A 54,196-nucleotide genomic window follows, 5' to 3' on the forward strand; every position below is an offset into this window, starting at 1 on the left:
GGGCTTGCCACTTTCCAGCTCGATTATGTAGCGACGGTCCACCCCAAGCGCGTCGGCAAGCTGCTCTTGGGTGAGGTTTCGGCGCAAGCGTGACTCACGCAAGATGAGCCCCATACTTGCGGGGCCGGTAATTCGTGCAGTGAGCATGTGTGACTTTCCTCACATAGAGTCCAATGTGCGGTTTCTCACACTACAGGGGCGGTGTGAGAAAAACAACACATGCTGCGGCGGTGAGCTAGCAAGCGACGCCGGTCAGAGCGGATGCTCGCTAAGAATGGTCGAAAGCAGACCAACGACGTCCGATCGGCCGACCACGTGACCGGTAATGTCAGACACAATTCGAGAGGAACCCGATGACACCTGAGCAACGCACCATCGGAATGTGGGTCTGGCTCGTCATTCGTGCGGCCATAGTTGGCCTCGCATTTCTTCTCCTCGCGCCGCTCGACCTGCAACCGGTTCTTGCTGCGCTCATTGTTGGTGCCGTCGCCTTCGCGCTCTTTGGCCCCTGGGCATCCTCGACACGGTCCAGCAAGGAGCCGACGGACCGCTGAGGCAGACGCCACGAAGACGTGCGGGAGACTAGCCGTACAGCCCCTCCGGGGTCTGCGGGCATGTCGCATTGAGCGCATCCCAGTCAGGGACATCGTCGAGAAGCTCGTCGTACGGTGCCCATGAAGAGTTGTCGTAACCACTGATGAACGACTCCACGTCGGGGGGAGATCCGATCTCGTACCCTTCAGCTTCGAGACACGGGGTGAGGTTCTCCACGAAGTAGTTGTAGAGAAAGCGCAGCTGGGAATCATTCAGCGCGATACTGAACACCGGATCCACGGGATACTTCGCGGCACAGACATACGACGCGATGTCGGATTCAAGCTCCTGGCCTTCGATGTGATGCTGCGTGACCCCGCCGCCTTCACTCTCCGCAGGGAAGCCTTCCTCTGTCAGACACTCTGCAGTGACGTCAGGCGACTCGTCGAGGTCTACGAACCGAATGCGCGGAACCTCCGGCCGAACGGCATCCGGATACGCCGCGGCGATCGCCGCCCAACGCTGATCCAACTCGTCGGCGTTGAGCGCCTCCTTCTCCGCCGAACTGAGCTGCGGCACCTCGACCGTCGCGGCCTCCTCGGCACAGCTGGCAAGGGTGAGGATTGCGAGCAGCGACACGAGCAGCGCGGCCGACCCCCGCATGCGATTCGTTGGAGTCATCAAGTCCTCGTTCAGTCAGCGTGACGGCATGGTCTCTTGCAGCCTAGGGGCGCGAGTGGCAGCAGAGAAGGTTCGGTCCCAACGCCTAGACACGACGCAACCCGAATGGCCCCTCCGACGCGAACGCGTACTCCGCGAAGCGCTCCCCGATCAGGTGATGCGTCTGGGAGTCGGGATGCAACGCATCCGACAGTGGGTGGGTTGCGGCATCCGTCTCACCGTAGAGGCGTGTGCCGTCGAGGTAGTGGAGGTTCGCATCCGTTGCGCGACGCTCGGCCAGCGATGCGAGCGCATCGCGGATGACCCGCAGCGTGAGCCGACCCTGCTGCGTGTCGCCCTCGACGCCGGTCGCGATGAACCGCACCTGTTCGGTGCTGAGCGACGCCGGATCGATCGCGCCGGGCCCGGGAGTGTCTTCGTGGATTCCGCAAAAGATCGGCGACACAAGCACGATGAGTGTCGCCGGATGCCCGTCGCGGATCGTGTCGATGAACCCGTGAACCGCAGGAACGAACGCGCGGAGCCGCATCGAGTCGGCGTTCACAACGTTGATGCCGAGTTTCACGCTGATGAAGTCTGCTGGGGTGTCGCGGATTATGCGCGCGACGAACGGGTCGACGAGGGCGCTGCCGCCGAAACCGAGGCTGCGAAGGGCGACGCCGCCGCGCCGGGCCGCGACCGCCGGCCAGATTTGGGTCGGGGTGGCGGCGTTCGAGCCGTGACTGATCGAGCTTCCGTGGTGGAGCCAGACCCGCTCCGGCACAGTCGCAGCCAAGAGCGGTGCGTCACTGTGCAGCTCGACCAGCTCGACCGACTCGTTGTGCGGCAACCAGAGCTCGACCCGCTTCGTGCCCGCAGGGAGCCCAGCGAAGCGCGCCGTGTGCGCCTTGCCCTCGCGAAACTCGGTGCCGCCCGTCTGCAGATCTGTCTCGATGACATCCCCGCCCGTGAGCTGGTCGCTCGCGACCACACTGCCGTCGAGCAGCAGGTCGACGTGCCCGCGTGGGCGATCGGCACCGCGGTACGCGACACGGGTCGTATGAAGCACCAACTCGATCGTCTCAGCGGATGTCGCCACCACAATCCGCACTCCGGAGGGCTGCGCCTCCACCATCATCAGTTGCGGGTCGGGGAACTGCTCGCGCACCCACGTGGACAGACGGTGCGGACGCAAGCCGCGCGCGGTGGACTCGAGCTCAGCCGCACCGTGGACAAGCTCGGGGGTGATGGTGGTGACGATCATGCTCTGCTCATTCCTTCAGTCAGACGAACGCGGACTCCCCCGTGAGGCCGCGTCCGACGATGAGCGAGTTGATCTCGTGGGTGCCCTCGTAGGAGTAGACCGCTTCGGCATCCGCGAAGAACCGGGCAACATCGTGTTCCAGGAGGATGCCGTTGCCGCCGAGCACCTCGCGGCCGAGTGCGACAGTCTGGCGCGCCATCGCGGCGGTGTGCATCTTCGCGAGGGCGGAGTTCTCGTCGACGTAGTCGCCGGCATCCTGCCGGGCAGAAAGTTGCACGACCATGCCGAGGGAGGCAGTGAGGTTGCCGAGCATGCGGGCGAGCTTCTCCTGCACGAGTTGGAAGCCGCCGATGGGCCGTCCGAACTGTTCGCGCTGCCGCGTGTACCGGATGGCCGCCTCAAGTGCGCCGGCCTGCAACCCTGTGGCGATCCACGCGACATCCGATCGCATGACGCGAAGGATGGCCGAAACATCCCGCCAGCTGTCGACCCGCTGCAGGCGCGCGGACTCCGGCACGCGCACGCCGTCGAGCCGGATGACCGCGTTTTGCATGGGGCGCAGCGAGATCTTGCCGTGGATGGGCTCGAGCTGCACGCCCTCCGCGTCGCGGGGCACAAGGAACGCTTTGACCTGTGAGTCGGCACTGTCGCGCGCGAACACCGCGAGCACGTCGGCCGCCGCGGCACCGCCGATCCACCGCTTCGCCCCGTCAAGCACCCACGCGTCACCCTCGCGCCGGGCCTGTGTGGCGAGCCCGCCCGCGATATCCGAACCGTGGTCGGGTTCGGTGAGCGCGAACACGCCCTTCAGGTTGAACGCGCGGATCTGCGGGTCGAGCTCCGCAGCCTGCTCGGGCGAGCCGCCGTGCCGCACGGTCGCGCGGAACAGCCCCGACTGCGCGTTATAGAGCGTCGCGACCGAAACGTCCGTGCGTGCGAGCACATAGTTGCGGAAGCCCGAGAACATGCTCGAGGCGGCTTCAGCCTTCGACACCCCAGCCGGCTGCATCAGGTCGAGCGGCGCGAGCGCGTCGAGCACCGCGTCGGGCATCGTCGCCGTCTCCCACGCCTCCGCCATGAGCGGTCGGATGTCGCGCTCCAAGGTCGCACGCAGGCCCTCAAGTGCCGCCAGCGCGCCGCCGCTCAGGTGGGTCTCGGCGAATCCGAACGGGTCGATACCGATGGGCCCGCGCGCGTCGATCATCCGCACAGCTTAACGCGCCAGCTCAGGCCTCGTCGGCCTTCACAACGTGAGACACGGCGCCGCCCGAGATGACCGCACGACATGCGAGCGCCTACACGACGCTGCCCGTTGTCCTTACCCAGGCAGCGACCACTTCTCTCGCTTCGGCTTCGTTGTGGACTCCGAGGAGGTCGCGCACTTCGTCTTCCCCCAGCCGGACTGTTCCGCCCGATTGATCACTCACGGAGAAGCCGGGGAGGGCGACGTCTTCGGATGCCCCAAGCAGAATCGCCGTCGCGAACTGGGCGCCCTGAAGCTTGTCGATGATCTCGGAGTCCGGGGACGGTGGCATGAGTCTCGATGTTGCGACGGAACTGTAGCTGATCAATATTTCGTCCCTGGTTGGGTTCGCTCCGAGGTTGAGCGGAAAGAACTCAGCATCTTCCGCGTATTGGCTGTACTGAGCCGACACCAGTTGGGGCGCACCGAGCCCGAGCTGTGCCGCCGTTTGATGGGCTGCTGTAATCGTCTCCCGGACTAGATGACCGCTTTCAGCCTCTTGTTCGGGCCAGAGGCAGATTTCGGGAGCAGTTCCCGCGCACACCAGTTCAGCGGAGCTACGCACAAACGCTAGATCCTTCGTGACTTCGTTCGCCTCACTTGCAATGGAGGGCGAGGCCGCGACGAGCGCGGCCGCTACAGCGCCGACAAGGCTAACCCTCAACAAGCGGCGGCGGAGCCACACAACCGCAACGCAGAGGAGGGTAGTTGGGACCGCCACGGCGAAGACAAATCCGATGGCTTGCAGACTTGGTCCGGTGTTGATCCGGTCGCAGCAGGAGAGAAGGTTGTACCCGTTGATGTTTCGCCAGTTCAGCGCTCCCTGAATGGACGCGAAGTTCAGCCAGTAGCCGACCGAGACGAGCGCCAGGGGCGCCCCGAAACCGGGATGGACGAGGTACCCGAGCAGATAGCCAAAGGCAATCGCCGCGGCAGATTGTGCGAAGAGCGCAGTCAGGAGACCGAGATGGAAGTTCGGCGTAGCGGGCCATCCAGACGTGCTGAGAATGGCGATTACGAATGCCATCCAGCCGATGAACACCCAAGCAAGGATGCTTCCACCGTCTCGTGCAAGTTGCAACAGCCGGCGTCGTCCAGAGGGGTGGTGGCGCGAGGCACACCACCCCAGCCACGCAGCGACCGCCGCAGCGACGGGGAGCGCGAGAGTCAGCCCGCCAGCCGCCCTCGCGTGCACAGCAGGCCAATATCGTTCAGTTGCGAAGCCGGAATACTCGTATACGGCCGGATAGAAAAGTAGGGCAATAATGAGCAGCCCGCCCCAGAAAACCACTGAGCTTTGTGCGCGAAGGATCACACCTCGGATCCAGACGACCAACAGTTCTCCGGCCATCCCTGCTCGTCGGTCACGAGCATCCGCCACATCCAGCAGAGTGCTCGCGACCTCCGCTTCGTACTCGTCCCGCCAGCGACTCGGGTACACGGCGAGGGACGCCGCCACCCAACGATGAATTCGGGCGTCTTGCTGAATCGGGACTGCAGGTGCGGAGGTCTCCAGCGCATCGAGCACCGACATCAGAAGGCCAACCTCCCGGAAAGTCGACGGGTCGCATGTGCGGCAAGGGCCTTCATGCGATCGGCTTCATGCGCAAGGGCAAGCCGCCCTTCTCCTGTGAGCTCGTAGAAGCGGCGGGTACGACCAGAGACGACTTCCTCGCCCGCGCGGACGATCAGCCCTTCCTTCGCTAGTCGCTCAAGCGCCGTGTAGAGCGTCCCCACCTTCAGTTGTGTTTCGCCGCCCGAAAGGATGGCGGCTTGCTCGATGAGCGCGTATCCGTGCTTTGGGCCGTCCGCGAGCGCGGTCAAGATCAAAAACGTTGGCAACTGCATAGCGGGCCGCGTCATGGAGCCATCATACCTCGGTCGCCGATGTGTCATAGTCTAATGACCGATGCAATGATGAGCGAGGTATTAGATGGCACGAAGCAACTGCTTTGATCTCCTTCGTCTGGCCGCTGCACTCTGCGTGCTCGTGGGGCATTCGTGGGTCCTCACCACTCCGGAGCCAGCCCCGCGGTTCGCAAACATCCCGCTTCACACGCTCGGAGTAGCGGTGTTCTTCGCCATCAGCGGGTACCTGATCGCCTCCAGCTGGAAGCGACGTCCGAGCCTCCACCAGTTCTTTGCGCGTCGCGTACGGCGCATTTTTCCAGGGATGATCACCGTGGTCCTCGTCACGGTCTTCTTGGTGGGGCCCGCCACTTCATCTCTCGCCGACCTTGCTTACTTCGCAGAGCCGCAAACGTGGTCGTACCTGCAGAATCTGTTGCTCCTAGGTCAATACGAGCTTCCTGGCGTTTTCGATGGGGATCAGCACACGCGCAACACAGTGAACGGGTCACTGTGGACCCTCGGTGTGGAGTTCTGCTGCTACGTGGCCGTAGCGGCGATCGGGGTCCTGCTGCGAAAGGCTCCGCCACTCTGGGCCGCGATCGCGTACGCGTCTGCAGGATGGGTGGCGGGCGTGGCCGCATTCGCGCTAGGACTGGGCACAGCAGCGGGCGAAACCGCGTCGATGGTGACCTACTTCGCCGCTGGGGCCCTCATCAGCTTCGTCCCACGACGCGTGACCGCACCGATACCTGTTGTAGCCGCTGCAGCGTTCTGGCTCGCCTCCGCACGCTTCGATCCTGCACTTGGCGCCATCATCTCCTGGATCGCGTTGCCGCTCGGTGCGACAGCAATGGGGCTGTGGGAGACGCGCTGGCCGTCGCTGCGAGACACCATCGGAGATCTGTCGTACGGAACTTATCTGTACGGCTACCTCGTTCAGCAGCTCTACGTTCGCCTGGGTGCGACAAACTTCTGGGAGAACCTGGCACTCGCAGCGCCAACGACGCTGGCCATCGCGGCCGCATCCTGGTGGCTCATTGAGAAGCCGGCGCTCACCGGCAGGAAATCTCGCCGCGCGCAAAGCGCGAGCGTGGTCAAGCATCAACCCCGCGGCTCAGGATGCGAAGCGCCACGGGCACAGCGGCCGCGAACGTCGTGAGTGGCCTACTACTTCGCCGACGCGCTCCTTCGCGGGCTCCATGCGTGAAGCGCCAATGCCAACACGATGACCACTGCCACCACAGCAGCCACGGCAAGGGGTGCGATGAGCGACGACGCTGACCCCAACACCCATGCGACGCCCAACGCGGTGACACCCGAGGTGACCGTGGCGAGGGCTGGCATTCGGCCCAGCACCATTGCCACTCCTCCTGCGATAGCTCCCGCAGCCGCGCCTATCCCGAACCCAACGAGAGCCCCGAAGGCGAAAAATCCGTTCGCCTGCTCACTCAGCGCGGGCACTACCGCAACTGAGATCAACCCGGCCAGAGCGCCGGCCACCGCCGCGATGATTGCCTTCATTGCGCGACTCTACGCGCTTCGCAGATTGTTAGCGAAGCTGGCCCAAGTTTGAATTGCGCCAGCTCGGTAAATGCTGTTATTGAGAAGCTGGTTCTGAATAGACGCACTGACATAAAGATACTTGTCGCTCCGAAACGAGAACGTAATTGTCGACCCTGCGCCGTCCACATGATTGCTCGTCGCCGCGAAGCTGTACTGGAACAGCGAGCCGGCTACCTTCCCAATGCCTCGCATGCGGCATTCGAAGTTGAGTCCAAGAACGCGCAACGGGAGTCGTTGGTCGTAAGCGGGGAAGGCTTTCGGCGCTCCGGCCACCGGAAAGTAGCAGTTGAAGCAGGCACGCAGCAGTTGCTCGATTCGAGTCGACGTCTTGGCAGTGGGAAATTTGTAGGAGTACGTCCAGGCAGGATCGGCGACGACTGGGTATGCATCGACCCCCGTCAGGTCAAGGTGCTGCGTGAGTGTGCCAGAAGCCCACGTGTACCAAGTGGGGACGTCCCCGCCATTGGCGTCCTTCGCCCAGGGTTGCTCTAAGACGCCAAAAGTCTCTGAGTCAGTCTCAAGGAATAAGAGTTCTCCTACCTCCACGAGCGTCGCAGCCCCAGCTGCGTCCACTGTGTAGCTGAAGCTGGAAGGCCCGTCGGCACTATCGGTAGTCGAGATGATCCGGTACCCAGAATCATTCGGCTGAATATAGGCACTTGAGTTACTGTCTCCCGTTTCAAGCTCGACTACGCCTTCCGGGGAAGTCCCCACCACACCAGATGCAAAGTCGATTTCGAGGGCTGGCGGTTCAATTAAGATCGCTTCACCGACTGGCTCCTCCAGACCGCCCACCGAATCGGAGGGTTCGACGCGCACCGTGGCACCTTCGTCAAAAACGTCTGGCGCAAGAACGTCCGACGTCTCGTGAAGCAGCTCAGGAGCACTCGCCGTCATTACCTCCGAGAAGCTCTGAAATGTGTCGTCGGCAAACGCAGGTGACGCCGTTCCAATCGAAATAAGTGCGGCTGCCGAGACAACCGCTAGAGTCTGCTTCAGGGACATTCCCGGCTCCAATGCATGAAAGAGGCGACTCTGAGTGAGCAACCCTCATAAATGAGAATGGGGCTTGCGGCTTCGTTCGTCTACCCCCGAAGCGGGGGGTATTCTTTGCCGGAATACAGAAGCCCTGCCTGCACAATCAGACGCTCTAACGCGGGCACTCAGCCAGCCGCACCGGCCTTCGCGAGCAACACGGCACGCTGGCGCTCGTTGGCGGTGAGGTGGGCCGCCGTGAGGAACTCCGAGCGCGCCTCATCCGCCCGCCCGAGCCGCGCGAGCAACTCGCCGCGCACGCTCGGCAGCAGGTGTGAGCCGCGGAGGGCCGGATCATCGGCGAGCGCATCAACGATGCGAAGCGCGGATGCCGGCCCGGTCGCCATCGACACGGCGACGGCCCGATTCAGCTCAACGACAGGGTTCGGGGCCAGACGTCCGAGCGCCTCGTAGAGGATCACGATCTGCTCCCAGTCGGTGTCGGCGACACTCGGCGCGACAGCGTGGCACTGGGCGATGGCGGCCTGGAGCGCGTAGCTGCCACGCGCGCGGGCGTGCACCGCGGCATCCGCCCGTTCGAGTGCGGCCGTGCCGCGGCGGATCTGTGCGCGATCCCACCTGCTGCGGTTTTGATCGGCGAGCAGTATCGGCGTGCCATCGGGGGCGGTGCGGGCCCCGAAGCGGGACGCCTGAAACTCCATGAGCGCGACGAGCGCATGCGCTTCGGGTTCGCGTGGGACAAGCGCCGCGAGGGTTCGGCCGAGCCGGAGCGCCTCATTCGCGAGCTCGGTGCGAATCCACCGGTCGCCGCTCGTCGCCGCATAGCCCTCCGTGAAGACCAGGTACACGACACCGAGCACCGACGAAAGTCGTGCCGGCCATTCGGCGGGCTCCGGCGTCTCGAACGGCACATGCGCAGCCGTGAGCGTCTTCTTCGCCCGTGTGATGCGCGCCTGCACCGTCGCGACCGGTACCAGCAGCATCCGGGCGATCTCCTGCGTTGTAAGCCCACTCACCACTCGCAGCGTGAGGGCGACCTGCGATTCGCGCGAGAGCACCGGATGACACGCGGTGAAGACGAGGCGGAGCACGTCGTCGTCGATCGGCTCCCAGTCGGCGTCCGTCGTCTCGTCGAGCCCGTGGGCGATCGCCCGGTAGCGCTCGTCGAGCGCCTCCCGCCGACGCCACGCATCGATCGCCCGCCGCTTCGCCACCATCGTGAGCCACGCACCAGGGTTGCGCGGTGTGCCCACCCGCGGCCACTGCTCAAGCGCCTCGATGAGCGCCTCCTGCGCGAGATCCTCGGCGAGGCCGACATCGCCCGTCACTTTCGCGAGCGTCGCGACGATGCGCGCGCTCTCGATGCGCCAGACGGCGTCGACCTCGCGGTGGATCTGCTCGTCCATGTCAGGACCTTCGGGTCAAGACTGCGCGCTCACGCCTGGCGGGCCGCAAGCTCTTCGCGCCAGCCCTCTTCCTTCTTGACGTACTCGTTGTCGGCGTAGTCAGCGAAATCCGACTCGTCGGTAATGCGCCGGACCTCGATCTTGTTGCCGGGGCCGAGCGGCGCGCGCGAAGCCCACTCGATCGCCTCCTCGCGGGTCGCAACCTCGATCGTCCAGAAACCGTTGAACAGTTCGTGCACCTCGCCGTAGGGGCCGTCAGAAACAATGGGGGCGTCATTGGTGAACTCGACGACGGCGCCCTGGGCAGCATCCGTCAGCCCGTCGCCACCGATCATCACCCCGGCCTTCATCATCGACTCGTTGTAGGCACCCATCGCGTTGATGACCGCCTCAAAGTCCATGTCTTCAAGGTTCTCCTCTGAGCCGCTGTTCCGCATGATCAGCATGTACTTCGCCATGATGGTTCCTCTCGTGTCGGTGGGGCGTGTTCGCCCCTCTACTATCGCGTCGAATGGCTATGAGCGATATCGACATCGCGCGAGAAGTTTCTGAGGATGCGCGGCAGCTCAGCGCCCGTCGTGGTGCTCGGCGCGGGTCCTCATCGCGACTTGGCACCGTCGTGGGGTGCGAACGCAGCGTGGAACAGTGCCCACGCTCGCCGCGCCACAGTCTCGCGGTCGGCTTCCGGCGTGCGGCCGAGCACTCCTGCGAGCATCGAGATCGCGAGCAGAACGTCGTCGACCGTGACATCCGCTCCAAGGTTTGCGGCGGCCTTCTCCCGGTGCACAACCGTGCTGAGAAGCTTGTGCACGCGATCGGCAAGCGGGACCGCCCGCGGGTCGTGCTGATTCGCGGTGATGAGATCGATGAGGCTCGTCGAAACAACAGCCTGCTCGATGACATGATCGAGCAGATCGTCCAGAGTGGTTTCTGGATGCTCGATCACAGACTCGAGGATGTCGACGTTGTCGTCGAACACGGCGACGGCAAGCGCAAGTCGATCAGGAAAGTGTCGGTAGAGGCTGCCCTGCCCGACACCGGCGCGGCGGGCGATGAGACTCAGCGGCGCCGTGAGCCCCTCGGTCATGAAGACCTCGCGGGCAGCATCGATGAGCGCGCGTCGATTGTGTGGGCCGGCACTCGGCCCACGATTCCCTTTCGGCGTCAAGGTCATGCTGCTACCGTACTGCTACCGGACAGCGTTGTCCGGATAGCTTCCGACACGTGATTGGACCCCCTCATGGCACAGACACCCCTCACCGGAGATTCTTCCGTTGGCACCTGGCTCGACGACCCGATCGGTGGTGCGATCTTTCGCGAACTCCTCACCCAGGCAGGCCAAGATGCGAGCGTGCTGCGACCCGTGCGGCGCCTCTCGCTCAAGCGCCTCGTCAAGCTCAGCAAGGGGCGCTTCAGCGAAGAGCTGCTCGACGAACTCGTCGCCCGTGCCGCGAGCGGCGACGTGCCAGCGACGAATGCTGCATCCGAACCCGTGCAGGTCGCGGCATCCGACGACGAACCAACGTCGGCCAGCTCCGATGACGTCGAACAGCCTGAATGGGTCGAGCGCATCAGCGATGGCCGGTTCAGCGGCAAGACCGTCATCGTGACGGGTGCCGGCTCCGGCATTGGCCGCGCAACCGCCTCCCGCGTCGCTCGCGAAGGCGGCCGCGTCATCGCCGTCGACATCTCAGCCGAGCGCCTCACCGAGTTCGCCGCCGAGTTCCCCTCTGCCGACATCACGACCGTCGTCGCAGACATCACCGACGACGACGCCATCGCGCGCATCATCGCCGCAGCGAACGGCACCATCGACGCCCTCGCCAACGTCGCCGGCATCATGGACAACATGACGCCGGTCCACGAGATCGACGACGCCATCTGGAAGCGGGTCTTCGCCATCAACGTCGACGGCACCATGAAGCTCATGCGCGCCGTCGTCCCCAGCATGCTCGCCCGCGCGCAGGGCTCGATCGTCAACGTGGCATCCGAGGCCGCCCTCCGCGGTTCGGCCGCCGGTGCCGCCTACACCGCCTCGAAGCACGCGGTAGTCGGGCTCACCAAGAGCAGCGCATTCATGTACGGGCCGAGCGGTCTCCGCGTCAACGCGGTCGCCCCCGGGCCCACCATCACCAACATCGAGGCGTCGTTTGACTCACCGCTCGGCCAAGAGCGGGTGCACACCGGCATGCTCATCATGCCGGAGGCCGTCGAGGCTGACGCGGTCGCGGCATCCATCACCTTCTTGCTCAGCGATGACGGCGTCAATGTTAACGGCCAGATTCTCGCGAGCGATGGCGGCTGGTCGGCCGCGTAACCGCACGACATACGATCGATGCATGAGAACCTTCGCCCGCGTTCCCCTGACCGTCGTGCCCCTCGCCGCCGTCGCGGTGCTTCTCACGGGGTGCATCACCCTGGAGGTGCCCGCGGGGCAGGTCACCCAGAGCGAAGCGCCGGCGGCCACACCATCGGCTTCGCCACAAACCGACGCCGCCCCGAACTGCGACGACGGCGAACTGCTCGTCACTGAGGCGGGCAGCGACATCGACCTCACGGGTGCCTGCGCTTCGGTGCGCATCGAAGGCAACGACATCTCTGTCGATGGCGAGTCGATCGGCACCCTGATTGTGCGCGGTGACCGCAACGACGCCGACTTCGACGACATCGACGACATCACAGTCGAGGGAACCGAGAACGAGGTTGACCTCGAAGACGCCGGCACCGTGACCATCAGCGGCGATCGCAACACGATCGATGCGGATGACCTCGGCGCGCTCTCGATCAGCGGCGTCGACAATGTGGTCGAAGCGGATGCTGTCGGCTCCGTCAACGACTCCGGCGAACGGAACACCATCGACCTCGACTGAGCGGGCACTGCCAATCTGAGCGCGTTCGGCCGCGCCATTCGCCGCCGCTGCGGGAGTTAGGCGCCGCGCACCTTGCGCAGGCTCGCGAGCAGCTCGGGACCGCGCCGGTCGAGCAGCGCACCGCCGCTCCGGATGCCGACCATCATGAATGTCGCGCCGAGCGCCACCCCGAGCACAAGCGCGACGATGCCGAGCACGACGCTGCCGGTCGCCGCCGCGATGATGCCGAGCACGAGTTCGGGCAGAGCGAGCGCGAAGACGATCGCCCACGCGGCGAACATGCCGAGCTGCGACCCGAATGACGCCCCCGTCGACGTCTTGAAGGGGCTCTCGCCTGCCGCCGGCACCGGCATGAGAAACCGCGCCGACGCGATGCTCGAAACCCCGAAACCCGTAAGCAAGAGCCCCAGCCCGATGCCTAGCATGGCCGGGATGATGCTCGCGAGGTCGAGCAGCACGAGCGGGATCACGGTCGCGAGGATGACGACGGGCACCGCGAAGATCGCGAGCGTGATCACGCGTCCAGCGCGGTCTGCCGAACCACGCAACCCCGTCGAGAGATGCGACGCGAACGCCGTGCCGTCGTAAGAGATCTCGGCGCACAGGGTGATCGCGAGGGTCGCCGCGAAGAACGGGCCAAGCACTACCAGCATCCAGTTCGACCCCGTCGTGGCAACGAACACGGCGATGATTGCCAGTAGGGGCAGCACGATGAGCGAGCCGCCGTACCGCGGGTCGCGCATCCAATACACACTCGTGCGTGCCGCGACCGCGCCCGTCGGCGTGGCCGGGAACCAGTTGAACGGGCCGAGCCCCTTCGAGCGACCGGAGCCGGCGGATGTGACGGGCGGCGCGACAAGCAGGATGCCGAGGCTGCGCCACCACAACAGCAACAGCACGCCGAGCGTTGCGAGGGCGATGGCGAGTTTGGCGAGCGCCTCAAGCGGACGACCGAGCGCAAGGTCGCCCGGAATCGACCAGGCCGCACCGAACGGTGTCCACGACACGATGCCCGCGATGCGGGGGAGCTCATCGCCGAGCGCCGCGATCGAGGTCCCCGTGATGGCGATGATCGGCCCGAGCAGCATGATCGGCACGAACACAATCACCCCCATGACCTCGCGGTAGCGTCGTCCGGCGGCGAGCGCCGCGCCGACCGACTCGAAGGCTCGGGATGCCGCAACACAGGTCACGACGGCGAGCACGGCGGCGAACGGGGCCGCGATGAGGGCGGGGGGCTCACCCAGCCAGCTCAACGTAGTCGACAGCGCCGCGAGCAGGGTCACGAACCCAGGGATTCCGAGCACGCCGACGATGAGGAGCGCGACGAGGAGGCGCCGGGGTGGGATGGGGAACGTGCGGAGCTTCGTGACGCTCAACGACTGGTCGAGCCCGCGCAGCACGAGCGGCAAGACAACCCAGCCGAGCAGGGTCAGCGCCCCCGCCAGGACGGCGAGCGTCCAGGCGACCTCCGCCTCACCGAACGACAGCGCGACCATCCCGACGACGACGCCGAAGAGGATGAAGAGCCCCGACACTGCGCCAAGGAGCACCGAGACGAGCGCCCACGGGCTGCGGGAGAGCGAGTTCGCGAGCAGTCGGAAGCGGAGCCTCAGGAGGTGTGCAACCACGCCGGCCCCTCATGCTGCCGTCGCCCGCCGACAAGTTCGACAAAGCGATCCTCGAGCGAGGAGCCCGCCCGTACCTCCTCCGTCGTGCCCGCCGCGAGCACCCGGCCGGCGCCGATCACGGCAACGTGGTCGCACATCCGCTCAACCAAATCCATCGAATGACTTGAGACGATGACGGTGCCGCCGCCGCGGACAAACTGGTGCAGGATGTCTCGGATGTTCGCCGCCGACACCGGGTCAACCGACTCGAACGGCTCGTCGAGCACCAGCAGTCGTGGCGCGTGCACGAGCGCGCAGGCGAGCGCAATCTTCTTCGTCATGCCCGCCGAGTAGTCGACGACGAGGGTGCCGCCCGCCCCCTGCAGGTCAAGCAGGTCGAGCAGATCGCGCGTGCGACCGGCGACCGTCTCGCGATCCATGCCGTTGAGCAGGCCGTGATAGGTGACGAGCTGCTCGCCCGTGAGTCGATCGAAAAGGTCGACCCCGTCGCTGAGCACCCCGACGAGGGACTTCACCCTCACCGTCTCGCGCCAGACATCGACACCGAGCACGGCGATGGTGCCAGCATCCGGACGCAGCAGGCCGGTCGACATCGACAGCGTCGTCGTCTTGCCCGCCCCGTTCGGCCCGACCAGCCCATAGAACGAGCCCGACGGCACCGTGAGATCGATGCCGTCGACCGCAACCTTCGCCCCAAAGGCCTTGCGCAGTCCCACGATCTGCAGGGCAGGAGCCCCCACCGGGAGCTGCCCATCGTGATCGTCGCTCGGCGTCGGCAGTTCGGCGTCGGCGGATGCTGTCATGCCCCAACACTAACCGCGGCGAGCATCCGCGGTCACGGCTACCGGGCGCTGACGCCCGCCAGCACGGCGGCACCCGTCGCCGCATCATCGACCGTCACGACAAAGCGCTTGCCGTTCGCCCGCGTCACCTCGATGGCCTCGCCGGCACGGAGGATGATGCCGGAGCGTCCGCCGGAGCCCATGCGCCAACCCCAGCCGCCGAAGTCGGCACTCGGGTTGACGTCGGCGATCGTGACATCCTGAATCTCGGATGCCGGGATGGCGACGCGCGGCCAGCCGAGCACGCTGCGCACGACAAGGCCGCGACGGTCAACCGTGACCCGCCACCACAGGGTCGCCGTGACGAGCAGCACCAAGAACGCCGCCGTCACCACCACTGTCACGAACGCCGGAGAGCCGGTAGATGCGGTGAGCATCGCCGCGACAAACACCACCACGAACGCCCCCGCAACAATGAGCCGCGGGGCGCGGCCCGCTGCGACACCGCGACTCCACGACACCCGCTCGGTCGCCCCAAGCTCGATCGGCTGGGGGCGCTCGCCCGCCGGCACAGTCGCGTCACTCTTCGGCAGCAAGAACCACGCCGGGACCGCCAGCGCGACCCCCGCGATGGCGCCCCACAGGATCCAGATCATGCCACCGGATGCAACAGCCGCATCATCGAGACCGCGCTGCACCCAGAGGGTGCCGGTGATGCCCACCGCCAGCAGGCCCGCAAGCCACACCGAGGTGACCAGAGCGAACTTCTGATTCGCCATGAGCAGGCCGCGCTCGGTCGGCTTCGCAATGACCCCGGCCACAAGGATGCCGAACAGCCCGGAAACGCCGAGCGGCATGAGCACCATAAACCAGACGTCGCCGAAACCGTCAGGGGAGGCACCAGACCAGTGCACCGCGACAGGGTCGGGAAGCTCGGGAATCCAGCTCGCCATAACAATGGCCGCGATCGCCGTGAGCACGATGGGGATGTCAGCCCCGACGAGGGTCGCGCGGCGGCGCGTCGATCGGGCGTGCGCCGCGACATCCGAAATCTGCTGGGTCATTGGTACGCCTCTCTCACAAGGGCGGCGAGTGCCGCCGGGGGAATGTTCTGGGTGCGTGCCGTCGCAACGAGCGCAGCGATCGCCCGCGTGAGCTCGCCGTAGTCGCGCATCTCGGTCGCCACGATCGCCCCGCGGCCACGGCGGAGCTCGATGAGCCCCTCGTCGCGCAACTGCTGGTAGGCCCGCAGCACGGTGTGCACGTTGATGTCGAGCGATGCCGCCAGGTCACGCGCAGGTGGGAGTCGTTCACCGGGTGTCGCGCGCCCCGCCATGATCGACGCGCGGATGGTGCCCGCGAGCTGATCAAAGAGTGAGACGCCCGAGGCGGGGTCGAGTCGGATGAGCATGGCACCATCCTATTGTTCTAGTTCAACTAGATCAAGTTGAGCGGGTGGCGCGGTCGCGACCTACCGCCCGAGCGCACCGAGGATCGCGGCACCCAGCTGCGCTGGCTTGGTGAACTGCGGCCAGTGCCCCGTCGGCAGGTCGATGTACTCGACGTCGCGAATGCGCGCCAGCTCCGCCACCCACTGGTGACCGGCGGCGATCGAATCCCGCAGCAGCTGCCAGGGGAACTCGCACGCGATGACGGTCGCCGGCACATCGAACCGTCGCTCGTCGCTGAGGTGCATCTCGTCGTAGGCGACCCCCTTCGGCTGCGGGATCGCGCGCGCGGCGAACTCCGCGCGGAGCGTCTCGTCGAGATCGGTGAGGTCGGCCTCCTCGAACACGTCCCACGGCGGCAGCGGGATCTCGTCGCCCTCGAAAGGGAGCTCGTCGTTGATCACGCCGCCCTCGCCGAGCGGCCCGGCATCGACGAAGATGCTGCGCGCGATGCGGTCAGGCCGCGCATCGGCGACACCGTGGATGATCGCACCCCCACCGGAGTGGCCCACGAGCACGACCTTGCCTTCGAGGGCGCCGACATCCGCGACGCTGAGACTGCGCACGTTGTCGCGCGGCGGGCCCTCGGGAGCAACTTGCGCAGTCTCACGGGCGGCGGGCGCGAGAATGGGCAGATGCGAGACGAGATCGAGGCGGCGCAGGTGGCCGTGGCGGATGCCGCGGCTCGCCTCAGCGACGCAGGCATTCCCACCGAGTCACTCGCCGAGTTCGTGGCGCCGCGGCGGGTGCTGCTCTTCACGACCGAACCGAAGCTCCGCCCGATCGGCGAGGTCTGGCATCTCGGCGTCTTCCTCCTCGACCGCGAGGCGACGCTCTACGCGGCCGGGTCGACCACCCGCGCTGTCGAACCTGGCCGGTCGAACAACCAGTCGGTCTCCGGTGAAGAGCGGCGGATGCACCGTGCGGCGGCACACCGCGGGCGCTTCGAGGAGGGTGCCACCGTCAACTTTGGGGCGAAGGTCATCGAGCTCTCTGACGAGGGGCTTGCCGAAGCATTCGGCCCCCTGTTCGTGGCGAACGGGCGCCTCCTCGTGCGCTGGAACCCGAGAGCGGATGCCGCAACCGGCGTCGAATTCGCGCCGTACCTGCGCGAACGGCTCGAGCTGATGCTCACGCCGCCCACAGGCGCCTGAGCGGCGCCACGGTGCGCACACCATTCGCGGCCCGCGCCCGTGGCTCTAGGCGGCAGAATGGGAGATGAGGATGTCGGCAGCCTGCCGACGAAGAGCACCTTACCCTAACGTGAGGGTCGGGCAAGGCGGGAATCGTGATCGAGACACTCACCCGGCGACCCACAGGCGTGGGCGAACTCGGTGCCGACATCGTCCGCGGTCTCGCGCCCCTCAGCATCCTCGTCGCCGTCATCTCGCTCGGGCATGTCGAAGCAGCCCTCTTCCTCCTCGTCTTCGCGGGCGTGCTGCTCTCGCGCGCCGCCGGCCTCCCCCCGCTCCTCGACGCACTCACGAGCGTCACCCTGCTCGCCGCGGCCTGGTTCAGCGTCGCCGACCTCTACTCCGCCATCGCCTGGCTCGACCTTGCCACCCACTTTGTCGCGACGGGCGTGCTCGCGGCCCTCACCCGCGTGCTCCTTGAGCGGTGGGGTGCTGCCGGGCTCGCGCCCCCGCGGGCAGGAGCGGGCGCGGCATCCGTCATCGCGGCGGGCCTTATCGGCGGAATGCTCGCCCTCGCCCTCGCGAGCGTGTGGGAGTTCTTGGAATGGTGGGGCTACATGTATGTCGACGACAGCATCAACGTTGGCTACCTCGACACGCTCAGCGACGTTGCCGCCGGGGGCCTCGGTGGGGTGGTCGCCGGGATGCTGCTCGCGGTGACCTCCGACGGTCGGGCGCGCTGAGGGGCTGCCTTTCGCGCACGGGCGGGCGAAGATGCCGGGCATGCAGGCGGGGCGGGGCCTGCGGGCCGAGCCTGCGGGCCGGGCGGGGGCTTGCGGGCGGGGCTTTTGCGGGCCGGGCCTGCGTCGGTGCCCTCCGGCATACTTGGCCGCATGACCGACGAGACGCCCGCGCCCGCGAGCGGTGGGCCCCACGGTGGCGGGCTCCACGGTGGGTGGGTGCGCGGCGGTCGGGTGCGCTGGGTCATCGGGGGTGTCGCCGTCGCGACCCTCATCGCGGCGATCACAGTGCCCCTCGTGCTGCAGCAGCAGCGGCATGCTGCGGCAGAGGCCCGCTATGCGACGGCAAGCGAGAGCTACACCGAGGCCCTCGCTGCAGCGAACGACTCGCTCGACACGCTCGAGGCCGCACACGAGGTGGCCGTCGAATCGCAGAGCATCGCGGCGGCGGTGACGGCCGTCGCCGATCCGGCCTACGTCGACCAGGCAGCCCTGCACACCCTCAGCGATGCGAATCTTGCCCTCACCGACGCGATCGCACTGGCGGATGCCGCCCCCGACGCACCGCGCCGTCTCGGCGCGGCCCCCGACGACACCGACGCCCTCACTGAGCGCGCCGAAGAGATTGCGGAGGAAGTCGACTCCGTCGTGGCGGCAGGCGAAGAGTTCGCACGACTCGCCGCCGCCGTCGATAATGCGACCAGCCCTGTGGATGCTGCGGGCGACGCGTTCATGGCGGCACTGCCAGTGGTCGCGGCATCCGTCGACTCCGCCTTCATCTCCGCGACCAACGCCGCGCGCATCGACTACCGCGCCGTCACGGCGGAGCTCCCGGATGCCGGGTGGGATTCGGGCAGCGCCGAGCAGGTGCGGGCGTATGTCGCGGCGGCAGGCGAGCTCGCGGCGTCGCACGCCGCCGAAGAAGCAGAGAAGGCCGGGCCGCTCTATGCCAACCGCCGGGCCGTCGAAGACTTCGCGCGCTCGATCGCCGGCGGTGTGATGCTCGACTTCGACTGGGCCGCCATCGTCAACGGGTACGGCGCCAACGGCAGCTACGGCGGCACCGCAACATGGAACACCGCCCATGGGGGTTACTCAACCATGACCCTCTCCGACAGTGTCGCGGCGATGTGGCACAGCAACCCGGCCGTCGCGTCCCTCGTGGCGCACGAGGTCGGGCATTCGATCACGAGCAAATGCATCACGCTGTTCCGCGACGGGTTCGCCTCGCAGCCCGAAGTGTTCGCCACCGCCTGGGCGATCGGCATGGGCTACACCGGTGACGGCAACGGCGAATCGATTTATGGGCGCCCGTCGAACGAACTCATCGAGCTGTCGAAGCAGTGCCGGTGAGGCGAGGCGCGGCGGGTGTGGCTGGTCGGGGGCGGGTGGGTGGTGCTGGTGCTGGTCGGGCCGCGCGGGCGGGTCACACGGTGATGCGCTCCCAGTGTTCGATCGGCCCCGGAACCACCCGAAACAGCGGATGCGCCGTCGGCGGCACATCGGCGAACCGCACCGCCAAATCTGGGGTGCGGGTGGCGAGTTTCACCATGAGGTGCCGCCACTCATACTCCAATTGCCCGTCGGTGAGATCAAGAGGTGGGGCGGCGCCGGGCTCAGCACCCTCAACGGGGTGGGCGAGAATCTTTTCGCGAGCGAAACGGTACCCCCTCGCATCCGCTTCATCGACGACCGCGGCAAGAAAGGCGCCGAGTGATGCGAGCGGCGCGTCCGTCGCCCTGAAGCGCAGCAGCTGCGGGTGATTGCTGTAGCCGCCCGAAGTTTTGCCGATGACCGCCTGCGCGAGGAGCCCTTCGCGCCAGCACGCGACCAGCGCCTGCCGATCGAGGTATTGCGGATGCACCGACCAGAGTCTCACCCGGAGAGTCTACGTGGGGTCGTGCGGGGGCTGGGCGCGCTCGGCCTGCGGGGCGCTCAGCCTGCGAGCGCCTGGAGCAGCATGCCGTTGATCAGGCCGACGGCGATGTTCCAGAGGGAGAGGCCTGCGATTCCGATCGCGGCAGCCGCGCGCGCCCGCCCGGGGCCACGCCGGACGAGCGCGATCACCCCAAGCACGATCGTCGTCGCCGCGAGCACAAACACGAGAAGGCCTTCGGCGGCTTGGCTGAGTTGCATCGCCGGGATGTTGCGCGCGGCGAGCAAGGATGACGACACCACCTGGGCGAGCAGGCTCAGCACGGGAATCACGAGCGCCACCGCGAGGGCGCTCGTCGCGAGCGGTGCCCTCGCGCGGTCACCGGGCGCCGGAGCGAGCGGGCTGGCGTGCGCGCCGGGCGCGTCAGCGGACGGGCTTCCGGGCGCCGGAACGTGCGGGCCTCCTTGCGCGGCGGCGTGCGCGTCAGCGGGCATGCTTCCGGGTGCGTCAGCGGGCCTGCTGGCGGGAGTTGAATCGCTGGAGTCGGTCACGCGGCACACGGTAGCACCGGTGTGGGCGACCCGCACCGAAACCCTGGGCGTGCGCCGTGCGGGTTTCGATGCGCTCGGGCCCTCCCTCGCAGGCTCGGTCGGCGCTGCTATTGGACCGGCGGGCTCGCTCAGATCACGCCTGCGGAGAAGGTGCTCGGCGTGCCGAAGCGGTGCGCCGTGATGCTCACCGACTGTTCCTCCACAAACGGCAGCAGCTCGATGCGTCCGGCCTCTGTGACGGGCTGGTCGTACACCGCGATGTCGGGGCGTCCGCCGGTCGCGTGGGCGACGGTCGAGGCGCGTGCCCCCAGCAGGCGGATGCGACCACCTTCAAGCGCGGCGAGCGACCCGAGCCATGCGGCATCCGTGTCGATGGTGGCAGGCACCCCGCAGCCGCGGAGCACCACGGCGACCGCCGCCGGCAGCGCTTCGGCCGTCGACACCGTGAAGGGCGCGCCGGAGAGCAGCGCGGCGCCGACGACGCGGAGCAGGTCGGCGAGCGAACCGCGCTCCGCGAGGCGGAGTGCGACGGGGGCTGGCCGATAGCGGAAGAGGTTGCGTTCGGCGCTGAGCCCCGAGACATCCTTCGTCACGCCGAACTCGTCGGCCCAGGCGGTTGTGTCGCTTGCGAAGGCGCGGCGCAGTGACGCGAGGGATGCTGCATCCAGCGAGGTTGCGGCCGCGTCGAGCAGCGCGCGCGAGGTCGGGGCGAGCGGCACATCACCAGCCGTGGATTCCGCGGCGCTCCAGTTACCCAGCCCGAGGAGGTAGTTCGGCCCGCCGGCCTTGGTGCCGGGGCCGACGGCAGATTTCTTCCACCCGCCGAACGGTTGCCGCTGCACGATTGCGCCCGTGATGCCGCGGTTGACGTAAAGGTTGCCGGCCTCGACCCGGTCGAGCCAGACGGCGAGTTCGGCGGGGTCGAGCGAGTGGAGCCCGGCGGTGAGCCCGTAGTCGACCTCGTTCTGCATCGCAATTGCCTCGTCGAGGGTGGCGGCGGTCATGACGCCGAGCACCGGCCCGAAGAACTCGGTGCGGTGAAAGTAGGAGCCGCGCGCGACGCCCGCGCGCACGCCGGGGCTCCACAGCTGGCCGTCGCTGTCGAGCTTCTTCGGTGTGATGGCCCACCTTTCGCCCGGCTGCAGGGTTGTCAGCGCCTCGAGCAGTTTGCCGTTCGCCTGCTCGATGATGGGCCCCATGCGGGTCGCCGCATCGGATGCCGGCCCCACCGTGAGCGAGCGCACCGCGTCGAGCAGCTGGTCGTGGAACCGCCGGGACTTCGCAACCGAACCGACAAGAATCACGAGGGATGCTGCCGAACATTTCTGGCCGGCATGACCGAATGCGGATGCCGCAACGTCGCGCGCTGCGAGGTCGAGGTCGGCGCTCGGGGTGACGATGATGGCGTTCTTGCCGCTCGTCTCGGCGAGCAACGGCAGGTCGGTGCGGAACGAACGGAACAACTCCGCCGTCTCGTAGCCGCCCGTCAGGATGACCCGGTCGACTCGCTCGTCGCCGATCAACCCGGCGCCGAGCTCCGACGACGCGAGCTGCACAAACTGAAGCGCCTCGCGCGGCACGCCCGCCTCCCACAGCGCCTCCACCATGACGGCGCCCGAACGGCGCGCCTGGCGGGCCGGCTTGATGATGACGGCCGAGCCTGCGGCGAGCGCCGCGAGGGTCGAACCGGCCGGGATGGCGACGGGAAAGTTCCACGGCGGGGTGACGACCGTGAGCCGCGCGGGCGTGAAGGTTGCGCCGTCGACAGAGTCGAGGCCGCGCGCGAGCTCCGCGTAGTAGTGCGCAAAGTCGATCGCCTCCGACACCTCAGGGTCGGACTGGTCGAGGGTTTTGCCCGTCTCCGACGCCATGACTTCCATGAGCTCGGCACGCCGGGCCGCGAGCGCGTCGCCGGCGCGGTGGAGCACTTCGGCCCGCTCCGCACCACTCAGTGCCCGCCAGGCGGCACCCTCATCGATGGCGCGGCCGATGGCGTCGGTGACAGCATCCGGAGTCTTCAGGATGCTCGCCGCGACCGTGTCATCACCGAGCGTGCTCGTCGGCACGCGCGCAAGGATGGCGTTGCCCCACGCGCGGTTGCCCGGCAGGGAGGGGTCGGTGTCGGGGGTGTTGGTGAAGTGCGCACCGCCGGTTGAGGAAACCCCGCCGGTTGAGCTCGTCGAAACCTGCGTGGTGCGCTCAGTCGGCGAGAGGCGTCGATCCTGCCTGCGGTTCGGCTCCGGCACGGCATCGTCGAGCGCGGCGAGCGACGCGACGTAGCGCTGCCGCTCGCGTTCGAAGAGTGCCTCGTTGCTGCTGAGCTCGAAGACGGCCGACATGAAGTTCTCCTGGCTCGCCCCCTCCTCGAGCCGGCGGATGAGGTAGGCGATCGCGACGTCGAACTCTTTTGGATGCACGACGGGCGTGTAAAGCAGCAGGCAGCCGACATCGCGCCGCACCGCCTCGGCCTGGCCCTGCGCCATGCCGAGCAGCATCTCGAACTCGACGCCGCGCTCGACCCCGCGACGCTTCGCGAGCAACCACGCGAAGGCGAGATCGAAGAGGTTGTGGCCGGCGACGCCGATGCGCACATTGTCGATGCGGTCGGGGTGGAGCGCGTAGTTGATGACGCGCTTGTAGTTGGTGTCGCTCTCCTGTTTTGTGCCCCAGGTCGCGAGCGGCCAGTCGTGGAGGGATGATTCGACCCGCTCCATGGGCAGGTTGGCGCCCTTCACGACGCGCACCTTGATGCCAGCGCCACCGCGAGCCCGTCGCGCCGCCGACCACTCTTGCAGCCGCATCATGGCGCTCACGGCATCGGGCAGGTAGGCCTGCAGCACGATGCCCGCCTCGAGCTTCAGCAGCGCCGGGTCATCGAGGATGCGCTGAAACACCGCGATCGTGAGGTCGAGATCTTTGTATTCCTCCATGTCGAGGTTGATGAACTTCGGGGTTTTCGACCTCGCCGCGAGGTGGAACAGCGGGCTCAGCTTCTCCATTACATGGTCGACCGCGGCATCGAACGCCCACGGGTTGTGGGGCGCCGTCGTCGACGAAACCTTGATCGACACATAGTCGACGTCGTCGCGGGCGAGCAGCCGACGGGTGCCCTCGAGGCGGCGCTTCGCCTCCCGGTCGCCGAGCACCGCCTCGCCGAGCAGGTTCATGTTGAGCCGGATGCCGGGCGTGCGGATGCGCGCGATGGCCCCGCCGAGACGCGAATCGCTCGCGTCGATGATGAGGTGGCTCACCATGCGGCGCAGCACGGTACGCGCGATGGGCACGACGATTCCGGGCAGCACTGGCGCGATGGCACCGCCGAGACGCACCGCCCCGCGCAGGTGCCACGGGAGAAACGCCGGCACCTTCGGGGCAAGCGACCGGAGGTTGCGGGCGGCGACCCCGAGATCCTCTGGCCGCACGACGCCGTCGACGAAACCCACCGTGAAGCCGAGCCCGTTCGGGTCGCGGAGCACCCCGGCGAGCTGGGCCGCCGAACCATCGACCGGCACCTCGGATGCTGCGTCGAGCCAGCGGCGCACGAGCGCGATGCTCTCGTCGACGAGTTCGGCGTCGATGTCCGCAAGGGCGTCGGTGCTTGGTGCAGCGGATGCCGCGGTGCTCGTCATGTCTCATCCATTCCGCGAGGGGTTACGCCCAGTATGGAATCGGGTTCAGATAAGGTAAAGCGATGTTTTCTAACGCATATTCATAAGCTTCACTGATGAATTGGAGCCCCTGATGCTCGACGTGCGACGCCTGCGCCTGCTGCGCGAACTCAGCGTGCGCGGCACACTTGCGGCAGTGGCATCCGCCCTCAACCAGAGCCCATCATCGGTGTCGCAGCAGCTCGCCCAACTCGAGCGCGAGGTCGGGGTTGAACTGCTGCGCAAATCGGGTCGGCGCGTGCACCTCACCGCTCAGGCCGAACTGCTCGTCGAGCACACGGCGGCGGTGCTCGAGCGACTCGAACTCGCCGAATCGGAGCTCAGCGCGACCTTCACGGCCGCGACCGGCGTGGTGCGGGTTGCGGTGTTCCAGTCGGCGGCGCTCGCCCTCATGCCGCACGCCCTCGCGCTGCTCGCGGCCGAGCATCCGCAGCTTCGCGTCGAGATGACGCAGCGCGAACCCGAAACCGCCCTCTACGAAACCTGGGTGCGCGACTTCGACCTCGTCATCGCCGAGCAGTACCCCGGCCACGCGGCGCCGCACCACCCCGACCTCGACCGTGTGCGGCTCACCGGCGACGCCATCTCGCTCGCGGTCGCACCCGAGTCCACCATCCGCAGCATCGCGGATGCCGCGCGCTCGGCCTGGGTCATGGAACCCCGCGGCGCCGCATCCCGCCACTGGGCCGAACAAGCCTGCCGCCAGGCCGGCTTCGAGCCCGATGTGCGTTTCGAGACCGCCGACCTGCAGGCCCACATCCGCCTCATCGAGTCGGGCAACGCCGTCGCCCTGTTGCCCGACCTCGTGTGGACGGAGCGCTCCCGCACCGTGCAGCTGCTGCCCCTCGACGGCGACCCGCGCCGCACGGTGTTCACGGCGGCGCGGCGGGCGACCGTGCGGAGCCCCGGCATCATCGCGGTGCGCGAGGCGCTCGCCCGGACGGCGGATGCGTTGGCCGGCTGAGCCGGCGCTGCCCTGACCCGGCCCTCACCCAGCGGCCGCTGAGTGGACGCAAATACGTCCTTATCACCGGCCGAAGGCGCTCCGGGAGACGTTTTTGCGTCCACTCAGCGGAGGAGAAACGGCCCGCGGCGGAGGTTCGTCAGGTCAGGCGTTTCGCGAGCGCCATCGCGTCGTATGGCGACCGCACCTTCACGTCGTTGTCGAAGTACACGTAGCAGTCGCGGCCGTCGCCGAGCCAGCCGCGGACGCGGTCCGCCCACAGGTCGAGCGCCTCCTCGTCATAGCCCGAGACGTAGAGTTCCTTGTCGCCGTGCAGGCGCGCATACGCGAAATCGGCGGTCTGCTCCCACAGCTGCGGCCACTTGCCAGCCGTGTCGGCGACGACGGATGCCACGTGGTGACGCCTGAGGACCTCGAAGTATTCCGGGGTGTCGAAGGTGTGATTCCGCACCTCGATGGCGTGGCGGAGTGGGGCATCGACCACGGTGTCGTCAACGCCACGAGAAGCATCCACGGGCCACGCCCGGCCGTCGAGGTGGTCGGTGTGGTGCGCGGCGAGCGCCGCGGCATCCGTCGTCGTGTGGGGAAGCTGCGCAACGAAGGCCTCGAGCACTTCGGGGTCGAAGGCAAGGCTTGGCGGCAGCTGCCAGAGGATGGGTCCGAGCTTCGGGCCGAGCGCAAGCACGCCGGAGGCGAAGAAGTTCGCGAGCGCCGACTCGACGCCCTCTAGTTTGCGGATGTGGGTGATGAAGCGGCCACCCTTGACCGAGAAGATGAAGCCATCGGGGGTCTCATCGCGCCACGTCTCGTAGTACTGCGGCTTTTGCAGCGAATAGAACGAGCCGTTGAGCTCGATCGTGTCGAGTTTGCGCGAGGCGTATTCGAGCTCGCGTCGCTGCGCGAGCCCCTTCGGGTAGAAATCACCGCGCCACGGCGCATACCGCCAGCCCGAAATGCCGACGCGCGCCACAGGATGCGTGCCCATGCGGACACGGTACGCCGCAGAAGGCCGCTCCGACAGTGTGGGCCTCAGGACGCGAGGACCTGACCCGGCTCGAGCGCGACCACGTCGACCTCGGGCTCGGCCATCGCCCACAGTTCGTCGAGCGAGACCCCGAGCACACCCGCGACCGCCGCGATGGTGGAGAACGCGGGGGTGGCGATGCGCCCCGTCTCGATCTTGCGCAGAGTCTCTGGCGAGAGGCCGGCGCAGGCCGCGACATCCACCATAGTGCGGGTGGCGCGGGCCGACCGCAGCGCCTCGCCGAGACGGCGACCGCGCTCGAGTTCGTCGGGGGTGAGTGGAACTCTGACCATGAAAGTGATACTAATACCGGGATAGTTATTCGACAACGCGCAGGGGGCACCGCGCAGGCGGAAGCGCGACACGGCACTGGAAGGCACACGATGATCGAGATCCTCAGCTCGGAGGAACTGCAGCGTGCCGCCGTGAGTGGGCGGTTCGTTGCCACCGTGCTGCGGGCGGTGCGGCAGCGAGCATCCGTCGGCACCAACCTGCTCGAACTCGACCGTCTCGCGGGCGACCTGATCCGCGAAGCCGGTGCCGAATCGTGTTACGTCGACTACGCGCCCTCCTTCGGCCGCGGGCCCTTCGGGCACTACATCTGCACCTCCGTCAACGACGCGGTGCTGCACGGGATGCCGCACGACTACGCTCTGCGCGATGGCGACCTGCTCACACTCGACTTCGCCGCCGCGACTGATGGCATCGTCACCGACTCCGCCGTGAGCTTCATCGTCGGCGACACGAAGAATCCGGCCGACGAGAAGCTCATTGCGACAACTCGGTCGGCGCTCCAGGCGGGGATCGACGCAGCACAACCCGGCGGGCGCATCGGGGACATCTCGCACGCGATCGGTTCGGTACTGACATCCGCCGGCTACCCGATCAACCTCCAGTTCGGCGGCCACGGCGTCGGCACCACCATGCACCAGGACCCGCACATCGCAAACGACGGCCGGCCGGGTCGCGGCTACAGGCTCCGCCCTGGCCTGCTGCTCGCCATTGAGCCGTGGGCGATGGTCGGCACGGCAGAACTCGTGACCGACGCCGACGGGTGGACGCTCCGCAGCGCCACCGGCAGCCGCACCGCCCACGCCGAACACACGGTCGCGATCACCGAGGATGGGCCGCAGATTTTGACGGCGTGAGGCGGTGCACCAATAGAGTGAAAGCTTCGGCACGAGGGGGCAACGGATGTCACGGCGCACGACTCTGGCAATGGCGATGTCGGCGGTGCTCCTCGCCGTCGTGACAGGCTGCGGCGGCAGCGCTGGAGCCGGCGGGGCCGCACCCTCCGCGAGTGCGACGCCCCTCTGGGCGCTCGCCGAGCAGGAGCTCGGCGCCCTCGATGGCGTCGTCGAGGTCACGGTCGGGCACAGCTCGGTGACTCCCGATGACGATGAGGCCGATCCGAGCGACCCCGACGTCTGGGATATCTCGATCGGGGTGCGGCTGGCCGACGACATCGACGTGGAGCAGGCCGTCGTGGTGGGCGAAGCGACTCGCGAGTACTCCGAAGCTGCGGCGGGTGCCGGGCGGTGGGTCGCGCACGTGACGGTCGGCGGCGGAGAGCTCACCGACGACGATGTGGTCGCGCTCCCCTCGGTGCAGGTGGAGGTGTTCCCAGCCGAGACGGGGCCAGCCGAGAGCATCCGCTCGGCCTTCGCGGCGTTTGCGGTCGACGGCGTAACCTCCGTCGCGATCGGAACGGGCTGGCCTGCCGTGACCATCGGCGACCCGTCCGTGTTCACCACGGTGCACACGGCGCTGCGCCAACTGGACTCGTTTGCGGACGGAGCGCGGTACACGACCGCCGATGGTCGCCTCATCCTGGTGGACGTGCCGGAGCGGGTGACGCCAGAGGCGTTGAGCGCGATCGCCACGACCGCCACCGCGCACCCGGCGGCCGAGTTCGCGCTCGAGGCGGGCTATGACGGGCCCCGGTGGCCGCAGCTCTACGTGAACCGCGTCACCACGACCGAAGCGGAGGCCATCACCGCGGTGCTCACCGACCCGCGGCTCGCCGACGCCGACCCCGAGGGGTACCCTCTGGAGTTCTTCATCCGTGCGTATACCGACACCGGGTCGGTCGACACCGGCGGGACGTTCGGGGGCGTGCCGGCGGGGTAACGCCGTCGCAATGTGCGCGGCTCGCGGGCGCCGTGAGAGGTCAGTTTCCGCGCCAAGCGGGGTGGCGGAAGCGCAGAATGTGACCTCTCGCTGAGCCAGCCGGGAGGCGCTACTTCGCGGCCTTCGCCGCCGCTTTCGCCGCCTTCTTCGCCTCGCGCACCTTCGCGAGCGTCTCGGCACTCGTGATGTCAGCGACCGACATGAGCGCACCCTCCTCGCCGTAAGGGGCGGATGCTTCGCGCCAGCCCGCAGCGCTGAGACCCCGACGCTTGCCGAGCAGCGCCAAGAAGATCTTGGCCTTCTGCTCCCCGAACCCCGGCAGGGCTTTGAGCCGCTTCAGCACTTCGGCGCCGTCGGGTTCGCCGCGGGTCCAGATCGCGGATGCTTCGCCGCCCCACTCATCACGGACCGCCTCACACACGGCCTGCACGCGGCCCGCCATCGATCCCGGAAACCGATGCACGGCCGGCGACTGCCGGAACACCTCAACGAACGCGTCCGGGTCTTCGGCGGCGATCGTCGCGGCCTCGAGCGATCCCATCCGGTCGCGGATCTTCGCCGGGCCAGCAAAGGCCGACTCCATCGTCACCTGCTGGTCGAGCAGCATCCCGAGCAGCAGGGCGAGGTCGTCGCTCTCGAGGAGCTCATCGGCGGCAGGGTCACCCGTCAAATACATCGTCATACGCCGATTCTTGCACCGGGCGGTACTCCCCGCGAGAGGTCAGTTTGCGCGCCAAGGGGTGCGCGGTGGCGCAGAAAGTGACCACTCGCGACCGCATACAATCGGCGCATGCGCCCCACCGTCATCCTCGTGCACGGCCTGCGCACCTCGCACAGCCTCTGGCGCGCACAGGTTGAGGAGCTGGAACGGGAGGGGATTCCCACCCTCGCGATCGACCTGCCGGGGCACGGGCGGCGCATCGGGGAACGCTTCACCCTCGACGCCGCCATGAAGAGCATCGACGACGCCGTCGCGTTGGCTGAAGCATCCGGCGGCGGCGCGAGCGCCGGCAATGGGCATGGCGACGGCGCCAAGCCCTACCTCGTGGGGTTTTCGCTCGGCGGGTATCTCGGAATCGAGTGGGTTGCCCGCAACCCCGGCCGCGTCGCGGGGCTGCTTGCGGCGGCGTGCGGCACCGTGCCAAACCCGGTCGTGATGCACACGTGGCGCGGAATCGCGAAGGTCATCGGGCGGCTTCCGGACCGCGGGCTCGCCCTCAACAACCTCGCCGTGCGGCTGTTCGTGCCGCAACCGGGCGCCACCGATGTCATCTCGGGCGGGGTCGCGCTCGACGTCATGGATGACACGATCCGCGCGCTGCTCACGCTGCGTCCGATCGACAGCCTCCGTCGCATCCACGAGCCCGTGCTCTTCGTCAACGGCAAATGGGACCACGTGCGCGCCGACGCCGCCCGCTACCTCGCGGCCGCCCCGAATGCGCGACTCGTGACGGTGCCCGGCGCGAGCCATGTCGTCCCCGCCATCCGGCCACGCGAGTTCACCCGCGAGCTCCTCGCACACTACCGGGAGACAACCGGGCCGTGAGGTCTGGGTAGCGCACCATCGGGAGGGGACTGAAGGTGCACAAGGCAGACCTCACCGCTCAGGGGCTCGGGTCGAGCCGGGCTCACGGGTCGAGACGGGCGAGACGCGTCTGGGCGCGAGAGACTGCCCGTTCGGCACCGCTCAGGGTGCGCTTCGCCTCGTCGCGTGCACGGCGGATGCGGCGGGCCTCATCCTCCGCGTCAAACAGTTCGCCCTCGGCCTCGCGCAGTTGGCGCGTGAGTTCCTCGACCTCGTCGCGGAGTTTCGTGCGCCGCTCCGCCACGGCGTCGGCCTCGGCCCGGAGCCGCTCGGCATCCGCGTGTGCCGCCTCAAGCGCGGACTCCGCCTCCGCGAGTTCCTGACGCGCGCCCTCGGCCCCCGAGCGAGCACTGTCGGCACTGGCCCCGCCCGGCTCCCCACGCCTGGCGGCCCGCTGCGCCCGACTCGGGAACACGATGAGCGCACCACCCGCGCCGTCTGCACCGTCCCCGCTTCCGTCGCCAGCACCCCAGCCCGCCGCCGTGAGCGGCCGCACGAGCGCCCCCGCCTGCACGAGCGCCGCTGCATCCGCATCGGTCATGGCGGCCTGCAACGTTTGAGCGACCTCTTCGATGACGGCAGCGGATGCCGCACCCCCGAGCTCGTTCGCGAGCGCACCGCCCTGGCGCGCAAGCTCGCGCACGAGGGTTGCCCGCTGCCGCCCGAGCTCCCGCAGCCGGGGTGCGTCGAGGTCGTCCTGTGCCTCGCGGAGCGTCTCGCCGAGCGCCACCACCTCGGCGACCCGGTCGGCGCGGTGCCGGGCGAGCATGTTCACGAGCCATGCCGATGCGACGGGCTTGCGCAGCGCCCCGATGGCGGCGGCGAGCTCGGCATCACCGGCATCCTTCGCCTCCGCCACGAGCGCCGCACGCCGCACCGTGAATTCGGCGAGGGGCGCGCCGTAGAGATCGCGCGTCGCATCCTCAAGCCCCATGCTGCCTCCCTCGGCACAGTCTTGCGCAGCACCCTGGAGTGTCAACACCCCTGAAGACGGGTTTCGATACGGCCCTGGTCCTCCCTCGCAGGCTCGGTCGGCGAGGTTCGCACAATCGCTGGCGCGATTGCCAACAAGCGAACCGCGCTACTCAACCGGCGCGGACGGCTCAGCGCTCGATCGGGAGGCCAGCCTGTTGCCATGCGATCGTGCCGCCGGCAACGTTCACGGCGTCTACCTCGCGTGAGGAGAGAAAGTCGACGACGCGGGCGCTGCGACCACCGACGGCGCAGATCACGTACACGGTGCCGTCATCCGGGATTTCGGCAACCCGCTCGACAATTTCGCCCATTGGGATGTGGAGAACGCCCGGAACGCGGCCAGCCTGATATTCGTCGGGCTCACGGACGTCGATCACCACGGGCGACTCGAGGGCGGCGAGTTCGGTGACGCTGACTTCGCTCATTGCGTGGCACCGGGCTTCGAGGCATCCGGAGCTTCGTTCGCCTGCGCGACGATGCCGAGGGCGGCTTTGAGTCGCTCTTCGGCATCCGGGGCGGCCTGGGTTGCTTCGACGTTGACCTCGGTGACGGCCTGCACGATTTCGGCCCGCTGGATGACGATGCCGCGGGGTGCGTCGATGCCGATGCGGATGCCGTCACCACGGTTTTCGATGATGGTGATGACGATGTCGTCGCCGATGAGCACCTGCTCCCCCGGCTTGCGCGTCAACACCAACATTTGAACAGCCTAACCGTCATACGTCCAGCTCACAGCGATGCCGAGGTCACGCACCGTGTCGGGGGTCGTGGTGGTGTCCCGACCGACGGCGGCAACGGCCTGGGCCGGCAGCACGGCGGTGACGGCGTTGACCCAGCGGGCGGTGTCGTCGTGTTTGCGTCCGGCATCGACGGCCAACCACACCTGGTCTGGTTTGAGTTCGGCGACCGCTTGCGCCTGCGCCGGGATGGCGTCGTGGGCGCTGAGCCCGAAGGCCGCGATGACGACGCGTTCGCGCCGCACCCCCTGTGCCCGCACCGTGATGGCGTCGCGTCGCCCGTCGATGCGTTCGAGCCCTTCGGCGACGGCGGCCCCGCTGACGACCAGTTCGGTCTGCACCGTGAATGACATGGCGCGGGCGACGGCGAGCGCGTCACCCGCGAAGCCGACGACGACGATGAGGTCGCCAGCACCGTCGGCGAGGGGTGGGCATGGCGGGAACACCCCGGCATGGCTGCGCGACGAGATCATGCCGGGGATGGGCGGATGCTCGCGGTCGAAGTCGGTGACCGCCTGCAGGTCGTCGAGCACCTCGGCAAAGGTGCGGGTCGAGGTCGACACGAGTTCGGACTCGTCGTCGAGACCCGACTGCGCTTGGCCGGGCCGTCGCGCGCCAGCGACCTCCCCCTGCGGAGCGGGGCCAGCGGGGGAGCCAGCTGCGGGACGGGAAAGGCTCGCAGGCAGGCTGGCCGTGAGTGCCGCCGCGCTCGCCGCCCGCGCGGCGATGGGGTCATCGCTGAGCACGGTGCCGACGGGTGGGGCGCTGAGGGCGGTTTCTGCGGCATCCGCTTCGTCGAGGAGGGCGGCGATGCCGGCGAGCCTCGACGAGCCGAGGTCGTGCGCGTCGGCGGCAGGGGTGGGCCCGTCGGGCAGTTCGACCGTGACCTCGAAGCGGCGGCTCGCGAAGAAGCCGCCCACCCCGCCGGTCGTGATTTGTTCGACCGCGATGATGCGGGCATCCGGCCCGTGTTCTTCGGTGACGCGCTGCTTCACCTCGCCGAGCGAGGCGCCGTCAAGCCGGAATCTGCGCGGAGACACGGATCACCCCCACGGTTTCAATGTCTGCGTTCGCGGAGGTGACCTCCTGGTACGAGAGCACCGGCAGGCCGTTGGACTGCGCCGAGACGAGGCGCCGCACGGCGGGGCGCAGCGCAGGGGCGCACACGAGCACGGCGGAGTTTCCGGCCGCTTCGAGGCGCATGACGGTCTCTTTGAGGGAGGTGAGGATGCTCTCGATGGCGTGCTGGTCGAGCAGCAGCTGGGTGCCGAGCTCGGAGGGGCGCATGCTTTCGAGCATCGACTGTTCGAGGCCGGGGTCGATCATGATGACGCGGAGCAGGGTGCCGTCGAGGTGCCGGCTCGTGAGCGCCGGGCCGAGGGCGTGGCGCGCCGCCTCGATGAGCCCTTCCGGGTCGTTCGACACTTTGGCCCGCAGCGAGAGCGCCTCGTAGATGCGCGGGAGGTCGTTGATGGCGACCTGTTCGACAAGCAACCCCTGCAGCACACGCTGCACCTCGGCGAGGCTCAGCAGGGTGGGCACGAGCTCGTCGACGGCAGAGGGGTTCACCTGCTTGACGCCCTCCGTGAGCACGCGGACATCTTCGCGACTGAGCAATCGCGCGGCGTTGCCGGTGACGAGCGATGACAGATGGGTGACGAGCACCGAGACGCGGTCGATCACGGTTGCGCCAGCAAGTTCGGCGCTGTGCCGCATCTCGGTTGGCACCCATTTGCCGGCAAGCCCGAAGACGGGCTCGACCGTACTCTGGCCCGGCAGGGCGTCGAGGTGGTCGCCGAGGGCGAGCACCCGGCCCCGCGGCGCAATGCCCCGGCCGGCCTCGACCCCGGCGATGCGGATGACGTAGGTGCCCGACGGCAGTTCGACACTGTCGCGCGTGCGCACCGGCGGCACGACGACGCCCATCTCGAGTGCGATCTTGCGACGCAGCGCCCGGACGCGGGCGAGGAGATCATCGGATGCCCCGGTGACGAGGTCGACGAGGTCTGGCGCGAGCTGGATTTCGAGGGCGTGCACGCGCATCTGCTCGATGAGGTCTTCTGGGGTGTCGGGCTTGGCGGGTGCTGGGAGGAGCGCCGCGGCATCCGCCTCTCGCTGTTTCGCGGTCTCGCCGGCTTTGATGCGCTGCGCCGCGACGATGAGCACGAGGCCGACGATGGCGAAGGGGAGGATCGGCATGCCGGGGATGATGCCCATGACGAGGGCGGCGACGCCCGCGATTGTGAGCGCCTGGCGTGACTGTGTGAGCTGCCCAGACGCGGTCGAGCCCATGTCGCTGTCGGTGTTGGCGCGGGTCACGATCATGCCGGTGGAGACCGCCATGAGCAGCGCCGGGATCTGCGTGACGAGGCCGTCGCCGATCGTGAGGAGCGTGTAGGTTTCGACCGCCTCGCCGATCTCCATGCCGCGCTGCAGCATGCCGATCGCGATGCCGCCGATCACGTTAATGATGATGATGACGATGCCGGCGATCGCGTCACCCTTCACAAACTTCGAGGCCCCGTCCATAGCGCCGTAGAAGTCGGCCTCGGCCGAGATCTCGGCCCGGCGTTCGCGCGCCTCGACATCGGTGATGAGGCCTGCGTTGAGATCGGCATCGATCGCCATCTGCTTGCCCGGCATGGCGTCGAGGGTGAAGCGCGCGCCGACCTCGGCGACGCGCTCGGCACCCTTCGTGACGACGACGAACTGGATGACGATGAGGATGAGAAAGACGACGGCACCGATGATGAGCGAACCGCCGACCGCGACATGACCGAACGCCTCGATGACCTGGCCCGCATACCCGTCACCGAGCACAAGCCGGGTCGAGGCGACGTTGAGGCCGAGACGGAACAGGGTCGCGACGAGCAGCAGCGAGGGGAACACCGAGAAGTCGAGGGGCCTCTTGACGAACATGCTCGTGAGCAGGATGACAAGCGCGAACAGGATGTTCACGATGATGAGCAGGTCGAGCAGCCCCGACGGGATGGGCACGACGAGCAGCAGCAGGATGCCGACCACCCCGACGGGGACGGCGAACATTGTCAGAGAGCGTTTCATGCGAAGCCTTTCGCTGCGTTCGGTGCCGATGCCGGGAGTGCCGGCACGCTGGGAGTCGAGGGGGCGCCGACCGGGCGCATCATGGTGTGGGTGCCGGCCGCGGCACCGCGCTTCTTGAGCGCCATCACAAACGCGAGCACTCGTGCGACCGCGTCATAGAGTTCGACGGGAATCTCGTGGCCGAGCTCGCACTGCGCGTGAAGTGCGCGGGCGAGCGGGATGTCGCGCACCATGGGCACCCCCTTCTTGTCGGCCTCGTCGCGGATGCGGGTGGCCGTGAGGTCTGCGCCTTTGGCGACGACCCGCGGGGCGGACTTGCCCGACTCGTATTTGAGGGCGACGGCGACATGCGTCGGGTTGACGAGCACGACATCCGCACCGGCGACGGCTGCAATCATGCGGTTGCGGCTCATCGCGAGCTGCCGTGCGCGGCGCTGACCTTTGACGAGGGGGTCACCGTCGCTGTTCTTGTGCTCGTCCTTGACCTCTTTTTTGGTCATGCGGGTCTTCTTCATGTTGCGCTTCATCACTACGAACACGTCGGCGAATGCCAGCGCGAGCCCTGCGACGATCGCAAACTGGAGGAGGGCCGCCGTGCCACCCGCCGCCGCATCGAGCAGCGCCGTCACCGAGTTCGCCCCGGAGGCCATAAGCACGGGCATGAGGCTTTGGACGACGAAATACAGCACAAGCCCGACCACGACCGTCTTGAGCAGCGCCTTCGCCCCCTGCCATAGGGCCTGCGTGCCGAAGGTGCGGCCAACACCCTTCACCAGGTCGAACTGTTCCACCTTGGGCGTGAACTTCTTGAGGTGCACGCCGCCCTGCACGACCGCCCCCACAATGACGACGACAAACACGGCGACGAGCATGGGGCCGAGGGTGGCGAGCACCGAATCCATCCCCGCCCACAGCGCGTCGACCGCCGCCAACGGATCAGCCGACTTCGCAACCCTCGCCACCGCGAACATCTGCTCCGTCGCGGCCGTCGAAGCAAGCGCGATCGTCGTCGGAATCATGATGGCGGCAGCGCCGACCCCGAGCCACGCCGTGAGATCTTGCGACTTCGCGAGTTGGCCCTTCTCGCGCACCTCCTTCATGCGCTTCGGGGTGGCCTGCTCTGTGCGCTCGCCGGCAGGCTCGTTCGCCATCTACCTCACCCCCATGAGCAGGTCGACCGCGTCATCGGTGAGCGACGCCACAATGCCGGGGAGCGCCGCGAACAGCACAACGGAGAGGGCGAGTGTGAGAAAGATTTTGAGCGGAAACCCGAGCGCAAACGCATTCAGCGCCGGGGCGACCCTCGTGAGGAGGCCGAGCCCGGCATCCGCCAAGAAGAGCACGACCAGGAGCGGGCCCGCGATCTGCACGGCCGAGAGGAACATTTGCGAGACGGCCCCGACCATCGACTCGGCCGAGCCGGCAAGATCGATCGCGCCGCCGATGGGGAGCGCATCGAACGAGCGGGTGAGGCCGCCGATGACGAGGAGGTAGGCACCCGAACTGAACATGAGGGCGAGCGCCGACATGTGAAACAAGCGAGAGAACTGCGCGCCGTTGACCATAGAACCCGGGTCATACGCCTGCGCCATCTGAAACCCGCCGAACATGTCGATGAGGCTGCCGGCCGACTGCACTGCGGAGAAGACGATGTACACGAGAAAGCCGAGGATGGCGCCCGTCACCACCTCCTGCGCGAGCGCACCAAAGAATGCCGCATCATCGAGCGAAACGTAGTCGGCGGTGACGCGGGGGGAGACCGCGAGGGCGAGCCCGATCGCCAGCATCGCCTTGATCCGTGCCGGAAACGCCTGGTAGGAAAACGGCGGGGCGATCACGATGAACGCGGTCATGCGGACCGCCGCCAACATCACCGCCTCCAGCCAGGCGAGCTCGAGCACAACGGCCATGTCATCCGCCGCCGAGCAGGGTGGGGATCATCTCGAAGATGCGATGCGTGAAGCCGACCATCTCGCTGATCATCCAGTGGCCGGTGACGATGAGGGCGACCCCGACCGCCGCCGCCTTCGGCACAAACGACAGCGTCACCTCCTGAATCTGCGTGATCGACTGCAGGAGCGAAATCGCGAACCCCACCACGAGCGAGGTGATGAGGATGGGTGCCGAAAGCTTCGCAGCCACCACAAGGCCCTGGATGCCGATGTCGAGAACAGCGCCGGCATCCATCAGGCGTAACTCTCAATCAGGGAGGTGATGATGAGGCCCCAGCCGTCGACAAGCACAAAGAGCAGAATCTTGAATGGCAGCGAAATCATGGTGGGCGGGAGCATCATCATGCCCATCGACATGAGGGCGGCGGCGACCACGAGGTCGATCACGAGAAACGGCACGAAGATGACAAAGCCGATGATGAACGCGGCGCGCAGCTCCGAGATCATGAACGCCGGGATGAGGGTCGTGAGCTCGACGGCCGACATGTCGTCAGGGTTTTCGAGACCCGCCGCCCGGGTCATGAGGGCGAGATCTTCTTCGCGCGTGAACGACAGCATGAACTGCCGCAGGGGGGCGGATGCCGCCTCCAACGCCTGCGTGAAGTTCATGGTGCCCTGCAGGTAGGGCTGCACGCCGACCTCATTCATCTCGCCGATGACGGGCGCCATGATGAACAGGCTGAGAAAGAGGGCGAGGCCGGCAAGCACCTGGTTGGGCGGGATGCTCGGCAGCGACAGCGCATTGCGGGTCATCGCGAGCACGACAAAGATCTTGGTGAACGAGGTCATCATGAGCAGCAGGGCCGGGGCGACCGAGAGCAGCGTGATGCCGAGCAGGGTGACAATCGACGACGACGGTGTGCCGTTCGGGCCGTTGATCTCGACCGAAACCCCGCCGACCCCGTCGTCAAGCGGATTGATGGGCTCGGCATAGGCCACCTGCACACCCGTCGACATGGTGGCGGCAACCGCGACCACCGCCACCGCGACGAGGGCCGCGGTGCGGGCGATTGTTGGTTGAGCAGGCGCGCCAGCGCCGTATCGAAACCCTCGCGTATCGGTTTCGATACGGTCGCTGCGCGACCTACTCAACCAGCCAAACGCCGCCGTCATCGCGCTCGCCGCAGCGTGGTCGCCGCCTGGCGCCACGTGTCCATCGAGAGGATCGCGCTGCGCGCACCGAACTGCGGGCGGCCGAACAACTCGATGGGGGCGGACGGGCCGGTGAGCGCGGCATCCATCGACTTGGCGAATTCGGCTGCAGGCGCAACCTCCGCGGCAGGCACCTCGCCCGACTGCAACACGCTCACCGACTGCTCGGTCACGCCGAGCACAAGGCGCGCGCCATCGACGTCGATCACGACGACGGATGCTTTTGAGCCGATGCCCTGCTTCGCCACCACCGACACCGGGTTCACCCTGGCGACCCGCGGACCCTGCGAGAGGCGACGGTGCAGCCACCACAGCAGAGCGAGCACGGCGCCGAGACTCACCAGCACCCGCAGGCCGATCATGACGGTGTCCATGTCAGGCGATGCCGTCGGCGACGTCGAGGATGGTGGTGATGCGCACGGCGTAGTCCTGGTCGATCACGACGATCTCGCCGTGGGCGATGAGGCGGCCGTTGAGGAGGATGTCCGCGGGGGCCCCCGCGGAACGGTCAAGTTCGATGACGGCGCCCGGCTCAAGCCCGAGCACATCCCGCACCGACATGCGGGTGCGGCCGATCTCCACCGTCAACGCCATCTCGACGTTGTTGATGCGGCCGAGCTTGCCAGCAACCTCCTCGTTCGACTTGCGGGTCACCCCGCCGACGGCACCGGCCTCACGAATCCGGACCGCGAACCAGCCCACGACGCCACCATCCGCGGTGAGCTCGAAGACGGTGGCGGCTTTGTCGGCGAAGAGCGCCGAAGCATCCGACTCGCTCACAGCACCGAGCACCCCCGAACCGAGCACGGCCGTCGCCGCCTCAAACGCGGGTCGCACCACATCGGCGGGCGACACGACCGAGTCGCCGCCCGCAGCATCGCGGAGCGGCTGGCCGTCGAGCAACACGAGCGCCACATCGGCGGCCTGCGCACCAACAAACGATGCGGCGAGCGCCGACGTGGCCTTGCCGGCAGCGGTGCGCCCGCTTTTTGCCACAACGGGGGTGAGCACACCGGTCGTCGGCAGGTGCTGCACGAGCGCGTCGGCGGCGGCCGATTGCAGGGTGGGTGTTGTCGTTGCCATGGCGGTGATCCTTCGGCTGGTGGTCAGTGTGGTGATGGCGCGGCGGCGCGGCTAGTCGATGCCGACGACGACACACGCGAGCCTGGAGCCGTTGGCCCCGACCGCGGCGCGCGCGAGCGGCGTCCCCTCGACCGCGACCTCAAGAGGGCGATGCTGCGGGTGTGGAATGGGGAGGATGTCGCCGACGGCGAGATCCAGCACGGCCGACGGGCGCACCATCGCCGGTTCGAGGCGCAGCGACACCGACACGGGCGACGAGACGACCTGTTCGCGCATGAGGCGCGGGGCATCTGCGACCTCACCCATGGGGTTCGCTTCGCCGAGCTGCGGCAGCAGCATCTCGGACGGCATCGCGACGGTGGCAACCGAGACGGCATCGCCCACCTTGATGTCGAAGCTTGCGACGATCATGAGGTCGGTCGTCGCGGCGGCCTGCGCGAACTGTGAGTTGTATTGGAAGGCGTCGACCGTCATTTTGCGCACCAGCAGGGCACCGAGCGAATACCGCAGGTCTTCGAGCGCGTCATCCATGAGGCGGCTCACGAGCTCCTGCTCGATCTGCGTGAACTTGCGCTCGTCATCGATGACGGTGCCGCGACCGCCGAGCATGCAACTCACCCAGGTGAGGGCGGCGGAGGTGGGGAACTGGATGACGGCCTTCGGGCCGAGCCCCTCCACCGAGAGCAACACCATCGCGGTGGTCGACGGCAACCCGGAGGCGTATTCGTCGTAGGTGAACATGAGCACCTGCGTGCAGGTGACCTGCGAGAGCACGCGCACTTTGGCGGTGAGCTGCGTGCCCCACTGGCGGGCGAAGGTTTCAAACGCCAACTCGAGTACGCGCGAATGCTCACGGACGAGCGTTGTCGGGCGGAGAAAGTCGTACACCTCGACCGCGCCAGGCGCGCGCGAAGAGACGCTTGCGCCTGTGTGTTTCTGGACCGTCACATCCAGCACTATCGGCAGACCTGCCGAACTCGTTAGTCACTCGCTCAGCCGATCATCCGGCCCCCTGCGACATGAGATCGGGAATGAGCGAGCGCACGGCCTCCGGCAGGTCGGAGAGCACGACAATATCGACGCGGCGGTTCGTTGCCTGCGCCTCCGGTGACACCTCCGCGACGAGGGGTCGCGCCGAGCCGAAACCGACAGCGCCGATGCGGGTCGCCGGCACCCCCGTCCACTCGACCAGGTGTCGGAGCACCGTGGTGGCACGACCGGATGCAAGCTCCCAGTTTGTGGGGAACGGCGCGACCGAGGGGCGCCCGTCGGCATGCCCCTCCACCGTCACGCTGTGGTCGCTCTGTGCGATCACCGGGCCGGTCGCGTTGAGCACCCCCACCGCGACGGGGGTGAGGTCGGTGCGGTTCGTCGAGAAGAACGTTTCGGAGCCCACAAGCCGCACCGTGAGCCCGCGCTCGTCGATCGTGAACGAGACGGTGTGCTCGAGGCCGCCTGCCGCAAGATTCGAGCGGATCTGCTCGCGCAAGGCGATGAGCTCTTCGACCTCGGCTTGGGCGAGCTGGATGTCGGTGAACCCTTCACCCTCCTCCGAGACAAGTTCGGCGGGCACGACGACGCCGGCCGAGACATCCGTGGTCTCTGTTGGCTCTTGGCCGAAGCCGGTCGCGAGGGAGTTCTTGAGGGCGTCGAACTTCTCCTGATCGACAGCCGACATGGCGTAGAGCACGATGAAGAGACACATGAGCACGGTGACCATGTCCATATAGGAGGCCATCCAGCGCTCGTCTGGGCCGTCGTGTTCGGCTTCGACATGCTTGGTGCGGCGGCGTGAGAGACTCATGCGGCCTCCGGCTCGGCCTTCGCGCCCTTGCCGGGCTTCGACTTCTTGTCGCCCTTCGAGTCGGGGTCGCCCTTCGCGCCCTTGGCGCCCTTGGCGTTCTTCGATGAGCCGAGCGTGTCGGCCGGCACCATCGCTTTGAGGCGTTCGCCGAGCAACCGTGGCTGGCTGCCGGCCTGCACCGCGAGCACCCCCTCCATGAGCAGCACCATGCGCTCCTGCTCGATGTCGTTCAGGCGCTTGATGCGCGTGCCGATCGGAAGCCAGATGAAGTTCGCCGAGAGCAGGCCCCAGAGGGTTGCGACGAACGCGGCGGCGATCATGTGGCCGAGCTCGTCGGGCTCCGACAGGTTTTCGAGCACATGGGTGAGCGAAACGACCGTGCCGATGATGCCGACCGTTGGGGCGTAGCCACCGAGCTGACCGAAGAACTTCGACGCCGTGCGGCCGCTCGCGGCGCGCGACTCGATCTCATCCTCGAGCATGACCCGCAGTTCGTCGCCGTCGGTGCCGTCGGCGATGTTCTGCAGCGCACCCTTGAGAAACGGGTCGCTGACCTTGTCGGCCTCCTGTTCGAGCGCGAGCAGCCCCTCGCTGCGCGCCTTCTCGGCGAGCCCGACAACCTGATCGATCGTGTCCTGGGGCTTGAAGGTGCGGCCACGGAACGCAGCAGGCACGGCCTTGAACGAGGTGATCGTGTCGCGGATGGTGCCGCCGGCGATGCCGATTGCGAGCGTCGCCCCAAAGACAAGGAGCATGGGGGCGGGCAGCAGGAGCGAACTCACATGGGCGCCCTCGAGCGTGATCATCGCATACAGCGAACCGAACGCGATGGCGATGCCGATGATGGTTGCGAGGTCCATCAGATCTTCCTCGGGCGCAGGGGGACGGCGTCGGCTGGCGCAGCATCCGCATCACCGCTCTCAGGGACGAGGTCAAGGTGGGGCGGCGCCGACTCGAACGCGGCCGAGGTGTGGGCGAGCGCGATGACGCGAGCGCGATACAGCGCGATGCGGTCGATGACCTCGCTCAGCGTTTCGGTCACGATGTATTTGGCACCGTCGACCATGACGAGGGTCGTGTCGGGGCTCGCGTGAATGCGCTCAATGAGGTCAGGGTTCACCGCGAACTGGCGATCGTTCAACCGCGTGACAACTATCATCGTGCCCATCCATAGGTCTCAAAGTGCGCCGCCCATCCTGGGCCTGCACAGAGCACTATCGGCAGGGGCGCCGGGCCGGTTAGGTGTGCCCGCGAATGAGCTCTTTTCGGCGGGATGAGGTTGCCGCGGCGCGATCATCGCGCCGGAAACCGCTCATTCGCCTCCTGGCAGCGGCGAGCACACGAAACGGGGGCATGCACGCCGTGTGCGGCGAGCATGCCCCCGAAATGCGAGCAGCGGATGTCAGCGCTTGAGGTTTGTGAGCTCCTGCAGCACCTCGTCCGAGGTTGTGATGATGCGGGCGTTCGCCTGGAAGCCGCGCTGCGCCACGATGAGGTTCGTGAACTCCTGCGACAGGTCGACGTTGGACATCTCGAGCGCGCCGGCCGTGAGCTGACCGAGGCCGGCCGTGCCGGCGGTGCCGAGTTCCGCGTTGCCCGAGTTGAAGGTTGCGCGGTATGACGAGTTGCCCGCCTTCTCGAGCCCGCCAGGGTTCGCGAAGTTCGCGAGCGCGATGCGGCCGATCGCCTCAGAGGCCCCATTGCTGAACGAGCCGACGAGGGTGCCATCCGATGAGAGGGTGAACGACTGGAGGGTGCCGGCCCGGCGGCCGTCCTGGCCCGTGACCGACACGGTGGTGAGCCCGGCGAACCCGGTGATGGATGCCAGATCGACGGCGACCGCCGGGGTCGTCGTGAGCGCGAGCGTTCCGCCGGCTGTGAGGGCCCCATCGGTGAACTCGAGGGTGCCGGTGCCCACCGCGGTCCCGTTGTCGTCGGCCGCGACATCCCACCCTGTCGCCGAACGCGTGAAGGTGAAGGTGAGCGTGCGCGCGTTGCCATCGGTGTCGAAGATCTGCGTGTCACGGACGAGCTCGGTGCCCACCGCGGCATCGGCTGGCAGGTTGCCGCCGAGTGTCGCACTCGACGTCGTGACGGCGGGCGACACGGCATCGAGCGGCAGGGCGATGTCGCCAACAGCGCCGCCGTCGAGGATGACGCCGTTCTGTGCACCCCACCCCTGCACGATCGCACCGTCAGGGGTCACGAGGCGACCCTGCGCGTCGAGGTCGAAATTGCCGGCGCGCGTGTAAAGCTCGTCGCCACCGGAGCGGGTCACGAAGAATCCGTCGCCCGAGATCATCATGTCGGTTGAGCGACCGGTCGCCTGGGCCGAGCCCTGCGCGAAGTTCGTCGAGATGCCGGCGACGCGCACACCGAGCCCGATCTGGGCCGGGTTCGTTCCACCCTGCTCCGCCTGCGGCCCGGCGGCCCCCTGCGTGAGCTGCGACAGGGTGTCTTGAAACTGGGTGGCCGACGCCTTGAACGCCGTCGTGTTGACGTTGGCAATGTTGTTGCCGGTGACGTCGAGCATGGTCTGGTGCGAGCGGAGGCCGGAGATGCCGGAGTAGAGCGAACGAAGCATGGTGGTTGACCTTTCAGTGGTGGGTTCGTGACGTTCAGGCGGCGGACTTGGTGGTGACGCCGGAGATGAGGTCGAGGTCGACGTCGACCCCGTTGATGGAGACGGTGGGCACCGAGGCGGCGAACGAAACAGATTCGGCGATACCGGTCACGGTCTCGCCGTTCTTCTCATAGCTCACCTCTTTGCCGACGAGGGATGCCGCAGCGATCCGCATTTGCAGCGAGAAGTTCTCTTCGTTCAGTGTCGTGAGGGTCGTGAGCTGCTCCATGGAAGCGAGCTCTGTCGTCTGCGTGATCATCTGATTGGTGTCCATGGGCGAGCTCGGGTCTTGATTGCGCAGCTGCGTCACAAGAAGCGAGAGGAACACCTCGCTGTCCATGGTCTGTTTTGGCTCGCGAGTCGTGGTGTTCGTTGTGTACATGCTCGTTGCCTGCGTGGCGGCGGTCGCATCGATTGCCATGGCGTTCCTTTCGTTTCTGTGCGGTGGGTGAGTTGGTCAGGGTGGTCAGGGTGGTCAGGGTGGTTAGGGTGGTTAGGCGAGAATGTCGATGCCGGCTGGGGCCAGCCCGGTGACAGTTCGGGGCGTGTCGGAGGTGCTGAGTTCGGGCGTGCCGGGGGCTCGTTGCTCCCGTTCGCTGCGGGTGTCGCCGCGCCGCTCGCCCTGCCCGTCACCGGCGATGTCGAGGGTTGCGGCCTGCTGCCCCTGGCTCTGGCTTTGCTGCCCGCCCGCCGTGAGCGAGGGGGCGGTCATCCCGAGCGCGACGAGGTCGCGCCGCAGATCGCCGAGGATGCCTTTGAGGGCTTCACGGCCGGCGTCGCTCGGCGCGATGAGTTCGATGCGCATGCCGTCGGCACCGAGGTGGGCTCGCACCGTGACCGGCCCGAAATTCTCCGGGGTGACGCTGACGGTGATGACATGTTCGCCGGCGCCTGCGGTGCGCAGTGTCGCGATCGGCTTGACGAGTTGCGCGGCGAAATCCTGCGGCACCGGCGCGGATGCTGGGGTCGCGGGTGCGGATGCTGCGGCACTCGAACCCGAGGTGACCTGTGTTGGCGCGACCCCCGCCGCCGCGGAGCCCTCGCCGGCCGACGCAGCCACCGCCGCTGACCCGGCGGGTGCCGGGGTGGGGGCGGATGCGGCATCGGGGGTTGGTGCAGCGGTTGTCGTTGTGGCTGTTGCTGAGGCGGCCGCGAGCGGTGCGTCGGGGGATTTCGCGGTGGATGCTGGAACCGGCGTGGCGCCGCCTGCGGAACCCGCGTCCGCCCCCGCGCCCGCGCCGGCTCCGGCTCCGGCTCCGGCTCCGGCTCCGGCTCCGGCTCCGGCGAGGGTGCCTGGCGCGGTGCCTGCGGCGGTGCCTTGCGCGACGTCAGCCGAGACTCCGGGCGCGGCTGCGGCGACGGCATCCGCGGCGTGCGCAGTTGCAGCGACTGCGGTAGCAGCGGCTGGTGCGGTAGTTGCAGTCACGGTGCGTGACGCGGCAGATGTGGCGGACGCGACGCCGGCGGACGCGATGACCGTGCCCGAGGCGGTGGCAGTGGCTGGCGCGGTAGGCGAGGTAGCGGGAGTCGCGGCATCCGCCGAGGTGCCTGCGGCACGGTGAGTTGCGGCACGGGATTCTGCCGCGGCGAGCGTGGGGTTGCCTGCCGACCCGGTCGCGGCAGCTCCGCTCGCGGCAGCTCCGGCAGTGGCGGCTTCGGTGGAGGCGGCAACTCCAGCAGCTGCAATAGTCCCGGCAACTTCGCTGGCGGCGCCCACCGGCCCGAAGCCTGTGCTCGGTGCCGTGCCGGGCTGCGCGGTGCCGCCGAGTGCGGGGCGCGGAGCATCCGCACTCTCGCCCTCGCCAGCCCCGCCCGCGGCACCCTCCGCGGCGCCCTCCGCGCCTGCCCCGCCCGTGCCTGCCTCACCCGCTCCAGCCTCCGCGACCTGAGTTGCCCACGTTGCACCTTCGTCGCCCGCGTGAAGAGCCGTTCTGGGCAACTCGGGGCCCGCGCCGAGGTGCGTCGCCGATTCGCCAACCCCGTGAGAGGTCGATTTTGGCGCTTCACCCCCATCGGGTTGCGCAGAATTTGACCTCTCACGCGAGGTAGGCGAGCCCGAGCTAACCGAGCCCGCGCGCGCACCCGGGGCTTCGAGCGAGTCGACGGCGCCCTGCATGACGGCGCCGAACGCATCCGTTGCTTCAGCGGTTCCGGCAGTCTTGGCGCTGCGGGCCGCCACCGGTGTGCCGGAGAGGAGGGTGAGCATGCTCATGAGCGTGGGGTGTTCCCTTCCGTGTCGCGCCGCCGCGAGGTGGAGGCGAGCTCGTCGAGGAGTTTCTGCTCCTGCTGCAGTTCTTCAAATGCGACCCGCTCGTCGTGCTTGCGCTCGAGCTTTTCGAGGCCGATCGTCTGGGCGCGGGCCTGTGAGAAGGCGGATGCCGCGGCATCCGCCTCGACTTTGAGCCCGTCTTCGAGCGCGGTGAGGTCTGCAAGGGTGCTGCGCAGCGAGGCGCGCCCGGCGGCGACGGCGTAGAGCGTTGCGGAGCTGGTCACGTCGGTGCTGCTGGCGCCGAGTGCGATGCGGGCGCGTTCCTGGCTGACACTGTTGTCGTCGAGCCGGCCGCGCGCCGTCGAGAGTTCTCCGGCGGCGAGCTCTTGCTGCAGCTGCCGCAGTCGCAGCAGCCCGGCGAGCGAGAATCCTTTGCTCATGCCCCGACCCCCATCCCGCGCACGAGTTCGTCGAGGCGTCGCCACGAGTCGGCGGCGGTCGTGCGCTCCGTCATGGGCTGCTGCAAGAAGGCGTTGATGGATGCTTCGTGGTCGACGGCCGCGTCGACGAGCGGGTTGGTGCCGCGCTGGTAGGCGCCGACGTCGAGCAGGTCTTGCGCCGATTGGCGTGCGGCGAGCACCCGGCGGAGTGCGGTTGCCGCGGCACGCGAGGCGTCAGTGGTGACTCGGCCGGCGACGCGCGAGACGGAGCCGAGGGCATCGACGGAGGGGAAGTGCCCGGTGATGGCGAGCTTGCGGTCGAGCACGACGTGCCCGTCGAGGATGGAGCGGGCAGCATCGGCGATGGGTTCATTGTGGTCGTCACCATCGACCAGCACCGTGTAGATGCCGGTGACCGATCCGGATGCTGCGGTCCCGGCCCGTTCGAGCAGTTGCGCGAGCAGGGAGAAGGTCGATGGCGGGTAGCCGCGCGTTGCCGGCGGTTCGCCGACGGAGAGTCCGATTTCACGCTGGGCCATGGCCACCCTGGTGAGGGAGTCCATCATGAGCATGACGTCGGCGCCGTCATCGCGGAATGATTCGGCGATTCGCGTTGCGACGAACGCTGCTCGCAGGCGCATGAGCGCTGGCTCGTCTGAGGTGGAGACGACGACGATTGAGCGCGCGAGGCCCTCTTCGCCGAGGTCGTCTTCGAGAAATTCGCGCACCTCGCGGCCTCGTTCGCCGACGAGCGCGATGACGCTCACTTCGGCTTCGGTGCCGCGCGCGATCATGGAGAGGAGCGATGATTTGCCGACACCAGATCCGGCGAAGAGGCCGAGTCGTTGGCCTCGGCCTGCGGTGGTGAGGGTGTCGAGCACGCGAACGCCGAGGGCGAGCGGGGTGTCGATGCGGGCGCGCTGCATGGCGGGTGGGGTGTCGTTGTGAAGTGGGACCCAGGATGCGGCGTCGAGGGGGCCTTTGCCGTCGATGGGTCGCCCGAGGCCGTCGACGACACGCCCGAGGAGTCCGCGGCCTGTCGGCACCAGCACCGGCCGGCCTTTCGGTCGGGCTGGCGCACCCGGCACGACGCCGGTCATCCGCGAGAGGGGCATGCAGCGCGCACCCTCGCGTGTGGTGGCGATGACTTCGGCGTCGATGGGGGCCTGAGCATCACCGATCGCGATGAGCTCGCCGACAGCGCATTCGACGCCGACGATTTCGATGCCGAGCCCGACGACCGATGAGACGGTGCCGACACGCTGCGGCTGCGCGACCCGCACGGCGTCGGCGAGCCGACTCGTGAAGGTCGCGCCGGGGAGCGTGGCGGCGGCGGTCATGCCGGGCCGTCCAGGAGGGCCGCTTTCGCCCGGGCGATCGCGGTGCCGATGCGGGCGTCGAGGTAGCCGTCGGCGAAGTCGACGACCGCGTCTCCCGGCTGGAGTGTCGCGTCGGCGCTGTAGGTGACGCCCGCGACGAGGGCAATCTCGTCGAGGGCGGCCTGCGTGTCGGGGTGCAGGCGCACCACGAGCACGACGTCGGGGTCGACAGTGCGCAGTGCTCGCGTGACGGCCGCTTTTGCGCCGGTCGCCGTGTCGGAGATTTCTACGCCGATGATCGCCTCGGCGAGCTCAATGGATGCCGCGGCGATCGTCGCCTGCGCTTCGTCGAGCACGGGCGCGGCCCGGTCGTTGACGGCGTCGACTGCGGCGGCGAGCAGCGCGGCGAGCGAGTCTGCCCGACGGCGGGCGTTTTCGAGGATGACGGCGTGTTCCGCTTCGGCCCGCTGGCGTTCGGCGCGAAGGGTCTGTTCGGCGGCACGCATTCCGGCGGCGTAGCCGGTGGCGTGTCCGCGGGTGCGCGCCTCTGCCTCCGCGAGGCCGGCGGTGTCGCCGATCGTCGGGAAGGTGAGCTGATTGAACCGAACGTCAGTAGACATAGTCTTCTTCCTCGGCGCGCTGCACAGTGATGGTGCCTTCCGATGCAAGGTCTCGGATGGCGCGCACGATCTGCGAGCGCGCCTCTTCGACCTGTGAGAGCCGCACTGGGCCGAGGGCGCTCGATTCGTCGTCGAGGATTTCGCGGTTGCGCTCGGAGAGGTTCGAGCGGATGACCTCGATAACGACTTCGGAACTGCCTTTCATCGCGACGGCGAGCACCGCAGCGTCGATGCCGCGGAGAACCTGCTGCACGTCGCGACGTTCCAGCTTGGTGATGTCGGAGAAGGTGAGCATGCGCGAGCGCACCTCCTCCGCGAGTTCGGGGTCGCGCTCGTCGAGCGCTTCGAGGAGGGCGCGCTCGGTGGCGACAGTCGAGCGGTTGATGATGTCGACGAGGGGCTGCACGCCGCCGACGATTTCGACGGAGTCGCGGGCGGAGACGACCGCACCGGCCCGACCTTTGAGCACGTCGGCGACGACGCGGACGGCTTCTGGGGTTGCGCTGCCCATCGTGGCGATGCCGTGCGCAACTTCGGTGCGGAGTTCCTCGTCGAGCCCGGCCATGATCGCCGAGGCCTGCTCGGCGCGCAGGTGGGCAAGCACGAGCGCGACGGTCTGCGGCAGTTCGCCGTCGAGGAGGGTCACGATCTGGTTCGGCTCCACCGCCTCGATGAACTCGAACGCTTTGCCGGCCATCGAGGAGGCAACCCGGTTCATGACGCCGGCGGCGCGTTCGGCGCCGAATGAGGCCTCGAGCAGGCCGACGGCGATATCGCGGCCACCGCGGGCATTCGACCCGCCCCGCGTTGCGAGGTCGTGAAACTCGGTGAGCGCGCGATCCGCGACGATCGAGTCGACACGCTTGAGGCGCACGATCTCGGCGACGATCTCTTCGGCCTCGGTCTCGGTGAACTGCTTCAGCACTTCGGCCGCCCGGTCGTGCGCCATGTTCATGAGCACGATTGCAACTTTTTGGGTGCCAGAGAGCCCGGTCTGCACGTCGGTCACGAGAGCCTCACGTCATCCATGAGCCCGCGCAGGTATTCCGCGGTGCGCTTGGGGTCATTCGCCGCGAGTGCTTCGATTTCGGCGCGACGTCGCTCGGCTTCGGCGTTCGCCGGGGGCGTTGCGGGGCCCGCGGTGTCGAGCTCGATGGGCCGCGGCATCACGGGCGCTTTGAGCTGCATCGGCACGGTTGGGGCGTCGAGGATGTCGCTGAGGCGTTCGAGTTCGCCAGCGTCGCGGGCGCGGCGACGACCGCGAGCGAGCATGATGAGCCCGATCACGACGGGCAGCGCGATGCCCGCGACGATGACGGCCACGGTTGCGAGCTGCATGAAGCGGTCGGATGCTGCGGTCGCCTCCGCTGCGGCGAGCGCTTCTGCTGCTGCGGCGGCCCCCGTCGCGTTGAACGGCACGACCTCGACGGCAACTTCGTCGCCACGATCTTCGCTCACTCCGGCGGCCGCGGCGACGAGTTCGCGGATGGCTGGCACGGTGAGCCCGCCGACCGCGTCTTCATTGATGGCGACCGAGACGGTCTGCCGTGTGATCGCGCCGGCCGGGATGATGCGTGACTCGGTGACCTTGTTCACGGCGTTGCTGCGGCTCGTCGATTCGCTCTCATAGAGGCCTTCGCCGGTCTCGTTGGGCACCGCAATGTTGTCGGGGCCGAGCACACCGCCTTCAAGCTGGCCGGCACCGTCGGTGTAGGCCTCGCGGTCGGTCTGCTCGACGAGCGCGGGGTTGTCCTCTGGCACGGTGTACGACTCTTCGAGCCGTTCGGCCGACTCGGAGCTCATGTCGGCCGCGACGACGACGCTCGCATTGCCGGGGCCGACGACTCGGTCGAGCATGGCCTGCACGGCGCTCTGCACGCGGGTCTCATAGTCCGAGGCTTGCTGGTTCGAGGAGCCCGATGCCCCGACGCCGACCGCGGAAAGCACGGTGCCTTCAGCGTCGATGACCGCAACATCCGTGGCCTTCATTCCTTCGATGGAGGCGGAGGTGAGGTGCACGATGGCCTCGACCTGGTCGTTGCTGAGCGTCACCCCGCTGTCGGTTTCGACAAAGACTGAGGCGGTGGGGGCGGCGGTCTGCGACACGAACACGGTCTCTTCGGGGATCGCGAGGCGAACCGATGCCGTGCGCACCCCGTTGAGGGCCGCGACGGTGGAGGCGAGCTCGCCTTCGAGGGCACGCTTGTAGGTGACCGACTGCTGGAACTCCGACGAGGTCACCCCCATTTCGTCGAGGAGCGAGTAGCCGCCGGTGCTCGAGGAGGGGAGCCCGGCCGCGGCCGCCTTGAGCCGCTGGTCGTAGACGTGCTCCTCTGGCACGAGGATGGTGGCGCCGCCGCCGCTGAGTTCGTATGGCACGTTGTCAGCGCGGAGCTGTTCGACGATCGTGCTCGCGTCGGCGGCCGCGAGACCCGTGAACAGCGGCGTGTACGACGGTTTGCTGAGCCAGATGCCAAGCCCGGCAGCGCCGAGCACGAGCACGGCCACGCCGATGAGCGCAATCGTGCGCTGTGCGATCGTGAATTCTCGGATGGCGCCGACGAAGCGGCGCATGGCGGAGGTGACCTGGGTGGGCATCAGGCTTGCATCCGCATGATCTCGTTGAACGCGTCAACGCCCTTGTTGCGCACCGCAGCAATGAGTTCGAGGGTTACCTGGGCACGGGTTGAGGCGATCGTCGCGTCGTGGATGTCGTCGAGGTCACCCGTGACGGCCTGGATGGCGAGTTCGTTCGATTCTGCCTGGAGGCCTTGCAGGCCATCGATCGCTGAGCCGAGCGACGCGCCGAACCCGGCGCCGGCATCCTGGGTGGCCGCGGTATCGCGCGTGCTGCTGATCGACAGGTCTTGGGCGCCAATGGAGGGGACTCCTCCGATTGCAATCGACATCACGAACGTCCGATCTGGAGTGCGGCCTGGTAGGCCTCTTTGGCGCGGTCAACCACGGCCGCGTTCGCCTGGTAGCCACGCTGGGCGAGGATGAGTTCGCCCATTTGGCTCGCCATGTCGATGTCGGGGTAGCGCACGTAGCCTTCTTCGTCGGCGAGCGGGTGGTCCGGTTCGTAGACGAGTCGCCCTTCGGCATCGCCGTAGGCGGCACCCGCAACATAGGCACCGCTCGACCCCTCGCCGGCTTCGGCGATGACGTAGCGGGCCTGGAAGGCGTCGTCGTCGGTGCTCCGCACGGTGTTGACGTTGGCGATGTTGTCGGAGACGGCGTCGAGCCACTTGCGGTGCACCGTGAGCCCGGTGCCGGCGATGCCGATTGCGTCGAATGTCATTTGTTCGTCCTCGGTTCTCGCTAGTTGGTGCGCAGCGCCGAGCGCACGCTCGTGAACTGGCCTTCGACTGCTCGTGTGGCGAACTGGTATCGGAGCACGGTGTCGATGTTGGAGAGCGTCTCGGTGTCGAGGTTGACGTTGTTGCCTTCGAGGTTGGTCGGCTCAAGCGACTCGGCGACGGTCGCGACGACGGCACCGCTGCCCTGTTCCACCGACTTTGCGAGGGCGTCTTCGAATTGCACGCGCTGCGCCTTGTAGTTGGGCGTGTTGACGTTGGCGATGTTGTTGGCGATGGCACGCTGGCGCATCGAGAGGCCGTCTAGGGCGCTGCTGAGTGCGAGCGACGTCACCGATTCGAACACTGGTCGTCCCGTTTCATGGATTAGGTGTGATGCCGGCCGATCCATGGCCTATTCGACGAGCGATCCGTGCTCTTCGTTAGCTATCGGCATCGGCGGTGGTGCCGTTAGTCGTTTTCAGTTTTCGTTGAGTGAGTACCCCCGCCAGGGCGGTATCGAAACCGCAGACCCCTCAGCCCGCGACATCCAGGTAGACGGATGCCCCGGTGCGGGTCGTCGATGGCACGGTGCGGGTGGCGGCGAGGTGGCGGCCGGTGGTGCGTCGTTGCTCGTCGAGGTGGGTGGCGAGGGCGCGCTGGGCGGTGAGGATGCGTGTGGCGCGTTCGACGAGCTCGGGTGGCAGCGCCCCGAGCCGAGCGGGCGGGCTCCAGGCGCTTTCGGTGTCGACGTCGGCGTTTGAGGCCCGATCAAGCTCACGTTCGAGCACGTCGAGCGCTTCTGCCCAGGCCTGATAGGTCGGTGCCGTGATGGTGGTGTCCATGCTCAGGCGACGCCGAGTGTGCCGCCAGCGGTGTGCTGCTCCTCGGCCGGTGTGGAATCTTGCACGCTGTTGGCGGCCTCGTGCCACGTCTGCCGCAGCGGTTCGAGGAGGGTGATGCACACGCGGGTGCTGTCGACATCGCGGTGGATGTTGGCGAAGACGAGTGCCTTTGAGGCGAAGGTGTAGACCCCGAGGAGGCCTTCGGCCCCGTCCCATTCGTCGACCTTGAGCGAGGAGGTCAGCTCGGCGAGGATCTCTTGGGCGTGGAGCAGCTGTTCGGTCGCGGTCGACCAGTCTTCGATCTCTTGGGCGATCTCGGCGCGCTGCAGGTCGAGCAGCAGCCGGTCGTAGAGCATCGTGAGCAGCCGCGCCGGGGTGGCATTGAGGATGGCGTCGCGCGCGTATTCGGCGCGACGCGAGTTGATTCCGGTCATGGTCATTCCTCGTTGCCTCCAGACGAGAGTGAAGCGATTTGCGAGCTGAGCCAGCTCGACTGCGAGTTGAGTTCACCCAGGCGCACTTCGAGCGCGGCGTAGGTGCGCTCGAGCGATGCCTGCCGAGTGGCGAGTCGCAGGTCCCAAGCCTCGGCCTGTGAGTTGAGGTTCTTGACGAGCGATTCCTGGCCGGTGATCTTGGTTGTGATGACACCCGTGTATGGGTCTGACTGTGTTGTGGCGGCGTCGGCGATGCGCGATGCGAGTGTTGCGATGGCGGATTCGACCTTGGCGGGGTCGGCCGCGAGTGCCGCGGCGAACTTCGCTTCGTCGAACTCGACGTTGCCGTCCTTGGTGATGCTGAGGCCGATTTCGGATGGCGATCGGCCGTCGAGCGGCATGGTCGCTGCGCTGAGCAATGCCTGGCGTGCCGCGCGCACGGTGCTGTCACCGGTGAACACACCGCCTGACACGATGGCGTTTCCGTCTGCATCGGTGCTGTCGGTGACCGTCGAGCGGGTGTCGATGATGGCGAATGCCTCACGCAACGCCGTGACGAGTCCCTTCACGGTGCTCGTCGCGGCGGCGGTGTCACGGGCAACCGTCACAGCGACGGGATCGGTGGTGGTCTTGGCGACGGTGACGCTCACGCCGGGGAGGAGGTCATCGAAGGTGTTCGTCGACGAGGAGATCGTCTGCTCGGCGTCGGTGCCCGCCCACAGCCGCACCTCGGCATTCTGGGCGTCGCGAATGACGGCCGATCCGGGTGCCGCGAGCAGGTCAGACGCCGTGCCGCCGGCGACCTCGGCCGCCGTGCCCTGATAGATGGAGAAGGCGGCATCCGTGCCGGTGTCGGTGCCGGTGAACTGCAGTCGATACTGCTGCGTGCCGTCGCCATTCACACCGGCGGCGACCTTGATCGCGCCGACACCGGCATCCGCCCGGTTGATCGCGGTGACAACGTCGTCAATGCTGGCGGATGCTGCGGCGACCTCGGTCGTCGTGCCGTCGCTGCCAACGATGGTGATGGCGTGAGACCCGGTCCACCCGGTCATGGCGGCGGTGACGCCGGACTGCGACTGCGCGAGGCTCGTCACGGTGAGGTCGATGGTGCCGGTGGCCGAACCGGTGCCGGCCGTGGCCTTCACGGCATCCGATGTGCTGGTGGCTTTGTTCTGACGGAGGGCGTCGGTCTTCGCGGCCGCGGTGGCGGTTTCGGCGAGCGAGGCGACCTTGGTGTTGAGCGCTTGGAAGGCGGAGACGACGTTCTTCGTCGACGCGACCTTCTTGAGGAGCAAGGTCTGAGGGATCGCCTCAAGCTGCATGAGCGAGCTGATGAGCGAGGCACTGTCGAGGCCACTCGCGAGTCCCGGTAGTGATATTGCCATGCCAGCTTCCCCCGTTGTGGCGCTGTCGTGTGGTGGTTGGAGTGCACCTGGCGGTGCCCGTGCGGAGAGGTCCAGTTCCCCGCGTGAGCACCGCCAGGCGGTGTGTTACTCGATCTAGCCGAGGAGCTGCAGCACGCCCTGGTTCGACTGGTTCGCCTGCGCGAGCATGGCGGTGCCGGCCTGCGCGAGGATGTTCGAGCGGGTGTAGTTGACCATCTCGGATGCCATGTCGGTGTCGCGGATGCGCGACTCCGCAGCCGTGAGGTTCTCCTTCGACACGTTGAGCGAGTTGATGGTCGACTCGAAGCGGTTCTGCTGTGCACCGAGGTTGGCGCGG

At 67.6% G+C, this 54,196-nt stretch carries 63 protein-coding genes (2 of these 63 running past the window's edge); 11 read left to right on the top strand and 52 right to left on the bottom strand.

The window, feature by feature from the left end; translation table 11 throughout:
* Positions 1-147, bottom strand: the 5' portion of a protein-coding gene (locus tag ACY48M_RS10390; protein WP_462820213.1) for a helix-turn-helix transcriptional regulator. Its footprint begins 120 nt before the window's first position; only the first 147 of its 267 coding nucleotides appear in the window; its start codon is at positions 145-147; its stop codon lies beyond the left edge, outside the window.
* Between the two features lie 206 nt (positions 148-353).
* Between ACY48M_RS10390 and ACY48M_RS10395 the strand changes: the two genes are divergently transcribed.
* Positions 354-554: a hypothetical protein gene (locus ACY48M_RS10395; RefSeq protein WP_462820214.1), complete on the top strand. Its 201-nt coding sequence runs from the start codon at positions 354-356 to the stop codon at positions 552-554.
* Positions 555-582: 28 nt separating this feature from the next.
* On the opposite strand, the gene ACY48M_RS10400 is transcribed toward ACY48M_RS10395, so the two are convergent.
* The 5 genes from ACY48M_RS10400 to ACY48M_RS10420 form a co-directional block, all read right to left on the bottom strand.
* Complete coding sequence (locus ACY48M_RS10400; protein WP_462820215.1) at positions 583-1,215, bottom strand: hypothetical protein; 633 nt, start codon at positions 1,213-1,215, stop codon at positions 583-585.
* Between the two features lie 85 nt (positions 1,216-1,300).
* Positions 1,301-2,458, bottom strand: coding sequence for an SGNH/GDSL hydrolase family protein (locus tag ACY48M_RS10405; RefSeq protein WP_462820216.1), 1,158 nt, complete (start codon positions 2,456-2,458; stop codon positions 1,301-1,303).
* Positions 2,459-2,477: 19 nt separating this feature from the next.
* Positions 2,478-3,662 (bottom strand): acyl-CoA dehydrogenase family protein, encoded by a 1,185-nt coding sequence (locus ACY48M_RS10410; RefSeq protein ID WP_462820217.1) that lies wholly within the window; start codon positions 3,660-3,662, stop codon positions 2,478-2,480.
* Between the two features lie 91 nt (positions 3,663-3,753).
* Entirely contained in the window at positions 3,754-5,235 is a 1,482-nt protein-coding gene (locus ACY48M_RS10415) for a hypothetical protein (protein ID WP_462820218.1), read from the bottom strand.
* On the bottom strand, positions 5,235-5,564 hold the full coding sequence (locus ACY48M_RS10420; RefSeq protein WP_462820219.1) for a PadR family transcriptional regulator: 330 nt from the start codon (positions 5,562-5,564) through the stop codon (positions 5,235-5,237). The genes ACY48M_RS10415 and ACY48M_RS10420 overlap by 1 nt, the downstream gene beginning before the upstream one ends.
* 70 nt (positions 5,565-5,634) lie before the next feature.
* Between ACY48M_RS10420 and ACY48M_RS10425 the strand changes: the two genes are divergently transcribed.
* Positions 5,635-6,711, top strand: coding sequence for an acyltransferase family protein (locus ACY48M_RS10425; RefSeq protein ID WP_462820220.1), 1,077 nt, complete (start codon positions 5,635-5,637; stop codon positions 6,709-6,711).
* Positions 6,712-6,719: 8 nt separating this feature from the next.
* On the opposite strand, the gene ACY48M_RS10430 is transcribed toward ACY48M_RS10425, so the two are convergent.
* From ACY48M_RS10430 to ACY48M_RS10450, 5 genes are all read right to left on the bottom strand, one after another.
* Entirely contained in the window at positions 6,720-7,073 is a 354-nt protein-coding gene (locus ACY48M_RS10430; RefSeq protein ID WP_462820221.1) for a hypothetical protein, read from the bottom strand.
* A gap of 9 nt (positions 7,074-7,082) precedes the next feature.
* A complete protein-coding gene (locus ACY48M_RS10435; protein ID WP_462820222.1) occupies positions 7,083-8,120 on the bottom strand; it encodes a hypothetical protein in 1,038 nt (345 codons plus the stop codon).
* A gap of 158 nt (positions 8,121-8,278) precedes the next feature.
* Complete coding sequence (locus ACY48M_RS10440; protein WP_462820223.1) at positions 8,279-9,517, bottom strand: RNA polymerase sigma factor; 1,239 nt, start codon at positions 9,515-9,517, stop codon at positions 8,279-8,281.
* A 29-nt stretch (positions 9,518-9,546) separates the two neighbouring features.
* Complete coding sequence (locus ACY48M_RS10445) at positions 9,547-9,975, bottom strand: YciI family protein (RefSeq protein ID WP_462820224.1); 429 nt, start codon at positions 9,973-9,975, stop codon at positions 9,547-9,549.
* A gap of 140 nt (positions 9,976-10,115) precedes the next feature.
* A complete protein-coding gene (locus ACY48M_RS10450) occupies positions 10,116-10,691 on the bottom strand; it encodes a TetR/AcrR family transcriptional regulator (RefSeq protein ID WP_462820225.1) in 576 nt (191 codons plus the stop codon).
* Positions 10,692-10,757: 66 nt separating this feature from the next.
* On the opposite strand from ACY48M_RS10450, the gene ACY48M_RS10455 reads away from it, so the two are divergent.
* Positions 10,758-11,834 carry an SDR family NAD(P)-dependent oxidoreductase gene (locus tag ACY48M_RS10455; RefSeq protein WP_462820226.1) on the top strand — a complete coding sequence of 359 codons (1,077 nt, stop codon included), beginning with the start codon at positions 10,758-10,760 and terminating at the stop codon, positions 11,832-11,834.
* A 22-nt stretch (positions 11,835-11,856) separates the two neighbouring features.
* The gene (locus ACY48M_RS10460) at positions 11,857-12,387 is read left to right on the top strand and encodes a DUF3060 domain-containing protein (RefSeq protein ID WP_462820227.1); all 531 of its coding nucleotides are present in this window, start codon (positions 11,857-11,859) and stop codon (positions 12,385-12,387) included.
* Between the two features lie 56 nt (positions 12,388-12,443).
* Here the strand turns inward: ACY48M_RS10460 and ACY48M_RS10465 are convergent, their stop codons facing one another.
* The 5 genes from ACY48M_RS10465 to ACY48M_RS10485 are packed head-to-tail and all read right to left on the bottom strand — an operon-like array spanning position 12,444 to position 16,814.
* A complete protein-coding gene (locus tag ACY48M_RS10465) occupies positions 12,444-14,018 on the bottom strand; it encodes a transporter (protein ID WP_462820228.1) in 1,575 nt (524 codons plus the stop codon).
* Positions 14,000-14,821, bottom strand: coding sequence for an ABC transporter ATP-binding protein (locus tag ACY48M_RS10470; RefSeq protein WP_462820229.1), 822 nt, complete (start codon positions 14,819-14,821; stop codon positions 14,000-14,002). Before ACY48M_RS10470 ends, ACY48M_RS10465 begins: the two co-directional genes overlap by 19 nt.
* A gap of 38 nt (positions 14,822-14,859) precedes the next feature.
* Positions 14,860-15,864, bottom strand: coding sequence for a DUF1648 domain-containing protein (locus tag ACY48M_RS10475; RefSeq protein WP_462820230.1), 1,005 nt, complete (start codon positions 15,862-15,864; stop codon positions 14,860-14,862).
* A complete protein-coding gene (locus tag ACY48M_RS10480; protein ID WP_462820231.1) occupies positions 15,861-16,211 on the bottom strand; it encodes a GntR family transcriptional regulator in 351 nt (116 codons plus the stop codon). The genes ACY48M_RS10475 and ACY48M_RS10480 overlap by 4 nt, the downstream gene beginning before the upstream one ends.
* A gap of 60 nt (positions 16,212-16,271) precedes the next feature.
* Entirely contained in the window at positions 16,272-16,814 is a 543-nt protein-coding gene (locus tag ACY48M_RS10485) for an alpha/beta fold hydrolase (protein WP_462820232.1), read from the bottom strand.
* A 69-nt stretch (positions 16,815-16,883) separates the two neighbouring features.
* Here ACY48M_RS10485 and ACY48M_RS10490 point away from each other — a divergent pair, with 69 nt between their 5' ends.
* The 3 genes from ACY48M_RS10490 (at position 16,884) to ACY48M_RS10500 (ending at position 19,474) form a co-directional block, all read left to right on the top strand.
* Entirely contained in the window at positions 16,884-17,402 is a 519-nt protein-coding gene (locus ACY48M_RS10490) for a hypothetical protein (protein WP_462820233.1), read from the top strand.
* Between the two features lie 134 nt (positions 17,403-17,536).
* Complete coding sequence (locus ACY48M_RS10495; protein ID WP_462820234.1) at positions 17,537-18,124, top strand: DUF2238 domain-containing protein; 588 nt, start codon at positions 17,537-17,539, stop codon at positions 18,122-18,124.
* 150 nt (positions 18,125-18,274) lie between these two features.
* Positions 18,275-19,474 (top strand): hypothetical protein, encoded by a 1,200-nt coding sequence (locus ACY48M_RS10500; RefSeq protein ID WP_462820235.1) that lies wholly within the window; start codon positions 18,275-18,277, stop codon positions 19,472-19,474.
* 73 nt (positions 19,475-19,547) lie between these two features.
* On the opposite strand, the gene ACY48M_RS10505 is transcribed toward ACY48M_RS10500, so the two are convergent.
* The 3 genes from ACY48M_RS10505 to ACY48M_RS10515 form a co-directional block, all read right to left on the bottom strand.
* A complete protein-coding gene (locus ACY48M_RS10505; RefSeq protein WP_462820236.1) occupies positions 19,548-20,000 on the bottom strand; it encodes a pyrimidine dimer DNA glycosylase/endonuclease V in 453 nt (150 codons plus the stop codon).
* Between the two features lie 56 nt (positions 20,001-20,056).
* Positions 20,057-20,548 carry a hypothetical protein gene (locus ACY48M_RS10510; protein WP_462820237.1) on the bottom strand — a complete coding sequence of 164 codons (492 nt, stop codon included), beginning with the start codon at positions 20,546-20,548 and terminating at the stop codon, positions 20,057-20,059.
* Positions 20,549-20,676: 128 nt separating this feature from the next.
* Positions 20,677-24,177, bottom strand: coding sequence for a proline dehydrogenase family protein (locus ACY48M_RS10515; protein WP_462820238.1), 3,501 nt, complete (start codon positions 24,175-24,177; stop codon positions 20,677-20,679).
* A gap of 112 nt (positions 24,178-24,289) precedes the next feature.
* On the opposite strand from ACY48M_RS10515, the gene ACY48M_RS10520 reads away from it, so the two are divergent.
* Entirely contained in the window at positions 24,290-25,180 is an 891-nt protein-coding gene (locus ACY48M_RS10520) for a LysR substrate-binding domain-containing protein (RefSeq protein ID WP_462820239.1), read from the top strand.
* Positions 25,181-25,319: 139 nt separating this feature from the next.
* On the opposite strand, the gene ACY48M_RS10525 is transcribed toward ACY48M_RS10520, so the two are convergent.
* Complete coding sequence (locus tag ACY48M_RS10525; protein ID WP_462820240.1) at positions 25,320-26,165, bottom strand: DUF72 domain-containing protein; 846 nt, start codon at positions 26,163-26,165, stop codon at positions 25,320-25,322.
* A gap of 44 nt (positions 26,166-26,209) precedes the next feature.
* On the bottom strand, positions 26,210-26,497 hold the full coding sequence (locus ACY48M_RS10530; RefSeq protein ID WP_462820241.1) for a helix-turn-helix domain-containing protein: 288 nt from the start codon (positions 26,495-26,497) through the stop codon (positions 26,210-26,212).
* A 90-nt stretch (positions 26,498-26,587) separates the two neighbouring features.
* Here ACY48M_RS10530 and map point away from each other — a divergent pair, with 90 nt between their 5' ends.
* On the top strand, positions 26,588-27,352 hold the full coding sequence (map, locus tag ACY48M_RS10535; protein WP_462820242.1) for a type I methionyl aminopeptidase: 765 nt from the start codon (positions 26,588-26,590) through the stop codon (positions 27,350-27,352).
* Positions 27,353-27,398: 46 nt separating this feature from the next.
* Positions 27,399-28,334 (top strand): hypothetical protein, encoded by a 936-nt coding sequence (locus ACY48M_RS10540; protein ID WP_462820243.1) that lies wholly within the window; start codon positions 27,399-27,401, stop codon positions 28,332-28,334.
* 109 nt (positions 28,335-28,443) lie between these two features.
* On the opposite strand, the gene ACY48M_RS10545 is transcribed toward ACY48M_RS10540, so the two are convergent.
* Positions 28,444-29,016, bottom strand: a complete 573-nt coding sequence (locus ACY48M_RS10545; protein ID WP_462820244.1) for an HhH-GPD-type base excision DNA repair protein — start codon at positions 29,014-29,016, stop codon at positions 28,444-28,446.
* Between the two features lie 108 nt (positions 29,017-29,124).
* On the opposite strand from ACY48M_RS10545, the gene ACY48M_RS10550 reads away from it, so the two are divergent.
* A complete protein-coding gene (locus ACY48M_RS10550) occupies positions 29,125-29,880 on the top strand; it encodes an alpha/beta fold hydrolase (protein ID WP_462820245.1) in 756 nt (251 codons plus the stop codon).
* A gap of 82 nt (positions 29,881-29,962) precedes the next feature.
* Here ACY48M_RS10550 and ACY48M_RS10555 read toward each other — a convergent pair whose 3' ends face one another.
* The 30 genes from ACY48M_RS10555 to ACY48M_RS10700 form a co-directional block, all read right to left on the bottom strand.
* On the bottom strand, positions 29,963-30,901 hold the full coding sequence (locus ACY48M_RS10555) for a hypothetical protein (RefSeq protein WP_462820246.1): 939 nt from the start codon (positions 30,899-30,901) through the stop codon (positions 29,963-29,965).
* A gap of 121 nt (positions 30,902-31,022) precedes the next feature.
* Positions 31,023-31,319, bottom strand: coding sequence for a rhodanese-like domain-containing protein (locus ACY48M_RS10560; protein ID WP_462820247.1), 297 nt, complete (start codon positions 31,317-31,319; stop codon positions 31,023-31,025).
* Positions 31,316-31,594 carry a carbon storage regulator gene (locus ACY48M_RS10565; RefSeq protein ID WP_462820248.1) on the bottom strand — a complete coding sequence of 93 codons (279 nt, stop codon included), beginning with the start codon at positions 31,592-31,594 and terminating at the stop codon, positions 31,316-31,318. The genes ACY48M_RS10560 and ACY48M_RS10565 overlap by 4 nt, the downstream gene beginning before the upstream one ends.
* A gap of 9 nt (positions 31,595-31,603) precedes the next feature.
* Positions 31,604-32,671 carry a hypothetical protein gene (locus ACY48M_RS10570; protein WP_462820249.1) on the bottom strand — a complete coding sequence of 356 codons (1,068 nt, stop codon included), beginning with the start codon at positions 32,669-32,671 and terminating at the stop codon, positions 31,604-31,606.
* Positions 32,646-34,694: a flagellar biosynthesis protein FlhA gene (locus ACY48M_RS10575; protein WP_462820250.1), complete on the bottom strand. Its 2,049-nt coding sequence runs from the start codon at positions 34,692-34,694 to the stop codon at positions 32,646-32,648. The genes ACY48M_RS10570 and ACY48M_RS10575 overlap by 26 nt, the downstream gene beginning before the upstream one ends.
* The gene (locus ACY48M_RS10580) at positions 34,691-35,845 is read right to left on the bottom strand and encodes an EscU/YscU/HrcU family type III secretion system export apparatus switch protein (protein ID WP_462820251.1); all 1,155 of its coding nucleotides are present in this window, start codon (positions 35,843-35,845) and stop codon (positions 34,691-34,693) included. The genes ACY48M_RS10575 and ACY48M_RS10580 overlap by 4 nt, the downstream gene beginning before the upstream one ends.
* Positions 35,846-36,604 (bottom strand): flagellar biosynthetic protein FliR, encoded by a 759-nt coding sequence (locus tag ACY48M_RS10585; RefSeq protein WP_462820252.1) that lies wholly within the window; start codon positions 36,602-36,604, stop codon positions 35,846-35,848. It abuts the gene before it with no gap.
* 1 nt (position 36,605) lies between these two features.
* On the bottom strand, positions 36,606-36,881 hold the full coding sequence (fliQ, locus tag ACY48M_RS10590; protein WP_462820253.1) for a flagellar biosynthesis protein FliQ: 276 nt from the start codon (positions 36,879-36,881) through the stop codon (positions 36,606-36,608).
* Positions 36,881-37,603, bottom strand: a complete 723-nt coding sequence (gene fliP, locus ACY48M_RS10595) for a flagellar type III secretion system pore protein FliP (protein ID WP_462820544.1) — start codon at positions 37,601-37,603, stop codon at positions 36,881-36,883. Before fliP ends, fliQ begins: the two co-directional genes overlap by 1 nt.
* Positions 37,604-37,755: 152 nt before the next feature.
* Positions 37,756-38,172, bottom strand: a complete 417-nt coding sequence (locus tag ACY48M_RS10600; RefSeq protein ID WP_462820254.1) for a FliO/MopB family protein — start codon at positions 38,170-38,172, stop codon at positions 37,756-37,758.
* 1 nt (position 38,173) lies between these two features.
* Complete coding sequence (fliN, locus tag ACY48M_RS10605) at positions 38,174-38,881, bottom strand: flagellar motor switch protein FliN (protein ID WP_462820255.1); 708 nt, start codon at positions 38,879-38,881, stop codon at positions 38,174-38,176.
* A gap of 51 nt (positions 38,882-38,932) precedes the next feature.
* Positions 38,933-39,829 carry a flagellar motor switch protein FliM gene (locus ACY48M_RS10610; protein ID WP_462820256.1) on the bottom strand — a complete coding sequence of 299 codons (897 nt, stop codon included), beginning with the start codon at positions 39,827-39,829 and terminating at the stop codon, positions 38,933-38,935.
* A gap of 52 nt (positions 39,830-39,881) precedes the next feature.
* Positions 39,882-40,685 carry an OmpA/MotB family protein gene (locus tag ACY48M_RS10615; RefSeq protein WP_462820257.1) on the bottom strand — a complete coding sequence of 268 codons (804 nt, stop codon included), beginning with the start codon at positions 40,683-40,685 and terminating at the stop codon, positions 39,882-39,884.
* Positions 40,682-41,545 carry a motility protein A gene (locus tag ACY48M_RS10620; protein WP_462820258.1) on the bottom strand — a complete coding sequence of 288 codons (864 nt, stop codon included), beginning with the start codon at positions 41,543-41,545 and terminating at the stop codon, positions 40,682-40,684. Before ACY48M_RS10620 ends, ACY48M_RS10615 begins: the two co-directional genes overlap by 4 nt.
* Complete coding sequence (locus ACY48M_RS10625; RefSeq protein WP_462820259.1) at positions 41,545-41,844, bottom strand: flagellar FlbD family protein; 300 nt, start codon at positions 41,842-41,844, stop codon at positions 41,545-41,547. Before ACY48M_RS10625 ends, ACY48M_RS10620 begins: the two co-directional genes overlap by 1 nt.
* Positions 41,845-42,087: 243 nt before the next feature.
* The gene (locus ACY48M_RS10630; RefSeq protein WP_462820260.1) at positions 42,088-43,269 is read right to left on the bottom strand and encodes a flagellar hook protein FlgE; all 1,182 of its coding nucleotides are present in this window, start codon (positions 43,267-43,269) and stop codon (positions 42,088-42,090) included.
* Positions 43,270-43,303: 34 nt separating this feature from the next.
* A complete protein-coding gene (locus tag ACY48M_RS10635; protein ID WP_462820261.1) occupies positions 43,304-43,729 on the bottom strand; it encodes a flagellar hook assembly protein FlgD in 426 nt (141 codons plus the stop codon).
* 72 nt (positions 43,730-43,801) lie between these two features.
* Complete coding sequence (locus ACY48M_RS10640; RefSeq protein ID WP_462820262.1) at positions 43,802-45,520, bottom strand: flagellar hook-length control protein FliK; 1,719 nt, start codon at positions 45,518-45,520, stop codon at positions 43,802-43,804.
* On the bottom strand, positions 45,517-45,957 hold the full coding sequence (locus ACY48M_RS10645) for a flagellar export protein FliJ (RefSeq protein WP_462820263.1): 441 nt from the start codon (positions 45,955-45,957) through the stop codon (positions 45,517-45,519). The genes ACY48M_RS10640 and ACY48M_RS10645 overlap by 4 nt, the downstream gene beginning before the upstream one ends.
* Positions 45,954-47,297 carry a FliI/YscN family ATPase gene (locus ACY48M_RS10650; protein WP_462820264.1) on the bottom strand — a complete coding sequence of 448 codons (1,344 nt, stop codon included), beginning with the start codon at positions 47,295-47,297 and terminating at the stop codon, positions 45,954-45,956. Before ACY48M_RS10650 ends, ACY48M_RS10645 begins: the two co-directional genes overlap by 4 nt.
* A complete protein-coding gene (locus tag ACY48M_RS10655; protein WP_462820265.1) occupies positions 47,294-47,896 on the bottom strand; it encodes a FliH/SctL family protein in 603 nt (200 codons plus the stop codon). The genes ACY48M_RS10650 and ACY48M_RS10655 overlap by 4 nt, the downstream gene beginning before the upstream one ends.
* Positions 47,886-48,896, bottom strand: a complete 1,011-nt coding sequence (gene fliG / locus ACY48M_RS10660) for a flagellar motor switch protein FliG (protein WP_462820545.1) — start codon at positions 48,894-48,896, stop codon at positions 47,886-47,888. The genes ACY48M_RS10655 and fliG overlap by 11 nt, the downstream gene beginning before the upstream one ends.
* 5 nt (positions 48,897-48,901) lie before the next feature.
* On the bottom strand, positions 48,902-50,494 hold the full coding sequence (fliF, locus tag ACY48M_RS10665) for a flagellar basal-body MS-ring/collar protein FliF (protein ID WP_462820266.1): 1,593 nt from the start codon (positions 50,492-50,494) through the stop codon (positions 48,902-48,904).
* Positions 50,494-50,805: a flagellar hook-basal body complex protein FliE gene (fliE, locus tag ACY48M_RS10670; protein WP_462820267.1), complete on the bottom strand. Its 312-nt coding sequence runs from the start codon at positions 50,803-50,805 to the stop codon at positions 50,494-50,496. The genes fliF and fliE overlap by 1 nt, the downstream gene beginning before the upstream one ends.
* A complete protein-coding gene (locus tag ACY48M_RS10675) occupies positions 50,805-51,197 on the bottom strand; it encodes a flagellar basal body rod protein FlgC (protein WP_462820268.1) in 393 nt (130 codons plus the stop codon). Before ACY48M_RS10675 ends, fliE begins: the two co-directional genes overlap by 1 nt.
* Before the next feature lie 20 nt (positions 51,198-51,217).
* Positions 51,218-51,559 carry a flagellar basal body rod protein FlgB gene (flgB, locus tag ACY48M_RS10680; RefSeq protein WP_462820269.1) on the bottom strand — a complete coding sequence of 114 codons (342 nt, stop codon included), beginning with the start codon at positions 51,557-51,559 and terminating at the stop codon, positions 51,218-51,220.
* 169 nt (positions 51,560-51,728) lie between these two features.
* Positions 51,729-52,037: a hypothetical protein gene (locus tag ACY48M_RS10685; protein WP_462820270.1), complete on the bottom strand. Its 309-nt coding sequence runs from the start codon at positions 52,035-52,037 to the stop codon at positions 51,729-51,731.
* Between the two features lie 2 nt (positions 52,038-52,039).
* Complete coding sequence (fliS, locus tag ACY48M_RS10690) at positions 52,040-52,471, bottom strand: flagellar export chaperone FliS (RefSeq protein WP_462820271.1); 432 nt, start codon at positions 52,469-52,471, stop codon at positions 52,040-52,042.
* 2 nt (positions 52,472-52,473) lie between these two features.
* Complete coding sequence (fliD, locus tag ACY48M_RS10695) at positions 52,474-53,859, bottom strand: flagellar filament capping protein FliD (protein WP_462820272.1); 1,386 nt, start codon at positions 53,857-53,859, stop codon at positions 52,474-52,476.
* A gap of 114 nt (positions 53,860-53,973) precedes the next feature.
* A protein-coding gene (locus tag ACY48M_RS10700; protein WP_462820273.1) for a flagellin N-terminal helical domain-containing protein crosses the window boundary here: on the bottom strand, positions 53,974-54,196 show its final stretch. The gene runs 917 nt beyond the window's last position; only the last 223 of its 1,140 coding nucleotides appear in the window; the start codon falls outside the window, past its right edge; it ends in the stop codon at positions 53,974-53,976.

This window comes from Homoserinimonas flava (assembly GCF_054969005.1).

Excerpts from the sequence above, each read along its gene's own strand:
- ACY48M_RS10645 (WP_462820263.1), bottom strand. The coding sequence starts at position 45,957 with ATGAGCAAAGGATTCTCGCTCGCCGGGCTGCTGCGACTGCGGCAGCTG.
- ACY48M_RS10460 (WP_462820227.1), top strand. The coding sequence starts at position 11,857 with ATGAGAACCTTCGCCCGCGTTCCCCTGACCGTCGTGCCCCTCGCCGCC.
- ACY48M_RS10565 (WP_462820248.1), bottom strand. The coding sequence starts at position 31,594 with ATGTTGGTGTTGACGCGCAAGCCGGGGGAGCAGGTGCTCATCGGCGAC.
- ACY48M_RS10540 (WP_462820243.1), top strand. The coding sequence starts at position 27,399 with ATGTCACGGCGCACGACTCTGGCAATGGCGATGTCGGCGGTGCTCCTC.
- ACY48M_RS10430 (WP_462820221.1), bottom strand. The coding sequence starts at position 7,073 with ATGAAGGCAATCATCGCGGCGGTGGCCGGCGCTCTGGCCGGGTTGATC.
- ACY48M_RS10620 (WP_462820258.1), bottom strand. The coding sequence starts at position 41,545 with ATGGACCTCGCAACCATCATCGGCATCGCCATCGCGTTCGGTTCGCTG.
- ACY48M_RS10650 (WP_462820264.1), bottom strand. The coding sequence starts at position 47,297 with ATGACCGCCGCCGCCACGCTCCCCGGCGCGACCTTCACGAGTCGGCTC.
- ACY48M_RS10640 (WP_462820262.1), bottom strand. The coding sequence starts at position 45,520 with ATGAGCATGCTCACCCTCCTCTCCGGCACACCGGTGGCGGCCCGCAGC.
- fliE (WP_462820267.1), bottom strand. The coding sequence starts at position 50,805 with ATGTCGATTGCAATCGGAGGAGTCCCCTCCATTGGCGCCCAAGACCTG.
- ACY48M_RS10400 (WP_462820215.1), bottom strand. The coding sequence starts at position 1,215 with ATGACTCCAACGAATCGCATGCGGGGGTCGGCCGCGCTGCTCGTGTCG.
- ACY48M_RS10580 (WP_462820251.1), bottom strand. The coding sequence starts at position 35,845 with ATGGCGAACGAGCCTGCCGGCGAGCGCACAGAGCAGGCCACCCCGAAG.
- ACY48M_RS10415 (WP_462820218.1), bottom strand. The coding sequence starts at position 5,235 with ATGTCGGTGCTCGATGCGCTGGAGACCTCCGCACCTGCAGTCCCGATT.
- fliQ (WP_462820253.1), bottom strand. The coding sequence starts at position 36,881 with ATGGATGCCGGCGCTGTTCTCGACATCGGCATCCAGGGCCTTGTGGTG.
- ACY48M_RS10685 (WP_462820270.1), bottom strand. The coding sequence starts at position 52,037 with ATGGACACCACCATCACGGCACCGACCTATCAGGCCTGGGCAGAAGCG.
- fliN (WP_462820255.1), bottom strand. The coding sequence starts at position 38,881 with ATGGCAACGACAACACCCACCCTGCAATCGGCCGCCGCCGACGCGCTC.
- ACY48M_RS10420 (WP_462820219.1), bottom strand. The coding sequence starts at position 5,564 with ATGACGCGGCCCGCTATGCAGTTGCCAACGTTTTTGATCTTGACCGCG.
- ACY48M_RS10560 (WP_462820247.1), bottom strand. The coding sequence starts at position 31,319 with ATGAGCGAAGTCAGCGTCACCGAACTCGCCGCCCTCGAGTCGCCCGTG.
- ACY48M_RS10405 (WP_462820216.1), bottom strand. The coding sequence starts at position 2,458 with ATGATCGTCACCACCATCACCCCCGAGCTTGTCCACGGTGCGGCTGAG.
- ACY48M_RS10675 (WP_462820268.1), bottom strand. The coding sequence starts at position 51,197 with ATGACATTCGACGCAATCGGCATCGCCGGCACCGGGCTCACGGTGCAC.
- ACY48M_RS10550 (WP_462820245.1), top strand. The coding sequence starts at position 29,125 with ATGCGCCCCACCGTCATCCTCGTGCACGGCCTGCGCACCTCGCACAGC.
- ACY48M_RS10500 (WP_462820235.1), top strand. The coding sequence starts at position 18,275 with ATGACCGACGAGACGCCCGCGCCCGCGAGCGGTGGGCCCCACGGTGGC.
- ACY48M_RS10600 (WP_462820254.1), bottom strand. The coding sequence starts at position 38,172 with ATGGACACCGTCATGATCGGCCTGCGGGTGCTGGTGAGTCTCGGCGCC.
- ACY48M_RS10655 (WP_462820265.1), bottom strand. The coding sequence starts at position 47,896 with ATGTCTACTGACGTTCGGTTCAATCAGCTCACCTTCCCGACGATCGGC.
- ACY48M_RS10530 (WP_462820241.1), bottom strand. The coding sequence starts at position 26,497 with ATGGTCAGAGTTCCACTCACCCCCGACGAACTCGAGCGCGGTCGCCGT.
- map (WP_462820242.1), top strand. The coding sequence starts at position 26,588 with ATGATCGAGATCCTCAGCTCGGAGGAACTGCAGCGTGCCGCCGTGAGT.
- ACY48M_RS10515 (WP_462820238.1), bottom strand. The coding sequence starts at position 24,177 with ATGACGAGCACCGCGGCATCCGCTGCACCAAGCACCGACGCCCTTGCG.
- ACY48M_RS10615 (WP_462820257.1), bottom strand. The coding sequence starts at position 40,685 with ATGAGTCTCTCACGCCGCCGCACCAAGCATGTCGAAGCCGAACACGAC.
- ACY48M_RS10470 (WP_462820229.1), bottom strand. The coding sequence starts at position 14,821 with ATGACAGCATCCGCCGACGCCGAACTGCCGACGCCGAGCGACGATCAC.
- ACY48M_RS10490 (WP_462820233.1), top strand. The coding sequence starts at position 16,884 with ATGCGAGACGAGATCGAGGCGGCGCAGGTGGCCGTGGCGGATGCCGCG.
- fliD (WP_462820272.1), bottom strand. The coding sequence starts at position 53,859 with ATGGCAATATCACTACCGGGACTCGCGAGTGGCCTCGACAGTGCCTCG.
- ACY48M_RS10545 (WP_462820244.1), bottom strand. The coding sequence starts at position 29,016 with ATGACGATGTATTTGACGGGTGACCCTGCCGCCGATGAGCTCCTCGAG.
- ACY48M_RS10445 (WP_462820224.1), bottom strand. The coding sequence starts at position 9,975 with ATGGCGAAGTACATGCTGATCATGCGGAACAGCGGCTCAGAGGAGAAC.
- ACY48M_RS10575 (WP_462820250.1), bottom strand. The coding sequence starts at position 34,694 with ATGAAACGCTCTCTGACAATGTTCGCCGTCCCCGTCGGGGTGGTCGGC.
- ACY48M_RS10625 (WP_462820259.1), bottom strand. The coding sequence starts at position 41,844 with ATGATAGTTGTCACGCGGTTGAACGATCGCCAGTTCGCGGTGAACCCT.
- ACY48M_RS10395 (WP_462820214.1), top strand. The coding sequence starts at position 354 with ATGACACCTGAGCAACGCACCATCGGAATGTGGGTCTGGCTCGTCATT.
- ACY48M_RS10525 (WP_462820240.1), bottom strand. The coding sequence starts at position 26,165 with ATGGGCACGCATCCTGTGGCGCGCGTCGGCATTTCGGGCTGGCGGTAT.
- ACY48M_RS10475 (WP_462820230.1), bottom strand. The coding sequence starts at position 15,864 with ATGACCCAGCAGATTTCGGATGTCGCGGCGCACGCCCGATCGACGCGC.
- ACY48M_RS10440 (WP_462820223.1), bottom strand. The coding sequence starts at position 9,517 with ATGGACGAGCAGATCCACCGCGAGGTCGACGCCGTCTGGCGCATCGAG.
- ACY48M_RS10480 (WP_462820231.1), bottom strand. The coding sequence starts at position 16,211 with ATGCTCATCCGACTCGACCCCGCCTCGGGCGTCTCACTCTTTGATCAG.
- ACY48M_RS10585 (WP_462820252.1), bottom strand. The coding sequence starts at position 36,604 with ATGGCCGTTGTGCTCGAGCTCGCCTGGCTGGAGGCGGTGATGTTGGCG.
- ACY48M_RS10425 (WP_462820220.1), top strand. The coding sequence starts at position 5,635 with ATGGCACGAAGCAACTGCTTTGATCTCCTTCGTCTGGCCGCTGCACTC.
- ACY48M_RS10630 (WP_462820260.1), bottom strand. The coding sequence starts at position 43,269 with ATGCTTCGTTCGCTCTACTCCGGCATCTCCGGCCTCCGCTCGCACCAG.
- fliP (WP_462820544.1), bottom strand. The coding sequence starts at position 37,603 with ATGTCGACGGGTGTGCAGGTGGCCTATGCCGAGCCCATCAATCCGCTT.
- fliF (WP_462820266.1), bottom strand. The coding sequence starts at position 50,494 with ATGCCCACCCAGGTCACCTCCGCCATGCGCCGCTTCGTCGGCGCCATC.
- ACY48M_RS10450 (WP_462820225.1), bottom strand. The coding sequence starts at position 10,691 with ATGACCTTGACGCCGAAAGGGAATCGTGGGCCGAGTGCCGGCCCACAC.
- ACY48M_RS10635 (WP_462820261.1), bottom strand. The coding sequence starts at position 43,729 with ATGGCAATCGATGCGACCGCCGCCACGCAGGCAACGAGCATGTACACA.
- ACY48M_RS10435 (WP_462820222.1), bottom strand. The coding sequence starts at position 8,120 with ATGTCCCTGAAGCAGACTCTAGCGGTTGTCTCGGCAGCCGCACTTATT.
- ACY48M_RS10520 (WP_462820239.1), top strand. The coding sequence starts at position 24,290 with ATGCTCGACGTGCGACGCCTGCGCCTGCTGCGCGAACTCAGCGTGCGC.
- ACY48M_RS10455 (WP_462820226.1), top strand. The coding sequence starts at position 10,758 with ATGGCACAGACACCCCTCACCGGAGATTCTTCCGTTGGCACCTGGCTC.
- ACY48M_RS10410 (WP_462820217.1), bottom strand. The coding sequence starts at position 3,662 with ATGATCGACGCGCGCGGGCCCATCGGTATCGACCCGTTCGGATTCGCC.
- fliS (WP_462820271.1), bottom strand. The coding sequence starts at position 52,471 with ATGACCGGAATCAACTCGCGTCGCGCCGAATACGCGCGCGACGCCATC.